Origin of the sequence: Paenibacillus woosongensis (assembly GCF_009725165.1) — a bacterium.
GTDB classification, from domain to species: domain Bacteria; phylum Bacillota; class Bacilli; order Paenibacillales; family Paenibacillaceae; genus Fontibacillus; species Fontibacillus woosongensis.
In genome coordinates, this window is sequence record NZ_WNZW01000007.1 from 171,832 (window position 1) to 229,502 (window position 57,671).

Here is a 57,671-nt window from a genome sequence, read left to right on the forward strand (position 1 = left end):
TTCAACGAAGATGCCCATCGACATCCCATCCGTGATGAGATGATGAATGTCCAGCATGAGCAGATGCCGTTCCGCTTCCCATTCGATTAAGCCCACACGCAGCAGCGGCGGCCGCTCCAAATCAAAGACGCGCACAAAGCCATCTACGATGCTCTTCGTTTCACTTTCCGTCGCTTTCGTATACCCGGCGGCAAACTTCAAATCCGGATAAATTCGTTGTACCGGTTCGCCGTCAACCATTTCGAAGCCGGTTCGCAAAATTTCGTGACGATCGATCAATCCTTTAAGCGCCGTCTCGAATTGAATCCGATCCAAGCGCCCGACGAGAACCGTCATGCCGGACATGTTGTAGCTAAGCTCGGCGCCTTCCATCTGCTGCTGGATGTACAGCCGTTTTTGCACGGAGGACAGCGGATAGTAATCCCTCTTATCCAGAACCGGAATGGAGAGGTGTTCCTGCCGCTCCAATTGGCTGATTGCTTCGGCCATCGCTTCGATAGTCGAGTGCCGGAACACATCGCGCAGCGGCAGGTTCACACTCAGCTCCTTGTGCACCTTGCTGACCAGCGTCGTCGCCCGCAGGGAGTGGCCCCCGTGGTCGAAGAAGTTGTCCGTCACGCCAATCGTGACCGGCCCGAGCACGTCCTGCCAGATGGCGACCAGTTTCGCCTCCAGTTCGGTGCGCGGCGCTACGTATTCGCGGCCTGCGCTTGCTCCCCCTTCCGGCGCCGGCAGCGCCTTCCGGTCGATTTTCCCGTTCGGCGTCAGAGGCAGGCGCTCCAGCTCCACGAAGTACGACGGAATCATGTACCCCGGCAGCTCACTGGCAATCGCCCGCTTCAGGTCTGCCGCCGTTAGCTCGCCATCCGTTGTGTAGTACGCGCACAGCGCTTTCTGTCCGTTTGCGTCACTTCGAACCAGCACCACCGCTTCGCGCACGCCTTCCACCCGCAGCAGCTGCGACTCGATCTCGCCCATCTCGATCCGGTACCCCCGGATTTTCGCCTGATTGTCGATTCGGCCGATGAAGTCCACGTTCCCGTCCTCCATCCACCGTGCCAAGTCTCCCGTGCGGTACAGCCGCTCGCCCGCAGCGAACGGGCTGTCTACGAACTTCTCTTCCGTCAACTCTGGACGATTCAAGTATCCACGCGCCACTCCGGCTCCGCCGATGACCAGCTCGCCCAGCACCCCGACTGGCACCGGATTCAGATGCGCATCCACGATGTAGAATTTCGCATTTAGCCACGCTTTGCCGATCGGCACATGGCCTGTCTGCGGCAGCTTCGTCAGCGGCTCGTCGTAGAAGCTTGAGTCAATCGCCGCTTCCGTCACGCCGTAGGCGTTGATGATCCGGAACAATGAGCCAAAGCGCTCCTGCAAGGTTCGGTAATCCGCCACGCTGCAGCTGTCCGAGCTCGTGATTAACAACTCCATTCCGCTCATGTCCAGCCCCTGCTCGTGCACGTATTCCAGGAACGGCACAATCAGGGCCGGTGTCGATTCGAAAGTGGTGACCCGCTCCTGCTCTATCCAGTAGTGCAGACGAGACGAATCGATCCGATCGTCCTTCGGCACAATCACCATCGTGCCTCCGTTATACAGCGTGCGTGCGATATCTCCCACGAACACGTCAAACGAGAAGCTGGCGAGCTGCAGCAGCCGCACCGGGAACTGATCCAACCGGTATTCCCGCTGGTAGCCCGCCGCCGTGTTCACCAAGCTGCGGTGCTCGATCATCACGCCTTTCGGCTTGCCCGTCGTTCCCGACGTATAGATCACGTACGCCAGATCCTCCGGACGGGCTTCATGGAAGCTGTCCATGCCAACATTCGGATGGCTCTCATCGCCGTCGTCCACAGCATCCGTCAGCTTGCCGGAGACAAGGCCGGAGCCCATCGGTGCATTCGCCCGCTCGTCGCTGTACGACGCTTCGTCGTCCAGGTACAGCACCGCCGCCAGCGCCAGCTCCTCTTCGCCGAGCCAGGCTTCGGCGCGCTCTCGCAGCGCCATTTGCGTCAGCAGCACCTTCGCTCCACTGTCTTCAAGCATGAACCGCACACGGTCTGCTGGATAGTCCGGGTCGAGCGGCACATACGCCCCGCCCGCTTTCCAGACAGCCAGCACGGCCACTAGCAAGTCCACCGAACGCTCAGCGAGAATGCCGACAATTGTCTCCCGGCCGATGCCGCTTGCGCGCAGCGTGGCCGCCAAGCGGTTCGCCCGCTCGTTCAGCTCCGCATACGTCAGCCGGTCGTTCTCGTACACGACGGCCACCTCTTTCGGCGTGCGCTCCGCTTGTTCCTCGAACAGCCGGTGGAACGCCGCCGCAGGTGCAGCTTCCGGCTGCGCCGGGTTGAACGCACCGAGAATTTGCTCTTCCTCCGCCGGTGTCAAAATGCCCAGCTCGGCAATAGTCGCCGACGGGTTGCGGAGAATGGATTCAAGCAGCTGCAAATAGTGAGCGGCCAATTTCTCCACCGTTTCGGTTTTATAAAGAGCAGTGGCGTATTCAAACAGATATTCCAAGCCTTCCTCGGTCTCCGTGACGTCCAAGCTGAGATCGAATTTAGAAACAAATTCTTCGCTTGCATACGTCGACAAATGGAGTCCGGGAAGCTGGATTTCCAAATTCTCTGTATTCTGCAAAGCAAACATCGTATCGAACAGCGGATTGCGGCTTAAATCGCGAGCCACGTTCACCTTATCCACCAGTTTCTCGAACGGATAATTCTGATGTTCAAAAGCGCTCAGCGTCGTCTCCTTGATTTCCTTCAAGTAGTCAGGGAACGTCTTACCAGCAGCCGGATAACTGCGGATGGCCAGGGTATTAACGAACATCCCGATCAGCGGCTGAACGTCGCTGTGATTTCTTCCCGCAATCGGTGTACCGACCACCACGTCTTCTTGCCCTGTATATTTATGCAATAATATTGTATAACCAGCAAGCAGAACCATGTAAAGCGTTGTGCCGTTCTCGGCTGCAAGCCGTTTCAGACCCTCGCTTTTCTCGCTATGCATAAACAATTGCAGTGTGCGGCCCTCGTAGCTTTGCACAGCTGGGCGCGGATAGTCCGTCGGCAATTCCAAAACCGGCAGTTCTCCTTGGAACATGTCGAGCCAGTAGGCTTCCTGCTTGGCAAGCTGAGCTTTCTGCTCGTCCGATTGCTGCCATACCGCATAATCTTTGTACTGAATGCGGAGCGGCTCCAACTGCTCCCCGCTGTACAAGTCGACGAACTCTTCGATCAGTACGTCAATCGAAACGCCGTCAGATACGATATGATGCGTATCGAACATCAGAATGTGCCGGTTCGGCACCAGTTCGGCAAGGCCTACCCGCAGAAGTGGCGGCTTCGCTAGATCAAACGGACGAACGAATTGGCGCACCGTTTCTTCCGCCTGCTCCCCGCTGATCTGCACATATTCCACCTGGAAGGCGGCTTCTTCGTAAATCCGCTGAACCGCTTCGCCTTTTACCATTTCGAACCCAGTACGCAGCGTTTCATGACGAGCTACGAGCCCGCGGAACGCTTCTTCAAACCGCTGCCGATCGAGCTCCCCTTCGAGCAACATAGCTCCCGGTATGTTGTAGCTCAGCTCGGCTCCTTCCAGCTCGTTCAAAATATAGAGACGTTTCTGAGCGGAAGAGAGCGGATAATACTCGCTAGGTTCCGCAGCCGGAATAGCCGTGAACGAGCCGATCTCCAGCCGCTCCATAGCCGCAGCCATTTCCTCAACCGTCGAATAGCGGAATACGTCGCGAAGCGGGAATTGGGCGCCTAGCTCCTTATGCATTTTGCTGACGAGCGTCGTCGCCCGCAAGGAGTGTCCGCCGAGGTCGAAGAAGTTTTCCGTTACGCCTACCGCCTTCTCCCGAACAAGCACATCCTGCCAAATGGCGGCCAGCTTCGCCTCCAGTTCGGTGCGCGGCGCCACGTATTCGCGGTCTCCGCCTGCTCCCCCTTCCGGTGCCGGCAGCGCCTTCCGGTCGATCTTTCCGTTCGGCGTCAGAGGCAGGCGCTCCAGCTCCACGAAGTACGACGGGATCATGTACCCCGGCAGCTCGCTGGCAATCGACCGCTTCAGTTCCGCCGCCGTCAAGCCTTCTTCCGCTGTATAATAAGCGCACAAAGCCTTCTGACCTTCTTGATCTTCCCTGACGACGACGACCGCTTCCTTCACGCCACCTACACTCAGCAGCTGCGACTCGATCTCGCCCGTCTCGATCCGGTAGCCCCGGATTTTCGCCTGGTTGTCGATCCGGCCGATGAAGTCCACGTTCCCGTCTTCCATCCACCGCGCCAAGTCTCCCGTGCGGTACAGCCGCTCGCCCGCGGCGAACGGGCTGTCTACGAACTTCTCTTCCGTCAGCTCCGGACGGTTCAAGTACCCGCGTGCTACCCCGACTCCGCCAATGACCAGCTCGCCTAGCACCCCGACCGGCACCGGGTTCATATGCGCGTCCACGATGTAGAATTTCGCATTCAGCCACGCTTTACCGATCGGCACATGGCCTGTCTGCGGCAGCTCCGTCAGCGGCTCGTCGTAGAAGCTTGAGTCGATCGCCGCTTCCGTCACGCCGTAGGCGTTGATAATCCGGAGCCACGAGCTAAAGCGTTCCTGCAAAGTCCGGTAATCCCCCACGCTACAGCTGTCCGAGCTCGTGATCAACAGCTCCACCCGGCTCATATCCAGCCCCTGCTCTTGCACGTACTCTAGGAACGGCACGATCAGCGCCGGCGTCGATTCGAAGATGGTGACCCGCTCCCGCTCAATCCAGCCGTATAAGCGGTTCGGATCAATCCGGTCATCCTTCGGCACAATCACCATCGTGCCTCCGTTATACAGCGTCCGCGCAATGTCTCCGACGAACACGTCAAACGAGAAGCTTGCCAGCTGCAGCAGCCGCACCGGGAACTGATCCAACCGGTATTCACGCCGGTAGCCCGCCGCCGTGTTCACCAGGCTGCGGTGCTCAATCATCACGCCCTTCGGCTTGCCCGTCGTTCCTGACGTATAGATCACGTAGGCCAGATCCTCTGGACGGGCTTCATGAAAGCTGCCCATGCCAACATACGGATGGCTCTCATCGCCGTCGTCCACAACATCCGTCAGCTTGCCGGAAACCATGCCGGAGCCCATCGGCACATTCGCCCGTTCCTCGCTGTACGACGCTTCGTCGTCCAGATACAGCACCGCCGCCAGCGCCAGTTCCTCTTCGCCGAGCCAGGCTTCAGCGCGCGCTCGCAGCGCCGTTTGCGTCAGCAGTACCTTCGCTCCGCTGTCTTCGAGCATGAACCGCACGCGGTCCACCGGATAGTCCGGATCGAGCGGCACATAGGCCCCGCCCGCTTTCCAGACGGCTAACACGGCCACCAGCAAGTCTACCGAACGCTCGGCGAGAATGCCGACGATCGTCTCCCGGCCGATGCCGCTTGCGCGCAGCGTAGCCGCTAAGCGATTCGCCCGCTCGTTCAGCTCCGCATACGTCAGCCGGTCGTTCTCGTACACGACGGCCTCCGCTTCTGGCATGCGTTCCGCCTGTTCCTCAAACAGTCGGTGGAACGCGGCTGCAGGAGCCGCTTCCGGCTGCACCGGGTTAAACTCGCCGAGAATTTGCTCTTTTTCCTCTGCCGTCAGCAAGTTCAACTCATTCACAAGAATGTTCGGGTTAGCCGCAACCTGCTCCAGTGCCTGGGCAAAATGACCGTAGATCAGCCTGATGTCTTCCTCTCTGAACGTCAGCGTATTGTACGTAAACCGCAGCAAAATATGCTCTTCCGGAATGACGGTAATGTCCAGGTCGTAGTTCGTTTGCTCCGGCGACAGGATATTAGCGATTTTCAGCGCTTCTTTGTCTCCGCCGACGACCTGCTCAATCTGTTCTTCCATCGGATAATTTTCAAAGACCATGATATGGTTGATCAAGTCGCGCTTTTGCTCGCTCAGCGACTGAATTTCGAACAGTGGGAACGTTTCGTAAGCTCCCGATGCCAGGGCTTGATCCTGGGTTTTTCTCAAGATATCGGCTACCGTCTCCTCGGCTTTGCCTTGAATACGAACCGGAATCGTATTAATAAACAGGCCGATCATGCTTTCGATGCCCGGAATTTCTGCCGGACGCCCGGATACGACGGAGCCAAATACGACATCCTCACTGTTGTTGTAGACCTGCAGAACTAATCCCCATACGGTCTGCATAAACGTATTGAGCGTTACCTGCTGCTGGCGTACCACCCGCATGATTTGCCCGGTCAGTTCCCTGCTGAGTTCCACATCGAGTTCAGCCGCTTCAAAAGCGCCCTGCCTAAGCCCCGTTTTCTCCTGGGGCAGCTTGGTCTGCTGATCGTAACCCGCCAAATACTCCGACCAGTAATGCGAAGCTTTCGCGGAATCTTGAGCTTCCAGCCATTCGATATACCGGGAGTACGAGGTAACTGGAGGAAGCTCCAGCGTCCGCTTCTCCTGGAACGCGAAGTAGGTGTCGAACACTTCCTTGATCATGAAGGACATGCACCAGCCATCCATCAAAATGTGATGGTGACTCCAGATCACATGGTAGGACTCGTCGCCCGTGCGCAAAACGGTCACGCGCATCAGAGAGCCTTGGGCCAAATCGAACTTGTTCGCTTTATCTCTACTAACAAAATCAGCTATCGTCTTTTCCAGGTCCTCATCGCTATCCGAGCGAATATCTTCGAAGTACACTTCACACTTCCGTTCGCGGAATACCACTTGAATCGGCTCGTCTCGCAAGCCCGTAATAAAGTTAGTCCGTAAGGCCTCATTCCGCTGTACCAGCGTATCCAATCCTTGGGTAAAGGCCTCGACATTCAGGCTTCCGTACAGATCGAAGGTCACCTGTTCGAAGTAAGCCTCCGAATCGGCATCCAGCAGGCTGTGGAACAACATCCCTTTTTGCAGTGGAGTCAGGGTATACACATTCTCCAGTTCGCCGAGCGCCGCCGTATGTTCAGTCAGCCGCTCCAGTTCCTCCACAGTCACATCTTGAAGGAGAACGTCGCTAGGCGTAAGCTCCGGCTGCTCTTTCGATACGCAATGGCTGATGACTTCACGCAAGCTCGATTGAAGCAGGGTGCCCAGGCGCTCTACCGTTTCCCGTTTATACTGGGTTTCCCCATAACGGATCGTAAGTTCCAGCACTTCTTCCGACACCATACCGTTAATATCGAGAGCAAAATCCATCACTGCATTCGGGCTTGAATCGGAGCCCAGGCTGAACGGAGACGGCTGCGAGCCGCTGCTTTCGTAATTCTGGTCGAACTGCCCCAAATAGTTAAAGCTGATCTCCGGCTCCAAAGCGAAGCGCTCGCCGTCACGCGGCACCGACAAATAACGCAGGATGCCGTAGCCGATTCCTTTGTTCGGAATGCGGCGCAAGCTTTCTTTAACCTGTTTCACCTGATGACCGAGCGCCTGGTCGTGGCCCGGTTCCAGAACGATAGGGAATTGGCTTGTAAACCAGCCTACCGTCCGCGTAATGTCCACATCATGCAAAACATCTTCCCGGCCGTGGCCTTCGAGATTGACCAGCACGCGTTCCTGGCCGCTCCAAGCTTGTACCGCGAGGCTGAGAGCGGCAAGCAGCAAATCGTTCATTTCTGTATGGTAAGCACGGTGTGCCTGCTTCAGCAGCTGCTGCGTTTCCTCTGCCGTCCAGCGGACGGTCACAAGCCCACTGTCCTTCAGCTTGGATCTACCTTGTTCAAAATCTTTCGGAAGCGGCTCATAGGTCAATTGCTCGATATGCTGCCAGTACTCTCTTTCGCATTCCATCGCCGGGTCGTTCGCATAATCAGCGAGTTGTTTCGCCCAAGTTTGGAATGAATCCGTTTTGAGCGGCAGACGGATCGGCTGCCCTTGCAGCGCTTGCTCATAGGCAGTTGCAAAATCCTCAAGCAGAATCCGCCAGGATACGCCGTCTACGACCAAGTGATGGATTGCGATGAGCAGGTGGTCGCCGTCGTTGCAACGGAACAAGCCGAGCTTCACCAGCGGGCCGTTTTCCAGATCGATGCTCGCTTGAATGTCATTCGCCTTAGCCTCTACCGCTGCTTTCACGTCGTGGACTCCCTTGAAATCGACAACTTCCAAATCGAACAGCACTTCGTTCTCCCCGGCGCCACGGTTCCAGGCCATATAGCCGTTCCCGGTTTGACGGTAAACCGTACGAAGAGCATCGTGATGCACGACAAGCTCACGCACTGCTTGGCGTAAAGCTTCTTCGTCAAAGCCTTGCTTGGAGAACTGCATATATGCCTGGTTGCTGTGATGTATGTCAACCGGATTTTGTTCAAAAAACCAGCGCTGAATCGGGGTCAAGATGACCTCTCCCGTGACTTCGGCCTGGCTTGCCGTTCTCTCCGCCGTTTGCAGCCGCAAACTAAGAGCGGAAATCGTCGGATAATGGAACAAATCTTTCATAACCAGCTTGTACCCCATTTGTAAAAGACGGGACGATACCTGCAAGGCCTTGATCGAATCGCCGCCGAGTGCGAAGAAATTGTCCATCGTTCCGACCTGATCCACACCCAGCACCGACTGCCAGACCGACGCAAGTGCTTGCTCGGCAGGAGTACGAGGCGCCGTGTATGCAGCCTCGGTATGAATGCTTCCTTCCGGCACAGGCAGCGCTTTACGGTCGATCTTCCCGTTCGGCGTAAGCGGCATTTCATCCAGGCGCATAATGCGCGAAGGCACCATATGGGAAGGCAGCGCGGCGTCCAGATGGGTCACAAGCCCTTCCAGACTGAAGCTGGAATCCGCTACGACATACCCGCATAAATATTTCTGCCCCCGTTCGTCCGTCCGATCAATGACAAGCGCTTGACGCACACAGGCAAAATTCTGCATGGCCGCTTCAATTTCTCCAAGCTCGATCCGATAGCCGTGAATTTTCACCTGATTGTCGATCCGGCCGATGAAGTCCACGTTGCCGTCCGGCATCCAGCGCGCCAGGTCGCCCGTCCGGTAGAGCCGTTCCCCAGCGGCGAACGGGCTGTCTACGAATTTCTCCGCTGTCAAATCCGGGCGGTTCAGGTAACCGCGGGCCACACCTATTCCGCCGATAACCAGCTCGCCAGGAACTCCAATCGGTACCGGCTTCAGATTCGCATCTACAATATAGAACTTGGCGTTCAGCCATGCTTTCCCGATCGGTACGCTGCCCGTCTTCGGCAGCTTCTCCAGCGGCTCGCCATAGAAGCTGGAATCAATCGCCGCTTCCGTTACGCCGTAGCTGTTAATAACACGGAACTGCGAGCCAAAGCGCTCCTGCAAGGTGCGGTAATCCGCTACACTGCACGCATCCGAGCTTGTGATTAGCAGTTGCATCGAACTGAGGTCTAAGTCTTCAGCGTGTACATGCTCCATGAACGGTACGATCAGCGCCGGAGTCGATTCGAACACCGTCACGGCGTAGTCGCGAATCCAGCCGTAGAGGCGGGTTGGATCGATCCGGTCGTCCTTCGGCACGATGATCATGGTGCCGCCGTTGTACAGCGTCCGCGCAATATCGCCGACGAACACGTCGAATGAGAAGCTGGCGAGCTGCAGAAGCCGCACCGGGAACTGATCCAACCGGTATTCCCGCCGATAGCCCGCCGCTGTGTTCACCAGGCTGCGGTGTTCCACCGCCACGCCCTTCGGACGGCCCGTCGTACCGGAGGTATAGATGACGTAAGCCAAATCGCTTGGCTTGTTCACATTCGCCGGATTCGATGCGATATCCACCGCTTGTACGTTCTTCTCGGCTTCTACCGTAGCGGATGTTTCGACAGCAGCCGTTTCCGCTTGCGCCAAAGCCTCCGCCTCTGCGCCTGCTTCGCTCATAACTTGTATGCCCACAGCCCCGCCCGCCGCTTCAATGCTGTACGTCGCGGCGTCGTCAAGCGCAAGCACCGTTTGCAGCGCTAGAGCGCCGCCCTGGCGCCAAGCCTCCGCCTGCTCCAGCAGGCGGGTCTGTGTGAGCAGCACTGACGCCCCGCTGTCCGCGAGCATATATTCGATCCGTTCTGCTGGATAGTCCGGGTCGAGCGGCACATAGGCACCGCCCGCTTTCCATACGGCAAGCACCCCGATCAACAGCTCCACCGAACGGTCGGCCAAAATGCCGACCACCTGCTCCGGTTTCACCCCGCCAGCCCGCAGTACATACGCCAGACGATTCGCTTTGGCGTTCAGCTCCGCATACGTCAGCTTGCTGCCTTCGTAGACAACCGCCAGTGCTCCAGGAGTGCGCTCCGCCTGCTCCTCGAACAGCTCGTGGAACGTTCTCTCTCTCCACGACTCATCCGCTTCCAAGCCAATCCCCTCTGCGGCGGGTTGCTTCGCAAGAGCCGAAGAGGACACGTCAAACCCGACCAGCAAATCATGCTTTTCACTGTCCGTCAAAATATCCAAATCCGCAATACGCGCACCCGGCTGAGCCAGGATCGAGGCCAAAAGCTGCTCGTAATGACCCGCCAGCCGTGCCATCGTTTCCTGTCTAAACAATGAGGTAGCGTACTCGATCTTGCAAACCAGCTCATTACCTTCTTCCACGATATCTAAGCTAAGATCAAACTTTGCCGTCTTTTCCTCGATGTCCAGTAGCGACCATTGCAAGCCTTCCAGGGTTAAATCCAGACTTTCGTGCTTTTGCAAAGAAAACATGGTGTCAAACAGCGGATTCCGGCTTAAATCCCGTCTCACCTGAAGAGCTTCCACCAGCTCCTCGAACGGATAGTCCTGGTGCTCATAGGCTCCAAGCGTCGTTTCCTTCACTTCCTGCAAGTAATCCAGGAACGTTCGCTCCGTCGCCGGACTCAAGCGAAGGGCCAGCGTATTAACGAACATGCCGATGATCGGCTGCAGATCAGCGTGAGAACGGGCGGCAATTGGAGTGCCGACCACGATATCTTCCTGTCCCGCGTATTTTTGAAGCAATACGGAGTACGCAGCCAGCAGAAGCATATACAGCGTCGCCCCCGAATCGCCGGCAAGCCGTTTGAGAGCTTCGCTTTTCTCCGCATCCAGCGTAAACGTGAGGGTTTGACCATCAAACTGCTGGACGGCCGGACGTGAGAAGTCGAGAGGCAGCTCAAGAACCGGAAGCTCGGAGCTGAATACCCCGCGCCAGTATTCCTCCTGCCGTTTGATGCGCTGTCGCTGCTCCTCGGATTGCTGCCAAACAGCGTAATCCTTGTATTGAATCCGCAGCTCCGGCAATTGTTCCCCATTGTACAGCCGCACGAATTCGCGCAGCAGCACATCCATGGAAAGGCCATCGGAAGCAATATGGTGAATATCCAGCGCGAGCAGGAACTTTTCTTTCTCCAGTTCGATCAGCAGGGCGCGCAGCAAAGGCGGCTGGGCCAAGTCAAAAGGCTGAATGAAGCCTTCAAGAATGGTCGCAACCTGATCTTCACTTGCTTGAAGCTTCTCGACCTTGAAAGCTACACGCGGATAAATACGCTGAACCGGCTCCCCATCTACGATTTCAAAACCGGTGCGCAGCATATCGTGCCGGTTCACCAGAATAGTCAGCGCCTTTTCCACTTTGGCCTCGTTCAAAGCCCCTTCCAATTGCAAGGCGCTTGGGAGGTTGTAATTCAGCTCCAGGCTATCCAGCTGGTGCAGGACGTACAACCTTTTTTGCGCGGAGGAAACCGGGTAATATACTTTCTCTTCCACTTTCGGAATCGAGCTGTGCCGCATTTCTTCCAAGCTGGCAATAGCCCCGGCCATCGTCTCTACCGTCGTATAACGGAAAACATCGCGCAGCGGAAGTTCAACGTTCATTTCCTTCTGAATTTTGCTGACAAGGTTCGTCGCCCGCAAGGAGTGGCCTCCGAGCTCGAAGAAATTGTCCAGGACTCCAATGCCAGAGTAGCCCAGCACTTCCTCCCAGATCTTCACAAGCTGGGACTCCGTCCGGTTACGCGGCGCTACGTACTCGACACCTGTTCGCAGTCCTCCTTGCGGCTCCGGCAGCGCTTTGCGGTCAACTTTGCCGTTGGACGTCAGCGGCATGCGCTCCAGCTGCACGAAGTACGACGGGATCATGTACCCCGGCATTCTCTGGGCCAGCGAGGTTCTCATTTCGCTGACCGTCAGCGTCCGATCCGCCACAAAGTAGGCGACAAGCGCCTTCTCGCCCCCGCCGTCCTGACGGGCGAGCACCACCGCTTCTTCCACGCCCCGGACGTTCAGTAGCTGCGTCTCGATTTCGTCCAGCTCGATCCGGTACCCGCGGATTTTGACCTGATGGTCGATCCGACCCAGGTATTCGATGTTGCCGTCTGGCAGCCAGGCCGCCAAATCGCCCGAGCGATACAGCTTCTCCCCCTCCACAAACGGGGAATCGACGAACTTCTCCGCCGTCAGATCCGGACGGTTCAGGTATCCTCTCGCCAGGCCTTCCCCGGCCACGTACATTTCGCCCACTACGCCGATCGGTACAGGGCGGCGTTTTTCATCAAGAATGTACACGCTCAGCGTCGGGATCGGCTTGCCGATATTGCTCTTTGCTGCCTCAATCTCGGCCCATGTAATATCCTTATACGTAACGTGAACCGTCGTCTCGGTAATCCCATACATATTGATCAGCTTCGTCTCCGGGTACTTCGTCTTGAAGCCCTTGAGCAGCAGGGGACTGAGCGCTTCGCCCCCAAAGATGATGTTGCGAATCCGCAGATCGTACGGATGGTCCGCCAAGATCTCACGCAGCAGCTGGTAGAAGTACGTTGGCGTCTGGTTCAAAATCGTGACCTGCTCGCGGCCCAGCAGCGTCAGAAAATCGGCCGGGTTCTTCGCCGTAAGCGGCGGTACGATGACCAGCTTGCCTCCATTGAGCAGCGCTCCGTACATTTCCCAGACGGAGAAATCGAAGCAGAACGAGTGGAACAGCGTCCACGTGTCGGACGGTCCGAAGTCAAACAGGTTCTTGTCGTTGAACAAGAGGCGCACGACGTTCTTATGCTCGATCAGCGTGCCTTTCGGTCTACCGGTCGTTCCCGACGTGTAGATGACATAGGCCAGGTTGCCGGGCCCGGAAATCGGCTCCAGGTTCGAAGCCTCCAGCGTATCTTGGGAGTCCGCCCCTCTATCGCCCCACACGAAGTCGTCCAATTCGAGGCGCGTTCCTGCGAAGTCGGTCTTCTCGTGCAGATGCCTTTGAATCAGCAATAACGGCGCACCCGAATCCTCGATCATGAAGCGGATACGCTCCTCCGGGTACTCGGGATCGACAGGCACGTAGGCTCCGCCCGCTTTGAGAATCGCCAGAATGCCGACGACCATATCGAGCGAGCGCTCGGCCAGAATCGCTACTAGCTGGTCCGCTTCTACTCCCGCCTCCCGAAGCTTCCGCGCAAGGCGGTTGGATCGCTCGTTCAGCTCGCGGTAGGTCAATTGCCGCTCATTCATAACGGCGACCACGCTGTCTGGGTGAAGCGCCGCCTGCTCTTCGAACAGGCCGTGAATCGTCTGCTGCCGCGGATAGTCGGCCTCCGAATCATTGAAAGCACGCACCAGCTCGCAAACTTCCTCCTCCGTAAGCATTTCCAGCGAGGCAATATCCCCGTCCGGCGCTGCTGCGATGGTTTCGAGCAACTTGTCATAATGTCTGGCCAAGCGCTCCGCGGTCTCCTGTTTATACAAAGCCGTAGCGTATTCCAACCGGCATTCGAGCTGACCGTCCAACTCCGAAATGTCCAGGAGCAGCTCGAACTTGGATGTTCGGTTTTCCAGTGGATAAAACGATTGCTCCAGCCCCTCGATAACAATTTGCTCGTTCTCCGTATTTTGCAGGGAGAAGAATGTATCGAAGAGCGGATTCCGGCCGCTCGCACGCGGAATGTGAAGACTTTCCACCAAGTCTTCGAACAAATAATTGGGGTGTTCGAAAGCCCCGAGCGTGATGTCCTTGATTTCTTGCAGGTACGAAAGGTACGGCTTGGAACGCTCCGGACGGCTGCGAATGGCCAGCGTGTTGACAAACATCCCCACGATCGGCTGCATTTCCTCCTGCGTTCTTGCAGCAATCGGCGTTCCGACGATCAGATCTTCCTGACCCGAATATTTATGCATAAGGATGGAGTAAGCCGACAGCAGCACCATGTACAGGGTCGTTCCCGTCCGTGCCGCCAGCTCTTTCAGCTTCTCCGTCCGCTCTTTCCCGATATAAAACTTCACGGTCCGGCCGTCAAAGCTTTGTACCGCAGGCCGTGGGAAGTCCGTCGGCAGCTCCAAGATCGGCAGCTCGCCCGACAGCTGTTTCAGCCAGTACTCCTTCTGCGGATGGAGCATCTGCTCGTAGGCTTCGGAATGCTGCCAAACGGCATAATCCTTGTATTGAATACGCAGCGGAGCCAGCTCCTCGCCCCGATACAGGCGGCTAAACTCGTCGAAGAGCAGCGCTGTCGAAATGCCGTCCGAGACGATATGGTGCATATCGAACAGCAGAATGTGGCGATCCTCGGTGACTTCGATCAGGCCGATGCGGAGAAGCGGTGGCTTGGTCAGATCAAACGGGCGATAGTAAGCTTCCACCACTTGATCCCATTCATGCTCGCTCGCCTGAAAATAATCGACAGCAAACTGCACCTCGTCATAGATGCGCTGGACAAGCTCACCTTGAACCTGCTCAATCCCGGTACGCAGCGTCTCATGGCGCTGAATCAGCGCCCGGAATGCGTGCTCGACGCGCGTGCGGTCCAGCTTGCCTTCGAGAAGAAGCGCCGCCGACATACTGTAACTGCGCTCGGCCCCGTCATGCTGGCTCAGGACGTACAGACGCTTTTGCTCAGATGAAACTGGATAGGACTCGGCCGCAGCCGCCTTTGTAATCTCATACGTCTCCTGCTGCTTTAAGCCGCTGATTCTTTGGGCCAACTGTTCGATCGTCGTGTAGCGAAAAACTTCCCGCAGCGGAACCTCGACTTGCAACTCCCTCCGAATCTTGGAAATCAGCGTAGAGGCCCGCAAGGAATGACCACCCAGGTCAAAGAAATCGTCCTGGACTCCAACTCGCGTAATACCGAGCACCTGCTGCCATATGAGAGCAAGTCTTGTTTCCAGCGTTGTGCGAGGAGCCACATACTCACTGCCCGCTTCTACCTCTCCGGTCGGTTCAGGCAGCGCTTTACGGTCAATTTTACCGTTCGGCGTGAGCGGAAGCTTATCAAGAGACACCAGCCGGGCCGGGACCATATGGGCCGGCAGCTCTTGCTTCAATTGTGACAGCAGATCACTCAGTTGCAACGAAGCATCTGACACCACGTAGCCGCACAAATATTTTTGCCCCTGCTCATCCGTATGGTCGGTCACCACAGCCTGCTTGACGCCCGGGTAACGCAGCAGGGCCGTTTCAATTTCGCCAGGTTCGATCCTGTAGCCCCGAATTTTCACCTGATAGTCGATTCGGCCGATGAAGTCGACGTTGCCGTCTTCCAGCCAGCGGGCCAAATCGCCTGTCCGATACAGACGTTCGCCCGGCACAAACGGGCTATCCGTAAACTTCTCGGCGGTTAGGTCCGGACGGTTCCAGTACCCGCGCGCCACCCCGGCACCGCCGATGACCAGCTCGCCCGGAACCCCTACAGGAACCGGCTTTAACGCGGCATCGACAATGTAAAACCGGGCGTTCAGCCAAGCTTTGCCGATCGGCACATGACCCGACGGCGGCAGCTTGTCCAGCGGCTCATCGTAAAAGCTGCTGTCAATGGCCGCTTCGGTAACGCCATAACTGTTAATAATACGGAATTGTCCGCCAAACCTTTCCTGCAGCAACCGGTAATCGCTGACACTGCATGCATCGGAGCTAGTTATCAGCAACTGCATGGAACTGACGTCCAATCCTTCTCCATAAATATGCTGCATAAACGGTATGATGAGCGCGGGCGTCGATTCGAATACCGTAATATTCTGGTCCCGAATCCAGCCGTATAAGCGATTCGGATCAATCCGGTCATCCTTCGGCACAATCACCATCGTACCTCCGTTATACAGCGTCCGCGCAATGTCTCCGACGAACACGTCAAACGAGAAACTGGCCAGCTGTAGCAGTCGCACCGGGAACTGATCCAATCGGTACTCACGACGGTACGCCTCCGCCGTATTCACGAGACTACCGTGCTCAATCATGACGCCTTTCGGGCGTCCCGTCGTTCCCGAGGTGTAGATCACATAAGCCAAGTCTTGCGGAGCGTTGCCGGCAGATTCAAATCCCACGGTTAAGGCATCCCCGTTATAAATTTGTTCATCGTCCATGGCATAGACAGCTTGAAGCTTCAGCCCGTCATCAGCCAACCAGCCTTCGGCCCGCTCCAACAGATGACGCTGCGTAAGCAGCACAGATGCATCACTATCGCTGAGCATGTACTCAATCCGCTCCGCAGGATATTCGGGGTCCAGCGGCACATAGGCTCCGCCGGCTTTCCAAACGGCGAGCACCCCGACCAGCAGTTCCACCGAACGCTCCGCCCAGATCCCCGTAATCGTCTCCCTTCCCACGCCCTGTTCGCGAAGGAGAGAAGCCAGTCGCTCAGCGCGTTCGTTTAATTCGCCGTAGGTCAGCTGTTTGTCCATATAGACGACTGCGGGATGATCCGGAATTTCCCGGGCAAACTTTTCAACATACCAATGAAACGCTTCTCCCTCGCTCAGCCCTGTCACCGGCGGGTTAAAGACGTTAAGAATGCGCTGCCTCTCCTCATCGCTCAGCAGAGAAATCTCGCGTACGGAAAGTTCAGGATCCTGAAGAAACTGGTCCAGCACGGTTACATACTGTTCCATAATCCGCTCAATCTCAGCCGGCTCGAACAGATCCATACGATAGGAAGCATGGAGAATGACATGTTCTTCATTCAGCATATGGTCAAAGCGCAGCAGCAAATCGTCCATCTCGTGCCTAGCGAAATGAGCCTCCAGGCGTACCTTGATTTCCTCATACTCCTCAATTTTCAAAGGCAAATATTCCAAAGACGTGCGGAACAGACCCGTAAGATCGTTGCGGCCGTGTTGTTCGCGTAAGTCCTGGATCAATTGGTTATAAGGGTATTTCTGATACCTCAAATCCGCCATATTTTCTCTGGAAACCGTTTGGAGCAAAGAAAGAACGTTCTCATCTGGATTTAGACGAATCCGCGTAGCTACGGTGCTGACGAACATGCCGATCGTTTCTTTTTCCTTCTTGCTGGTGCGATTGGCGAAAACCGTGCCGACCGGAACATCCGTGCTGTCGGTCAACTTATACAATAAGACGTACATGGCGGACAGAAATAACGTATATAAGCTGACCTGATATTGTTCGCTGAAGGCTAGAATGCGTTCATACCGGGAACCATCCAAAGTAATGGCCAGTTTATCGGATTCGCTGCCGATCGAGTGTGGCGGAACCGATTTAATCCCGGTCGTTTCAGGCAAAGTGTTGTACTTCGTCAACCAGTATTCCTTGCCTTTTTGATAACGCTCCGATTGCTCATATTCACACTCCGCGAAAATATAATCCTGATAGGAAGGGGCCTGGTAACTGCTGGAGATGCCTTTGCGCAGTTCCAGGTATTTTTCCATCACCGCATGCAGCAAAGCATTGACGGACAAGCCGTCGGCGATAATATGATTTATCGTCAAATTGAGCCATACTTGACCGTTCGCAAAATGGATCATCGTAAATTGGTGGAGGTGTTCGTCGAACACGCTGGCCGGTTTTTCGCTTACTTCTTTCACCCAAGCATAGAATTGTTCGGTTGTACCTATTTCGAGGCGGCTTATTCTAGCTTGGACCTTCTCCGGCTCTTCGAACCACTGCGTTGGATTTTGCAAATCCCCGCTAATGCGGATTCGGAAAGCGTCATAGGTTTTAACGATCTCTGCTGCCGCTTGCTCCAGAAGCGGTGTGTCGATCTCGCCCGTAATCTGGTAGGTTGCGGAAAGCATCGTGATGGACGTTCCCGGATTCATAATTTCCATGAACCATATTCGGCGCTGGGCTTGCGTTAATCCATATTGCTCGTTGGTATTCTCTCTCACATCGACACCCTCCCTGTTTTGAAATTCTTTATAGATAGGTTAGCCCCCCGTTTTCTAGTAATTCCCAGTCGTAGAGTCATACCTTGACTACTAAAAAACGCTGTCGCATTCGTAAGCAGGAAACAGCCCGCCGCAAAGCGGGTCTAGCCGTAAAGCCGGGCGTAATAACCCCCGCGCGCCAGCAGGTCCTGATGGCGGCCCCGCTCGACGACCATCCCTTGGTTCATGACGGTAATCAAATCCGCATGTTCCACGGTGCTGAGACGGTGGGCGATTAGGATGGTGGTGCGACCCTTCATCAATTCGTTCAGGGCCTGCTGTACCCAATGCTGGGATTCGTTGTCCAGCGCGGAAGTCGCTTCGTCCAGCAGCAAAATCGGGGCGTTTTTGAGAATCGCCCGGGCGATTGCAATTCGCTGCCTTTGTCCGCCCGACAATGACGCTCCTCTCTCTCCCACCGGCGTTTTATACTGTTCCGGAAATTCCTGAATGAAAGGGTGAGCGTACGCCGCTTTGGCCGCTTCGATCACTTCTTCATCCGTTGCATCCGGGCTGCCGTAACGAATGTTTTCCTCAATCGTGCCGGTAAACAAGAATGGCTCCTGCGGAACATATGCAATCTGCCTGCGGATTTCGTCCAGCGTATAATGGCCGAATGGTTTGCCTTGGACCAGGATTTCTCCGCTGTCCACAGGATAAAAGCCGAGCAGCAGCTTGATCAGCGTACTTTTGCCGCTGCCGCTGGCCCCCACGATCGCGGCGACCTGACCGGGAAAAACCTGCAAGGACATACCGACAAGCACCTTTTTATCCCCCTGATAGGAAAATTCCACATCGCGAAACTCCACCGCAGCCTCCGACACGAGCTCGCTGTGAGGAGATCCCAATCGCTCCGGTTCCTCTTCCTCTCTTAGTACCTCTTGAACCCGGTGAGCGCCCGCGAGCGAATTTTGGGTCATCGACAGAACCATGCCTAAGTTCAACAAGGCGTGCGTCAGATTCACTTGCAGAACCGCCAGAGCGGCGACGCTTCCCATTCCCATCAGTCCGTAAGCATAAAGCAGACTGCCGATGACGATAATGCCGCAGAACGTGACGTAGCTGATAAAATGGTTTACCGCAGCCTGCATGCCGTTCTTCTGCGCGGTTTGCCGAAGCATCTGCGTCATTTGTTCGTTCAGCGCCTCGTATTGGCCGTAAATTGTGCGAATGCGGAACAGCTTCACAATTTGAATACCGCCCATAAAATCTTTAAACTTTTGGGTCATTTTACCGAGTGTTTGCAAGCCTTGTTCGGACAAGACGCGAATATCCCGCGCAAATTTCAGGCTGACCCCGGAGGACAGCAGCAGAATAACGATGGATACCCCGGCAAACCGCCAATCGATCAACACCATGGAGGCAATGGAGCCGATGCAAAAGACAACTTGAAGCAGCAAAACGAAGTAAACCTGCGAGAATGTAAACTCAACGGTCGTTACATCGTTGTTCACCCGTGACAGCAAGTCCCCATGGTGCGTCTGCTCCAGGAATCTCGGCCGCACCCGGCACAGCTTGTCATAAAGGCGTTCGCGGATATTCAGCACGGTCAGCTCGACACTTCGCTGGTATAAGTAAATGAACCAGGGAGAAATCACATTTTCCAGAAACAGGGCCACGCCCAAAATAATAAAGGCTCCCACCATCAGAGACGTATCTCGGGACACGGCGAAATCTACCAAATTATGTACGACCAAGCTGAAGGCGATCAGGAACAAGGTTTGGGTGAGCGCCGTTACGGCCAGGCCAATGGCGTACTGGGTTTTACGCTTGCGGTTCATAAACGTCAGCAAGTAGCCGAGTTCTTTTACTTGCGAGAGCCATCCGCCATTTTTCATGTGTACTCCACCTCCCTGCGCTCGGCAGACTCGGTAAATTCCTGGTAGTACGACTGGGCGTACAATCCCTTCATCTCCAGCAATTGTTCATGAGTGCCCTTTTCCACAATATTCCCCTGCTCCATAACCCAAATTTCGTCAGCGTTTTGTACCGTAGAAAGCCGATGAGCAATAACCATCGTCGTTCTCTGCTTCATCAATACGCCCAGCGCTTCCTGAACCGCGCTTTCCGACTCCGGATCAAGAGCTGACGTTGACTCGTCCAGCAGCAGAATGGGGGCATCCTTCAGAAAAGCCCGGGCCATTGCAATGCGCTGGCGCTGCCCGCCGGACAAAAAGCCTCCGCGCTCTCCGACATACGTCTGGTAGCCGCCGAGAAGCTGCATAATGAAGGAATGCGCCTGAGCAGCTTTGGCAGCTTCGATAATCTCGTCCATCGACGCTTCTTCCCGCCCGTAGCCGATATTTTCGGCGATCGTGCCGCTAAACAAATATGAATCCTGGGTTACCACGGAAAAATGCGACCGAAGCTGCTCCGGATCAGCGCCGTGGATCAGGCTGCCGAACACGCGGATTTCACCCTGGTCCTTCGGAAGCGGATAAAAGCCGCATACAAGCTTGAACACCGTGCTCTTCCCTCCGCCGCTCGCTCCAACAAGCGCAATCGTCTTCCCTTCCGGTACCGAGAAGCTAACATTCCGCAGAATCGGGGTGCCCTCCTCATACCCGAAGGTGACGTTCTGAAACTCGATGGGAGCGGCACTCGATTTCGGAAGCAAACGGCCATTTTTCGTTTCGGTCGGCTGCTCGACAATTTCGAAAACTCTTCTCAGGGCACCGGTCATTTCGAACGTCCGCGTGATGAGCTCGGGAATATGCTCTAGCGGCTCCAGACACAGATTCAGCAAGTACAGGAAGGCAACCAGCTCTCCCGCGCCTAACTGCCCTTTGAAGATCAAATAGCTTCCGTAACTGACGGCGAAAATGATCGGGCTGATCATCAGCGTGGACAGCAGCGGATTGACCCAGGCTTCCCGCTTTTTTACAGCCAGTTTTTTCTGAGCCGTTACTTGCAGCAGTGCCTGGTAGGAGCGAGATAACATATCGGATAGCAGATAACTTTTTACAATAGGCATCCCCCCAAGCGTATCCTGGAGATTGACGTTCATTCGTCCCATATTCGCCTGGGCTTCCTCTGTCAACCGCTCGAGCTGCTTACCAATCCATTGGGAAACAAGTAGTGCTAAGGGAAATAGCAGCAGGCTGTACAGCATCAGTTCCCATTGAAGGTAGATTAAATAAGCAAAACAACCGATGAACAACAGCGGATGATAAAACCACTGGGCCAGGTCCCGAATCATAAACTGCTGAATGAGCTGCAAATCGTTGTTGATCCGCGACAATACGTCGCCGGAGTGCTGCTTTTCAAAATAGGAGACCGGGAGCTTGCCGATATGCCGCATGACATGGTTGCGGATATCCTGTACCGCAGACGCACTGCTTCGCTCCACACCAAAGCTCATAAAAAACTTCGCCGGAACACCGATCAAGATGACCACAAAGACGGTGTACACGATTTGCAGAACGACTGGCCCCGCCCCCTTCTCGGCCTGGGTGGTCAACTGCTCGATCAAACTTCCCGTCCATATCTCAATAACAGCGGCAGCAATTGCGGACAACGTACCAACGATCATCCAGCCTTTGTGAGGGCCTACAAAGGACATCAGCCAGCGGAGCGCTTTCCAGGTAGCGTAAGCGGTTTGCCGTTTGGAGAGCGCTGCTGTGACTTCTACTTGAATAGACGGCTGGCGGTCAGCTTCCATGCAGTACCCCGGCCTCCGCTTCGATCTGCCGCTTGACTTGCGCTAAGATGTCCCGGATAACGACTGCCGTTTCTTCCACACGCGTAAGTTCCAGCAATTCCTCGTGTGCGCCCTCCAGCCGGTAATCGGCGTAAGCCTGCGTCGTTGCCCCCCGCCAGGACGGCAATTGATGCTCCCGGCGGAACGCTTCGCTGTCCTTCGCAATCAGTTCGTAAATCCGGGCCGAGACCGTGCCGGAATTAACAAGCTGCGCTTCATACGCTAAGGTCGCTTTGACCTTCCGATGAACCCGCTCCCGCACGAGCGGGTTGCTCATTAATTCCTTCTCTTCTTCGTCGAAATCGGCAAGCATTTCTTTAAGCTCTTTTTCTGACGTTTCGGGAGGCGTCAGCGTGTTCTTAATCCACGAGTCCACCATGAGCACATCCGTTACGGAATACCCTCTTTTCTCCATCGTTTTGGCTACCTCGAACGTCAGGTTGCCCCCGAAGCAGTAACCGAGCAGCACGTAAGGTCCTTCCGGCTGGATGCGGACAATCTCATCCACATAACGGTTCAGCATGACTTCGTAATCGTTCGTGTCGTCGATAAAATCAATGCCGTAGAGCACGAACCGACCGTCGAGCCTGGTTGCGAGCTCACGGTAACCGATGCCGAAGCCGCTGCCCGGAGGGAAGCAGAACACGTTCAGATCCCCTTCTTTATTCAGCTTAATGAAGGAGTCTCCCCCTTTATCCAGGCCGAGCCCCCCCTCGCCGAAAGCCATGGCTTCAACTGTAACATTGTGGAATTGGCGGTTCAGCGGTATCTCGATGCCCGTTTCATCGTAAACGGCTTGAATAAGCCGCATCAGACTTAACGAATTGCCACCGAGCTCAAAAAAGTTATCCTTTACGCCGACCTGAGGAACGCCAAGCGTATCCTGCCAGGCGCGGGCGATTTTCATTTCGAGCAGCGTTCTCGGCGCGACATATTCCGCTCCTAAGACCACGGCTTCCTCTGGCGCGGGCAGCGCTTTGCGGTTCATTTTCCCGTTCGGAGTCAGCGGCATTTGCGAAAGCTGAACGAGGTACGAAGGAATCATATACCCCGGTAGCTGTTTGGCGAGCTCCACCTTGAGTTCATGCGCTGCCAGCCTCGTTTCCGCGACGTAGTAAGCGACAAGCTGCTTTTGGCCGTTCGCGTCGTTGCGGTCGAGCACCTTGGCTTCTTGCACGGCGGCAATCCTCAGCAGTTGCGTCTCGATTTCGTCCAGCTCGATCCGGTACCCGCGGATTTTGACCTGGTGGTCGATCCGGCCTAAGTATTCGATGTTTCCATCCGGCAGCCAAGCTGCCAAGTCACCCGAACGGTAAAGTTTCTCCCCCTCTGCAAACGGGGAATCAACGAACTTCTCTGCCGTCAGATCTGGACGGTTCAGGTATCCTCTCGCAAGGCCTTCTCCGGCCACGTACATTTCGCCTGCTACGCCGATCGGCACAGGGTGGCGGTTTTCATCCAGGACGTACACCCTCAGCGTCGGAATTGGCTTGCCGATATTGCTCTTCGCCGCCTCTATTTCGATCCATGTGATTTCCTTATACGTAACATGAACCGTCGTCTCGGTAATGCCGTACATATTGATCAGCTTCGTCTCCGGGTACTTCGTCTTAAAACCCTTGAGCAGCAGCGGACTCAGCGCTTCGCCCCCGAAGATGACGTTACGAATCCGCAGATCGTACGGATGATCCGCTAAGACCTTACGCAGCAACTGGTAGAAGTACGTTGGCGTCTGGTTCAAAATCGTGACCTGCTCGCGGCCCAGCAGCGCCAGAAAATCAGCCGGGTTTTTCGCCGTAAGCGGCGGTACGATGACCAGCTTGCCTCCATTCAGCAGCGCTCCGTACATTTCCCAGACGGAGAAATCGAAGCAGAACGAGTGGAATAGCGTCCACGTGTCGGATGGCCCAAAGTCGAACAGGTTCTTGTCATTGAACAGAAGGCGTACGACGTTCTTATGCTCGATCAGCGTTCCTTTCGGTCTGCCGGTCGTTCCCGACGTGTAAATAACGTAAGCTAAGTTCCTCGGCCCGGAGATCGGCTCCAGATTCGAAGCGTTCAACGTATCGTCGGAGTTCGTATCACTGTCTCTGTCTCCCCACACGAAATCGTCCAATTCAAGGCGTATTCCAGCGAAGTCGGTCTTCTCGTGCAGATGCTTTTGAATCAGCAATAACGGTGCTCCCGAATCCTCAATCATGAAGCGGATGCGCTCCTCAGGGTACTCGGGATCGACAGGAACGTACGCTCCGCCCGCTTTGAGAATCGCCAGGATGCCGACGACCATATCAAGCGAGCGCTCGGCCAGAATCGCTACCAACTGGTCTGCTTCGACTCCTGCCTCCCGCAGCTTCCGCGCAAGGCGGTTAGACCGTTCGTTCAGCTCACGGTAGGTCAACTGCCGCTCGTTCATGACGGCGGCCACCTTGTCCGGGTAAAGCTCCACCTGCTCTTCGAACAGGCCGTGAATCGTTTTTCCCCGCTCGAACTCAGTTTCGGTGTCATTAAACCGCTTCAGCAGCGTCTCCGTCTCGTCTGAAGACAGCATAGCGGCTTGTCCGAGCTCCAGATCCGGATGAAATAATAACACAGACAGTAGCCGAACAAGATGGTCGGCCGCCTGTTCCACAAATGCCCGCTCGTACCGCTGCCTGTCAAAGCTTACTTCCAACTCGATGGACTGGTCTTTACGATCGAAGCAGAAAACGGTATCGGCTGCCACCTGGCTGCCCAGCGGTCCCGGATGAATCTGGGCGAAGGATGCGACGGTATTGACGACCGGGTGGCCATCCCCCGTATAGTCCAGATGAAGCTTCTCCAGCATTTTCCGAAAAGGCAGGTGTTGATGCTCCAGCGCCTCGCCGATGGAGGCTTTGATGCCCCCAAGCAGCGTCTTCAGCGTCGTCTGATGGCTTACGGGCGTCTTGATCACCAAGATGTCATGCGGTGGCGGAGTCCCACTCTGGTCTGCGCTATATGAAGGCATGCCAATCAGCACATGGCCTCGCCCAGTATATTTGAACAGCAGGCTTTTTACTCCTGCCAAAACAATCATGTACAGAGCCAAATCCGAACCGCCAGCAAGACGAATGATTCTCTCCGATAGTTCGTTCGGCAGGGTACGTTGTACCAAGCCCGGATCAGCCGCAGCTTCCCCGCCCTCGGATAATTTGGAGGAATAACTGTAGGGAAGGAAGCTCAGGCTGTCATCGGCGTCAAACTTGCTGCTCCAGTACCGCTCTTCCTTTTCAAACAAATATTTCATTCGTACCTCCCTAAAAATGAAGTAGCCACATGCCCGGCGCAGGTCGGAAAAAGTTTGCTTTCGCCCTGCGCGTTTACGGGTTTGGACGTTATTCGCCGTCTTCCCTGAGAATGTGCCCCGGAATGAGTGCGCCGGAATGTGCCCCAGTGTGCGCCAAGATATAAGCCGGAATGTACGCCGCTTTCACTTGACGGCGGAGACGTGCTTACGCTTAAAGATTAAAACGCGAATTCGATCGTATCGACGGCACTCTTTGCGCCTGCCGCCGGTTTATGGCATTCAATCCGCCTTAGCTCGATTTGTGGATTTTCCGCAATTTGAGACAACACCCTCAGGTAATCCTCAGTCAAGGTGCGGATCATCGCTTCTTTAAGCAGCTTGGCGGCGTAGAAGAAGCCCCCACTCAGCGCCCCGTTGTTTTCATACATAAACAGGGTCAGATCGAACTTCGCTTCCTCCAATTGGTCAAGCTCATAATTCTTCAGGCTGACCCCTTCCAGCTCGATGTCTCGTTCTTCGATATTTTGCAAGTCGAAGACGGCGTCGAACAGCGGGAAGCGACCCGGCTCCCGCTTCACATTCAAACGCTCCACGAGCTCCTCGAATGGATAATCCTGATTCTCGAAAGCATTCAAAGCCGTTTCCTTCACTTCTTCCAGGTAGGACAAGAACGTTTTGTCGCCCGACGGACGATTACGAATCGCCAACGTATTGACAAACATCCCGATAACCGGTTCCAAATCGGCGTTCGTTCTTCCCGCCACCGGGGTGCCCACGACCAAGTCCTCCTGCCCGCTGTACTTGGACAGCAGTACGGTATAAGCCGCAAGCAGCACCATGAACAGCGTGCTTTCACGCTCGGCCGCCAATTCGCGCAGCCGCGCAGAGAGAGAAGCCTCGACGTCGAACTCCAGATGCGCGCCTTCGTAGCTGCGAACCGCAGACCGTTCATAATCCAGCGGCAAGTCCCCCTTCGGCAGTTCGCCTTCGAAGGTTCGCAGCCAGTACGTTTCCTGTCGCCCGATCCGCTCTCGGTGGGCCTCCGACTGCTGCCAAACGGCATAATCCTTATATTGAATACGCAGTGGCGGCAGTTCTTCCCCAGCGTAGAAACTCGATAACTCATCGATCACAATCGCCATCGATACGCCGTCGGACACGATATGGTGCATGTCGAAAAGGAGAATATGCAGGTTCGGCTCCAGCTCGATGACCCCGGCGCGCAGCAGCGGCGGCTGGCCGAGATCAAACGGACGAACGAAGCTGCGGACGATCTGCTCGATTTGAGCCACATCCTCTTTATCCGCTTGATGATGCTCGATAGCAAAATCGACCTGCGGGTAAATCCGCTGAACCGCTTCGCCCTTCACGATTTCAAAACCGGTGCGCAGCGATTCATGCCGTGTGATCAATTGCCGCAAGGCGGCTTCCAAACGGTCTAAATCAAACTCACCTTCCACCTGCACCAGCTCTGGCATGTTGTAAAGTTGATCGGCTCCATCCAGCGTATGCTGAATGAACAGTCGTTTCTGTGCAGAAGACAGAGGGTAGTACTCCCTCTCCTCCGCTTGAGGAATGGCCTCATGCTCTTGCCGTTCCATCCGGGCAATCGCCTCGGCCATTGCCGCAATCGTCGAGTGACGGAATACGTCGCGCAGCGGCAGGTTGACGTTTAATTCCTTAAATACCTTACCCGCCAGCGCCGTCGCCCGCAGGGAGTGACCGCCGATGTCGAAGAAGTTATCGTGAACGCCAATCTCCTTCGCAAGCCCCAGCACCTCCTGCCAAATCGCCGCCAGCTTCGTCTCCAGCTCATTGCGCGGTGCGACATACTCCGTTCCGCTTCCCGCTTCCCCTTCCGGCGCCGGCAGCGCCTTCCGGTCAATCTTTCCGTTCGGCGTCAGAGGCAGACGCTCCAGCTCCACAAAGTACAACGGGATCATGTAGCCCGGCAGCTCCTGCGCCAACAAGCTGCGCAATTCGTTTACCGCCAGCTCCGCTCCGGTATCCAGCGTGTAATACGCGCACAGCACCTTCTGACCGTTCGCGTCACTTCGAACTAGCACCACCGCTTCGCGCACGCCTTCCACCCGTAGCAGCTGCGACTCGATCTCACCCATCTCAATCCGGTAGCCCCGGATTTTCGCCTGGTTGTCGATCCGGCCGATGAAGTCCACGTTGCCGTCCTCCATCCACCGCGCCAGGTCTCCCGTGCGGTACAGCCGCTCGCCCGCGGCGAACGGACTGTCTACGAACTTCACTTCCGTCAGCTCCGGACGGTTCAAGTACCCGCGCGCCACTCCAACTCCGCCGATGACCAGCTCGCCCAGCACACCTACCGGCACCGGGTTCAGGTACGCATCCACGATGTAGAACTTCGCATTCAGCCACGCTTTGCCGATCGGCACATGGCCTGTCTGCGGCAGCTTCGTCAGCTCCTCATCGTAGAAGCTGGAGTCGATCGCCGCTTCCGTCACGCCGTAGGCGTTGATGATCCGGAACAACGAGCCGAAGCGTTCCTGCAAGGTTCGGTAATCCGCCACGCTGCAGCTGTCCGAGCTCGTGATCAACAGCTCCATCCAGCTCATATCCAGCCCCTGCTCGTGCACGTATTCCATAAACGGCACGATGAGTGCTGGCGTCGATTCAAAAATGGTAACCCGCTCCCGCTCTATCCAGTCGTACAGACGAGACGGATCGATCCGATCGTCCTTCGGCACAATCACCATTGTGCCTCCGTTGTACAGCGTCCGTGCAATATCGCCCACAAACACGTCGAACGAGAAGCTTGCGAGCTGCATTAGCCGCACCGGGAACTGATCCAACCGATATTCCCGGCGGTAACCCGCCGCCGTGCTCACCAGACTGCGGTGCTCGATCATTACACCTTTCGGCTTTCCTGTCGTTCCCGACGTATAGATCACGTATGCCAAATCCTCCGGACGGGCTTCATGGAATCCACCGAAGTCGCCCATGTCAACATAGTGATGGCTCTCATCGCCGCCATTCACAGCACCCGTCAGCTTGCCGGCGACCATCTCGGAGACAAAGCTCGAAACCATTCCAGAGCCCATCGGCGCATTTCCCCGCTCATCGCTGTACGACGCTTCGTCGTCCAAATACAGCACCGATGTCAGCGCCAGCTCCTCCTCGCCGAGCCATGCTTCGGCACGCTCTCGCAGCGCCGTTTGCGTCAGCAGCACCTTCGCTCCGCTGTCTTCAAGCATGAACCGCACGCGGTCCGCCGGATAATCCGGATCGAGCGGCACATAGGCCCCGCCCGCTTTCCAGACGGCCAGCACGGCCACCAGCAAGTCTACCGAACGCTCGGCGAGAATGCCGACGATCGTCTCCCGGCCAATGCCGTTTGCGCGCAGCGTGGCCGCCAAGCGATTCGCCCGCGCGTTCAGCTCCGCATACGTCAGCCGGTCGTTCTCGTACACGACGGCCTCCGCTTCCGGCGTGCGTTCCGCCTGTTCCTCAAACAGTCGGTGGAACGCGGATGCAGGAGCCGCTTCCGGCTGCACCGGGTTAAACTCGCCGAGAATTTGCTCTTTTTCCTCTGCTGTCAGCAAGTTCAACTCAGCGATCTTCGCATTCGGACGGCTTACGATCGTTTCGAGCAGTTGCTCGTAATGTTTCGCCAGCCGTTCGATCGTCTCCCTTTTGTAGAGAGCCGTCGCATATTCGAAGCTGTAATCCAAGCCTCCATTCTCCTCGCCCACATCCAAGCTGATATCAAACTTCGCGGTATCCAGTGCGCTCGGATAAGGAGTCAGGTGAAGCCCTTCCAGCTCAAACTCCTCGTTCTCCGTATTCTGCATCGTAAACAGCGTGTCGAAGAGCGGATTGCGGCTTAAATCACGGGTGACTTGCACCTTATCCACCAATTCTTCGAACGGATAGTTTTGATGCTCGAAAGCGTGGAGGGTCGTTTCTTTGACTTCGTTCAGGTATGACAGGAATGTCTTCTCCGAAGCCGGATAACTGCGGATCGCCAACGTGTTTAAGAAAATCCCGATCAACGGCTGCACATCTCCATGATTCCTTCCGGCAATCGGCGTACCGACGATCACATCCTCCTGACCTGAGTATTTATGCAATAGCACGTTATATGCCGCCAGCAGCACCATAAACAGCGTTGTACCCGTTTCCGAGGCCAACTGCTTTAGGCGCTCAGTTTTCGAAGCGTCGAAGAAAAACTCCAGCGTGTGCCCTTCATAGCTCTGCACAGCCGGACGCGGATAATCGGTCGGCATTTCCAGCACCGGAAGCTCGCCTTGGAACATGTCCAGCCAGTACACCTCCTGACGCTGAAGCCGTTGCTTCTGCTCCTGCGAATGCTGCCAAACAGTGTAGTCTTTGTACTGAATACGTAAAGGCTCCAATTGCTCGCCGCCGTACAAGCGAACGAATTCTTCAACAAAGATTTCTATCGAGACGCCATCGGAAATAATATGGTGCATGTCGTACATTAGAATATGGCGTTCCGGAGCCAGCTCGACAAGGCCTACCCTCAGTAGCGGAGGCTTCGCCAGGTCAAACGGACGTACAAAACGGCGAACCGTCTCTTGGGCCTCTTGCTCATCCACTTGATAGAACTCTACGGCGAAATTTACATCCTGGTAAATCCGCTGCGATGCTTCGCCATCCACCATTTCGAACCCGGTGCGCAGCGTTTCATGCCGCGCCACGAGCTGACGTAACACTTCTTCGAACCTTGCCCGGTCCAAATCACCCTCCAGCAGCATCGCTTCCGGCATATTGTAGCTAAGCTCTGCGCCTTCCAGTTGATTTAGGATAAAGAGACGTTTTTGAGCAAAAGATTGCGGGTACACCTCTCGTTCATCTGCCACTGGAATAGCAACAAATGTCTGCTCATCCAGCCGGGAAATGGCGGCCGCCATGCTCTCGATGGTGGAATGGCGGAACACATCGCGAAGCGGCAGATCCACGTTCAGCTCCTTATGAATCTTACTAATCAGCGCCGTCGCCCGCAGGGAGTGACCGCCGATGTCGAAGAAGTTGTCGTGAACGCCAATCTCCTTCGCAAGCCCCAGCACCTCCTGCCAAATCGACGCCAACTTCATCTCCAGCTCATTGCGCGGTGCGACATACTCCGTTCCGCTTCCCGCTTCCCCTTCCGGCGCCGGCAGCGCCTTCCGGTCAATCTTTCCGTTCGGCGTCAGAGGCAGACGCTCCAGCTCAACAAAGTACGAAGGGATCATATATCCTGGCAGCTCCTGCGCCAGCGCGCTTCGCAAATCGTTCACTGCCAGCTCCGCTCCGGTATCCGGCGTGTAATACGCGCACAGCGCTTTCTGCCCGTTCGCGTCACTTCGAACTAGCACCACCGCTTCGCGCACGCCTTCCACCCGTAGCAGCTGCGACTCGATCTCACCCATCTCAATCCGGTAGCCCCGGATTTTCGCCTGGTTGTCGATCCGGCCGATGAAGTCCACGTTGCCGTCCTCCATCCATCGCGCCAAGTCTCCCGTGCGGTACAGTCGCTCGCCCGCGGCGAACGGGCTATCTACGAACTTCTCTTCCGTCAGCACCGGACGGTTTAAGTACCCGCGTGCTACCCCAACTCCGCCGATAACCAACTCGCCCAGCACCCCGACCGGCACCGGGTTCAGATGCGCGTCCACGATGTAGAATTTCGCATTCAGCCACGCTTTGCCGATCGGCACATGACCTGTCTGCGGCAGCTTCGTCAGCTCCTCATCATAGAAGCTGGAGTCAATCGCCGCTTCCGTCACGCCGTAGGCGTTAATGATTCGGAACAACGAACCGAAGCGTTCCTGCAAGGTTCGGTAATCCGCCACGCTGCAGCTGTCCGAGCTCGTGATCAACAGCTCCATCCAGCTCATATCCAGCCCCTGCTCGTGCACGTATTCCATAAACGGCACGATGAGTGCTGGCGTCGATTCAAAAATGGTAATCCGCTCCCGCTCGATCCAGTAGTACAGACGAGACGGATCGATCCGATCGTCCTTCGGCACTATCACCATTGTGCCTCCGTTGTACAGCGTCCGTGCAATATCTCCCACGAACACGTCGAACGAGAAGCTTGCGAGCTGCAGTAGCCGCACCGGGAACTGATCCAACCGATATTCCCGGCGGTAACCCGCCGCCGTGCTCACCAGACTGCGGTGCTCGATCATCACGCCCTTCGGCTTGCCTGTCGTTCCCGACGTATAGATCACGTATGCCAAATCCTCCGGACGGGCTTCATGGAAGCTGTCCATGCCAACGACATTCTGATAGCTCTCATCGCTGTCGTCCACAGTACCCGTCAGCTTGCCGGAGACCATCTGGGAGACAAAGCCCGAAACCATTCCAGCGCCCATCGGTGCATTTCCCCGCTCGTCACTGTACGACACTTCGTCGTCGAGGTACAGCACCGATGCCAGCGCCAGCTCCTCCTCGCTGAGCCACGCTTCGGCGCGCGCTCGCAGCGCCGTTTGCGTCAGCAGTACCTTCGCTCCGCTGTCTTCGAGCATGAACCGCACACGATCCACCGGATAGTCCGGATCGAGCGGCACATAGGCTCCGCCCGCTTTCCAGACGGCCAGCACGGCCACCAGCAAGTCCAACGAACGCTCGGCGAGAATACCGACGATCGTCTCCCGGCCGATGCCGCTTGCGCGCAGCGTGGCCGCCAAGCGATTCGCCCGCTCATTCAGCTCCTCATACGTCAGCCGGTCGTTCTCGTACACGACGGCCTCCGCTTCCGGCGTTCGCTCCACCTGTTCCTCAAACAGCCGATGGAACGCGGCTGCAGGAGCTGCTTCCGGCTGCACCGGGTTAAACGCGCCAAGAATTCGCTCCTTTTCCTCTGCCGTCAGCAAGTTCAGCTCGGCGATCTTCGCATCCGGACGGCTTACGATCGCCGCAAGCAAATGTCCGAAATGAGTCGCCAGCCGCCGGATCGTGCTTTCTTTATAAAGAGCTGTTGCGAATTCAAAGCTGCACTCCAGGCGGCCGTTTTCTTCCGTAACATCCACACTTAGGTCGAATTTTGCCATGCCGTATTCGCTAGGGTAGGGGGATAATTTCAGCCCTTCCAGTTCAAACGCTGTCTCCTCCAGGTTTTGCAGGGAGAACATCGTGTCAAATAACGGGTTGCGGCTCAAATCCCGGTTGATCTGCACTTTATCAACGAGCTCTTCGAACGGATAATTCTGATGCTCGTAAGCGCCTAAGGTCGTTTGTTTCACTTCTTCCAAATATGACGTGAAGGTCTTCTCCGAAGCCGGATAATTGCGGATCGCCAGCGTATTGACGAACATTCCGATCAAAGGCTGCGTGTCTCCGTGCCTTCGTCCGGCAATCGACGTTCCAACAATCAAATCGTCCTGGCCCGTATATTTATGCAAAAGCACGGTATATGCCGCTAGCAGCACCATATACAGCGTCGTTCCTCTTTGAGCGGCTAATTGCTTCAAGCCTTCGCTTGTTACCTCGTCCACGAAGGACGTCAGCGTTTGTCCCTCAAAGCTCTGCACGGCCGGACGCGGATAGTCCGTCGGCATTTCCAGAACCGGCAGTTCCCCCCGGTAACGGTCCAGCCAGTAAGCTTCCTCGCGTTTCAACTGCGCTTTTTGCTCGTCCGACTGCTGCCATACCGCATAGTCCTTATATTGAATGCGCAAAGGTTCTAATGACTCGCCGCCGTACAGACGAACGAGTTCCTCGACGAACACGTCCATAGAAATCCCGTCGGAGACGATATGATGCATGTCGAACATCAACAAATAACGTTCGGCTGCCAGCTCTACCAGCTCCGCTCGTAGCAGCGGAGGCTTCGCTAAGTCAAAAGGCCGGATAAAGGCCTGCACGACTTCGGGCGCTTCTTCCTCGCTCGCATCACAGTACTGAACGGCAAAGTCAACGCTCTCGTAAATGCGCTGTACAGCTTCACCTTGTACGATCTCAAAGCCAGTTCGCAGTGTTTCGTGTCGTGCGATCAGTCCGCGGAAAGCCTTCTCCAGCAGGCTCCGGTCAATCGTTCCTTCCAGCATCAGTACGCCCGGCATGTTATAGCTCAGATCAGCCCCTTCCAGCTGATTCAGGATAAACAGCCGCTTCTGAGCTGAGGAAAGCGGATAATATGCTCTTACGCCTGCCAGCGGAATCGACGAAAACGACTGCTCTCCAATCCGGGAGATAGCTAGCGCCATCTCTTCGAGCGTCGAATAGCGGAATACGTCGCGCAGAGACAGCTCGACGTTCAGCTCCTGGTGCACCTTGCTCACCAATGTCGTCGCCCGCAGAGAATGACCACCCAGATCGAAGAAATTGTCATGGACACCGATATGCTCCAATCCCAGCACGCTTTTCCAAATTCCGGCCAAGCGGGCTTCCAGCGGAGTGCGAGGCGGAGTACTTCCTTCGCCTGTCTGCAAGCTCTCTTCCGGCGCCGGGAGAGAGCGTCGGTCGACTTTGCCATTCGTTGTTAACGGAAGTTGCGCCAACTGGATCAGGTACGCCGGGATCATATAGGCCGGAAGTTCCTGGGATATCACGCTCTTCACCTCGGCTGTCGAAAGCTCGCGATCCGCTTCATAATAAGCACACAGTTGCTTCTCGCCGGAGGTATTTTCCCTCACCAATACCGTCGCCTTTCGAATTCCTTCTACTTTCTGCAGCTGAGCTTCGATCTCGCCCAGCTCAATACGGAAGCCGCGGATTTTCACTTGGTCGTCCGTCCGCCCCACATATTCAATCGTTCCGTCCGGCAACCACTTCGCCAAGTCCCCCGTCCGATACATGCGCTCTCCCGGCACAAACGGATTGTCCACAAATTTCTCCGCCGTTAGCTCCGGCCGGTTATTGTAGCCCCGTACCAATCCTTCTCCACCGACACAAAGCTCCCCAACCACGCCGATAGGTAAAAGCTTGTTCTGATTATCGACGATATACACCGTCGTATTGCTGATCGGCCGTCCGATGGGTACGGTTACCGCCGACTCATCGACGAAATCGACCGGAAGATACGTGGTATAAACCGTACTTTCCGTTGGGCCGTAAACATGGTTGAGCCTGCCTGGTCCGATATGGGCGAGTGCTTTACGCACATGGCCAACCGACACGCGCTCTCCTCCGAACAAAATCGCCCGGACATCCCGCAAGCAGTCGACGTTCACATCTACAAGGACGTTGAAGAAAGCCGTCGTAATAAACATGACCGAGATGCGCTCGCGCTGAATGAGAGCCGCCAGCCGGCCGATTTCCAGCAAAGTCTCGCGGGGAACCAGCACTAATCGCGCTCCGTTGGTCAAAGCGCCGAAAATATCGAAAATCGCTCCGTCGAACGAATAGGTTGAAAGCTGGAGGAGATGATCCCGCTCGGTGATGTCGATATAATTCGTACTTTGAACGACCCTTATAATGTTGCGGTGCGAAACAAGATTGCCTTTCGGCTTGCCCGTCGTGCCTGACGTATAAATGACGCAAGCCAGATCTGTCGCTTCGATGACCGGATTTAGATTTGTGCCGTCCTCATGATAGAAGGACTCGTCATCCAGTAAGATCACGGAGTCCAAACCCGCCAAGCGCTCGCGCAAGCGGATTTGCGTCAGCATGACCTGTGCCCCCGAATCCTCGATCAAGAAACGGATACGCTCCTCGGGATATTCCGGGTCAATCGGTACGTAAGCCGCTCCGGCTTTGTGTGCCGCCAGCATGCCCACCACCATTTCGATGGAACGCTCAGCCATAATGGCGACCAGACGGCCTTTGGATATCCCGTGGCTACGTAAGGTACGGGCAAGGCGATTGACGCGTTCGTTCAGCTCGCGGTAGGTCAGCTCTTGTTCATTCAAGGAAATAGCGGCTGCATCCGGGATGCGCTCCACCTGCTCTTCGAACAGTTGAATGAGCGTCTTCCCGCGTGGAAATTCCGTGGTGGTGTCGTTAAAACGTCCGAGAAGGTCGGCCTTTTCCGCCTCCGTCACAAGTTCCAGCTCGCCCACGGTAATTTCCGGGTTATCCGTCACCTGCTCCAGCAGATGGACGAAATGCCCCTTGAGCCGCTCGATGCTGTCTTTATCGAACACTTCGGCATTAAAGTCGAACCGAATTTCGATCTCGGCTCCCGGCACCACGGTCACGTTGAAGTTATAGTTCGTCTGCTCCTCCATATGTACGTCAGCGATCGTCAGGTCGCCATGCTGCTGGTCGCCCGCCTGCTCCATCTGCTCGTCCACCGGATAGTTCTCAAAAGCGATGATATGGTTGACCAGGTTCTGTTTTTGCACGCTGCGAGCTTGAATTTCATACAGCGGGTAGTAATCATAACTTCCGGACTCCAGCGCTCGCTCTTGGAGCTTCGCCATCAGGTCGGCGAACACAGTGTCCGCTTCGCTCGTGACGCGGACCGGCACCGTATTGATGAACAGCCCAATCATGGACTCAATGCCCGGGATTTCCGCCGGTCTTCCAGCCACGACGCTGCCGAATACGGCATCGTTTGTTCCGTTATATTTTTGCAGCATCACGCCCCAAACGGCTTGCAGCAGCGTATTGACCGTAACCAGGCGCTGTTTCGCCACCCGGTCCAGCCGCTCACTCAAGTCTTTACCCAGCTCCGCGGTGACGTGATCAGCTGTAAATCTGCCGTTCGGCGCCGATTCCTTTTGTCCCGGGAGTACGGTTTGCCCTTCATAACCTGCCAGGAAATCCGTCCAATAATTGGATGCCGCCTGATCGTCCTGTTTTTCCAGCCATTCGATATAAGCACCATAATCCGCTCTCTTATCTCTCACTGGCTGCTTGCCGGATACATAAGCCGAGTACGTCTCAAACAGCTCCTGCGTCAGCTGCGCTAGGCACCAGCCGTCCATCAAAATATGCTGGAAACTCCACAGCACATGATAGCTTTGCTCTTCGGTGCGCAGGATCGTAAACCGAACGAGCGCGTCATGTTCCATGTCGAAGCCGCGAAGCTTGTCATCCTCGGCCTTTTTATCTAAGTACGCTTGTTTCTCGTCCGACTGCAAATGAAGCAGCTCCTCATATTCAAAGCCAACCGACTTGTCGCGATATATGATTTGCAGCGGCTCGCCCGTCGGTCCTTTCACAAAATTCGCCCGCAGCACCAGATGTCGTTTCGCAAGCTCCATCCAACTCCTCTCAAAAAGCTGGACGTCGAGTGCTCCCCGCATTGTAAACCGCGTCTGCTCGAAATAAGCGGCCGTTTGCCCATCAAGCGCGACGTGGAACCACATGCCCTTCTGCATTGGCGTAAGCGAGTAAATATTTTCGATTTCCCCGAGATGGCCCGAGCGCTGGATGATTTGTTCCAATTCTGCAATGGTCAAGCCTTTAAATTGCACGTCGCTCGGTGTCAATTCGGTGTTTTCTTTGCCTGCGCAGTGGATAATGAGCTCCCGGAGGCTTTGCTCAAGCTGCTCGGCGAAGGCTTCCATCGTTTCCTTGCGATACTGCTTCCGGCTGTAGCTGAGATCGAGCGATAAAGCGCCGTCCAGCACCATGCCGTTGATATCCAGCACAAAGCTGCGGGCCTGACGTTCACTGGCCGGGCTGCCGCTGGAATAAGAAGATATGCCGATCTCGTCCTGGTTGACATCATCATCGAATTGGCCGAGGTAGTTAAAATTAATTTCCGGCTCTGCGCCCCAAACAAAGCCATCCTCCAATTTGGAGAGATAGCGGCATACGCCGTACCCAAGTCCTTTGTTCGGAATGCGGCGCAAATTTTCCTTGACCTGTTTAATCTGATGGGCCAAATCCCGCTCGATTTCCGGCTCCAGAACGACCGGAAACTTGGTCGTAAACCAACCGACTGTGCGTGTGATGTCAATATCCGTTCCGATCGCTTCCCGTCCGTGTCCTTCGAGATTGATCCGCACCCGTTCGTGTCCCGTCCACTTGCGAACAGCTATGCCAAGCGCCGTTACCAAAATATCGTTCATTTCCGTGTTGTAGGCCCGATGAACCCGCTTCAGCAGCTGCTCCGTTTCTTCGGGAGTCAAACGGACGAACAGCGATTCGCTATCCTGCTGCGTCGTAACGTCGGCCTCCAGATCCTTCGGCAAGTCCAGAACCGCAATTTGTTCCACGCCCTGCCAATAAGCACGTTCCTTGGCCATTTCCGGGCTTTGTGCATAAGCGACCAGCTGCTCGGACCAAGTGCGGTAAGCATCCGTTTTCGCTGGAAAATGAATTTCCTCGCTATTGCCGACCTGCTCGTAACCCAGTGCAAAGTCCTCCATTAAAATGCGCCAAGACACGCCGTCCACCACAGCATGATGAACCGCGAGCAACAAATGATCACCGTCCGCGCACCGGAACAGTCCCGCCTTTACAAGGGGGCCGTTCTCTAGATCAATGTCGGCTTGAATATCTGTTGCCTTCGCTTCCACAGCCTGCGCAGTATCCTCTGCATCCTTAAAGTCAAACACGTCCAGCGTGAACAACTCGCCTTCCTCAATCGCCCGGGTCCGTGCGCTAAACCCTTGTTCCATCTTGCGGAATACCATCCGCAAGGCGTCATGATGCTCAACCAGCTTTTGCAGCACCTGACGTACCGTCTCTTCGTCAAAGCCTTCCTTCCGGTACAGCATCACTGACTGGTTGAAATGATGCGGGGCTGCAAAGGAGCTCTCGAAAAACCAATGCTGAATTGGCGTAAGCGCCGTCTCACCCGTTACTTCGCCTTGATCGATGGTACGTCCAATCGGTTTCACATGCAGGCTGAGCTGTGAGATCGTCGGATATTTAAACAAATCGCGGATTTCCAGCTTATAGCCTGCTTGATGAAGCCGCGAAGATACTTGAATGGATTTAATCGAGTCTCCTCCCAGCTCGAAGAAATGATCCGTCACCCCAACGCGATCAGCGTTCAAAACCGCCTGCCACACATCGGCAAGCGTCTGCTCGACTTCATTGCGGGGAGCTACGTACTCGCCGCCGGTCAACGCGTTTCCTTCCGGTGCAGGCAAAGCCTTGCGATCGATTTTGTCATTCGGCGTAAGCGGCATCCGCGGAAGCTGAACAAAATGTGCCGGAATCATATAATTCGGCAATTTTTGCGCTAGCGCGCTTCTCAGCTCGCCGAGCGTAAGCGGGCGGTCCGCGACCAGGTAAGCGCACAGTTCTTGCCCGCTTTTGCCTTCCTGCGCGATTATGATCGTCTCCTGCACGGAGTCCATTTTCAGAAGCTGCTCTTCAATTTCACCGATCTCGATTCGAAATCCACGGATCTTCACCTGATGGTCGATTCGACCCAAATACTCTATATTTCCGTCCGGCAGCCAGCGGGCGAGATCCCCCGTCCGGTACAGGCGTTCTCCCGGTGTAAACGGATGTTCCACGAACTTCTCGGCTGTCAGCTCAGGATGGTTCAGGTAACCTCTCGCCAGCCCCACACCTGCCACGCACAACTCGCCCTCCACCCCTATAGGCACAAGCTGCAGGTTGGCATCCAAAATAAATATCTGATGATTGGCCAGCGGGCGCCCGATCGGAATAACTCTGTGCTCCGGCTGATCCTCATTCGCATCCCAAAGCGTTGTAACAATCGAAGCTTCGGTAGGGCCATAAGCATTGAAATAGCGAACCTTCGATTTCCACTGCTGCACGAATTCGGCCGATACCGCCGAGCCCCCCGTTACAAGCTTCGTTAAGCTGGGAAGGCGGTCCGGATTCAAATAAGCGCTATATGTCGGAGGCAAAATCGCCGCCGTAATCGCATGCTCGTTCATATAACTCTCGAACAGGCGGTTGTCGAGAATCGTCTCGGCTGTCGGAATGTACAAAGCTGCGCCAAAATAGAGCGCTTTGAACATTTCCCAGCAGGACGCGTCGAACGACAGACTGGCGAATTGAACGATCCGGTCATGCTCCGTAATGTGCAGCCTGTCCGCGAACATCAGCTTCAAGCTAACCAAACCGCGATGCTCTAGCATGACCCCTTTGGGTTTGCCCGTCGTACCCGACGTATAGATGACATATGCCAGATCATTCGGACCGCTGGCCGGCTCCAGGTTCGAGCCATCGTCGCTGTAGGCCTGCTCGTCATCCAGTGCCAACACGGTCCCTTCGAACGGCACCTGCTGCAGTAGCTCTCTTTGAGTCAGCAGCAGCTGCGCGTTCGAGTTCTCCAGAATGTAGCGGATGCGTTCTTCCGGGTATTCCGGGTCGATCGGCACATAGGCTCCGCCAGCCTTCAGAACCGCCAGAATGCCAACGATCGTCTCCAGCGATCTCCTGGCCATCAAACCTACCAGCTGATTGGGCAGCACGCCGACCGATCGCAGCGTCCGCGCCAGCCGGTTCGCCCGTTCATTCAGCTCCGCGTACGAAAGCCGCCGCCCCTCAAAGACAACCGCTGTCGCTTCGGGCACCCGCTTCACCTGCTCCTCCACGAGCTGATGAATCGTCCGATCACGGGGATAATCCTTCTCGGTATCGTTAAAGCTTTGCAGCAATTGAAATTTCTCGTCCTCCGACAGCATGTCCATCCGCACGATGTCCAGCTCCAACTCGTGAAGCCCCACGGCCAGCAGGCGATTCAGATGACCGATGACTCGAGTCATGAACTCGGAGTCATATAAGTGCTCGTTATATGACAGCGCTAGCTGGATCGTCCCGCCGGTTAAGCTGAATTCAAAGGAACAATCCGTGACCACGTTTTGCCCGATTTCGTCCAGATGCAGCTCCTTAAGGGATACTAGCGTATGGACGACGGGTATCCCGTCTGCATATTGCAGGTCCAGCCTCTCCGTCATTTTCAAGAACGGAATATGTTGATGCTGAATCGCTTCCGGTAGGGAAGTCCTCAGCTCGTTCAGAATTGTTTTAAAAGTCGCACCCGCCGAAAGCCAGTTTTTCAAAATGACCGTATGATTAACGGATCGGCGCGTCTCCGCCTTTTTCCGCACAATCGGCATACCGACCAGAATGTCAGAAGCACCTGTATATTTATGCAAGAGCGACTGAACACCAGCGAGTAAAATCATAAAAATGGCCAGCGGAGCGCCCTTGCTCATTTGAAGGATGCGCTGTGTCGCTTCCTCTGAAAGCGAACCGCCTACGTTTGTCATAATGGGCGCCAAGGAGCTTGGAGCTTTGCTGTAAGGCAGCCGCGTCAAGGTATAATCGTCGCTACCAAATTTTTCGTTCCAAAACAACGTTTCTTTTTCAAAAGCCACCTGGTATCGTTCCCCTCTCTTCATCGGTAAAAGCAATCCGGCGGAGCTTATGCTGCAACAATGCTCCAGCCTCGCTCCCCGCCTTTTCAAATGTGACAACAATGTCATTGGCTTTCATCAGGTCACCGCTTCGCTAGCCCGATTGATCTCATACGGCATTCCTCTGCCTAGCAGCTATTCCGCTCAGCTCCCATGCGTGAAGACAACAAAGAGCATCGTTCTACGCAAGAGATGCGGGCTTCCGGCTCCTCTACTTCAATATGCTTACTGTGGACGAGCCGCCCGAAGACGGGCTTTGGTTTAACATGGGGTTCGGAATTGGATTTGGGGGTGGACAAGCGATGTTCCTCCCATTGATGTAAGGCTTACTGTAGGGCTCAGGGCGGCCAGCAGGAAGTTGGCCGTACCTCTGGATTCGGCACCGGAGCTTACTTGTCGAAGCCTATATTTAAGGGGTATTGATACACTCTATGTACGATTTGTGTATTCCCCCGCAGCCTAGTGTGGATAGGATAGTTAAAATTTCGTCTGTGGGGTAGTGAGCTTTTCCTACGATTAGATGTAACGATAGTGCTGCATGAGGCTCAAAGAATGCTCTGTATGGCATGAACGGGACAGCTCTTGGATTCGCGGTGAATTTCCATGCTGCCTGACGGTACCGCAGGCAGCACGGGGAGAATATCTTCCAACGGGTGAAAACGTTATCTTAATATCAGGGCCGTACGACCGCCCCGGAAGGCACTTCTCCTGCCTCTTGCCGGGGCGGCCACCGGCTTGCCCGAGCTTAGGTCGTTAATAGAAATTCCTGGGTTTCCTGAGAGATCACCTGCTGCATACTGGACTTGATAATGTCGCAGCCGGCGGAAAGATGCTCCATCGAGACGGTTAGCGGAGGCATGATCTTCAGTACGCGGTCTCCTCTGCCAGCTCTTTCAATGATGAGCCCCTTCTCGAAGCTGATCTCCGTTATCCGCTTCGCCCCGGCTTCATCCGTAAAGCCCGAGACGTCAATGCCCCAAATCAGACCGAGTCCGCGGATGGAAATGGACGGATGCAGAGGCTTGATTTCTTTCTCAAGGAACGAGCGCACAAACTCTTCCTTCTGCTTTACCTGGGCTTCCAGGGCGGATCTGTCCCGAAACTCGAGAGCGGCCTTGGCGGCTACAAAAGCCAGCTGATTACCGCGGAAGGTGCCGTTGTGCTCACCCGGCGACCAGAGATCCAGTTCGGGCTTCAGCAGCAGGAGGGACATTGGCAGGCCGTACCCACTAATCGACTTCGACAGGGTAATAAGATCCGGTTCGATCCCCGCACGTTCGAACGAGAAGAATTCGCCTGTCCGGCCGCAGCCGACTTGAATCTCATCGGTAATGAGCAAGATATCGTGTCTACGGCAAAGCTGCTGCAGCTCACGCAACCACTCCACATCAACGACGTGAATTCCACCTTCGGCTTGTACCGTTTCAAGCAGGATGGCGGCGGGCTTGTCTATTCCGGAGTGCGAATCAGTCAGGATATTCTCAATATAGCCGAGCGTATCCATTTCTGCGAAAGCGCCGCTCGGGTGCGGCATGAACGTAACTCCGTCCAGAGGAAGCCCCGCCCCTTCCCTCATGGACTTGGAGCTTGTCGCCGACAAGCTGCCGAGCGACATGCCGTGGAAGCCGCCCATGAATGCGAATATCCCGTTTCTCTTCTTCGCCTTGCGTGCGAGCTTCAGGGCCGCTTCCACCGCGTTCGTCCCCGTCGGACCGCAGAATTGAAGCTTGTAATTCAGCTTCTTCGGCTTCAGGATCCGCTCCGAGAAGCTCTGGATAAATTCGCGCTTGGCCATTGTATACATGTCCAGACCATGCATAATCCGGTCGGAGGTCAAGTAATCAAGAACCCGGTCCTTGATATAATCGTTGTTATGACCGTAATTCAGTGCCCCGGCACCTGCAAAAAAATCAATATATGCTCTTCCGTCCTCAGAATATAACAGGTCCCCCTTGGCCCGGTCGAATACCACCGGAAAGCTTCTGCAGTAAGATCTTACGTTGGATTCCAGCTTTTCAAAAATGCTCACGCGCTTCATCCTCCATCTGAATTGGGATAAGGTTGGCTTCATCTTTTCTGAACCTTCTGGCGTCATGGAGCAACATATTCTCGGCTGTCATTTTCCACAATTGTAAGTCCCAGGATGTCGGCTTGCAGGGTAGCCAGTGGACTGGTATCTCGCGCACAGCCCGTGTGGGTATAAAAACCTTTAAATCTATTTTTTAGCATAATTGGAAAGTCAACCTAGGTAGAATTATATCAAAATTCCAAAGAATGTATAGTATTCTTTTGTTAAATATAGTAAAACTATTGTTAAATTTGGTCTTCTCAACGGTACTCGGTTGGAACACCTGATGACTGCCCGGCCCCATGTGGGTGTTTGGGTCTCTTATTCAAACTTGAAGTTTTTTTGATATGCAAGTTGCTCTTCAAATGTGAGAATTACAAAAAGGTACTCTTCCTAAGGTACTCTAAAATCTGGTGGATTTTCGTTCCATGAATGACCGGATGTACGATGCACGAACACAAATAAGGTGGTTCTAATATTAGAACCACCTATTTTAACTTCTGTACCTACTTTATGAATAACGTCTTATTTTCATTTTTATAAAATCTATAATTTCACTTTGGTCAGTATCAGTCAGTTTCTTGAAAATTGAAAGGAAAGCCGTTTCTTGTTCTATAAGTTCTTGTATTTTATCTGCTTTATTAAGTGTACCTTCACCAAGAAGTAACCAGAGCAAGTCTACATTGAAATGATTATGAATTGCCAAGATCATGTCTAAGGAAAGCTTGTATTTCTTTTGCTCTAATTCACTCAAAGTCCCTTGCGATACTCCTATAAATTTCGTGAATTCAATTTGGTTTTGTTTATGTAGTTTCTGAATGCGTCTTATTCTCTCTCTCCAACAGTTGACATTGTTTTCCCCCTCCTTAAACATCAAGAAAGTCCTGATGACTTAGAGTCATCAGGATCATTATTTTGTTTAGTCATTATTAGTTTACTGATTCTATTGATCAACCAGTTATCCATGTTATCGGACAACAGTTCGTGTAGTTCCATACTTCTGTCACTGGTTCGACACTTCTTTATCACTGGATAATATTAATATAATATTGTTAGGTGATAAAAAAGTCGTGAACTGTTTTTGTTGATTTTACTGGATTTGCCGTGGCACGTGATAAACACAAAAAATAAAAAGTCTGGAACCACCACAAATTACCATGTAAAGAAAGTTGGGAACTTGTTTAGTGTATCTTCATATAAAAATACTTAGAACCCATGACTTTAGATACCTTCGTAATATTTGACTAATTGTTTACAATATTCTTTATTCGGCGGAACATCACCATGTTGACCTATTCTCTTTTTAAATTGTATCGCTCTGTTATTGGGATGAACGGAACTATTTAATTCAGGATATAAATTATGGTAGAACAGTAATGATTCATAGTCCCCTATATGATTTTTGTATAAATGTCCATCAATATCCTTGACGGTTCTCCACACAATGTCTTGAAAATGACGCAACTGAGTTTCTGACATATTTGTGATTTTCGTTAAATTTACTCTTCCGATTACTCGCGAATCTATAATATCTCTACCGAAGGCGTGAGCAATATCGTTTCTAATTTTTCTGATCTTCTCTAAATCATTTTTTTTATTTTCAAAATACTCAGGAACCTTTCCAAATATCTTCTTGTATGAAGATATCCTGCTATTCCAATCCCCTTTCGTACAAGCTAGAACAAATTCATCAAATTGTGATTTATTTTTATTAACACGATGTTTAATTATTTCTATACCATCTATTCGTCGTGGCGTACCGTACAAAATGCCAATATCAGATTCTAAAGCTAACGGAATAGTGGTTGCTATATAAGTTTCTAAATTGGAAGAAATGGATAAAAGCGCATTTAAGTTAATCCAATTTCTCAAATCATTGAAGGAATCTGACCAATCTTTCAAATCGTTATATCTTCTTTTATCCCAACCATATGAAAACTCAAAGTGCTGTTCAGGAGAGTCCATCCAATCAGCATTATTTTCCTTTAGTGATTTATATGTATATTTGTGCGAATTACAAAATGTTACATACATTTTGAATAGCTCATCATTATATTTTTTGAAAACTCTCCATGACCACGAAGTTTCGGTTCTTGGTATCCAACGCTGAAATTGCATTTTATCTCCTTAGTATATGTCAATTTTTCGTTTTTATTGGCCTGTTGAACGATGATATTCATCTACATGTTTCTGGGGTAGTACTAAATTAACTCCAAAATACTTATTAATTATTGGTTGTTGTAGTCCTTCAAATAAAGCACAATAATCCGAGTCAAAACCACTTGTTTTTTCGTACTCTACCCAAAAACGATACAAAGATCGTGAAATAACATCGGCTATAAGCAGACCTGTACTCTCTTTGGAAACCCCTGTTGATAAGCAAGTATCTATCGGAAGTCTAGGACAAATACTGTGCTTGAGATGATTATTTTTTATTAAGCTATCGTCTTGGTGTTCCCAGAGAAACGATACGTTATCAAACAGAATGTCCCACAAATATGCTTGTTCATCATGCACATACTCTATTTTCGGTATCCCAAGCATTTGCCGGTATTTCTCAACACGCATACAAATATTAGAAAATGAAGGTATATGCGGAAGAGATGAGATAATCTCACCTTTTTTATTTTTATCAGGCAATGGTAGAAAAAAATCATGCGTAGGTTTGTGTAAGTTATTTTTTCTTTTTAATTTAATATATTCATTCATACTCTCTTCTAGTAAATCAGAAAAGTATATTAATTCTAGATTTTCCGAGAGATATTTATGTAATGAATACATCAAGTTTTCAAATGAACTAGCGTCTCTTTTTCTACATACACTGCAAAAATCAAGATAAATTGACTCAGGAAAGGTACGCACTATTAAATCTGCTGAATCTCGCCTCATTTGAAGAAACTCATCAGTTTCTTCTAGCCTGTCAATTAACGGTTTAATAATTAAATTACATAATTGCACGGCTAAAAAAAATTTTTTGTGTGTAACTTCTATAAATATTGGGATTTTCATGTCAAAAATATGTTGCATTAGCTCAATTGAAAATGATTTATTTTTTACTTTTAGCTCATTTGATTGAATATTATATTTACTCCGCAAAGAATTAATAAGCTCTTCAATATCTCTTTCTAAAATATTTGGAATCCCTACTGCAGCCAAAACAAAATACGGTTGATTATTAAAGTAAAAATCAATCTCATCTTTCACAAAGACATCACCAGTATGACCACTTTCATCCAAATATATTGTTAGAGACATATCACTACCACCTCAACTCCAAAGTTCTTATAGATATTATGTTTATACTTTTAAATTCTATGTTCACTCATTAATTTAGTAGATTCCAGTACTAATTAGTTGATTTTTTATGGGAATACGGAAAACTCGCTATCTGAAAAACACTCTATTGAGCAGTGTACATATCACTTAACTTTAATCATTAGTAATGGTCATCATAAGCCTATTCCGGTATTCCGCAAAGTTTTCCTAAATTCTTTTTCAATTATAGAATGATAATCTGTTTTTTTTGTATTACTGTTATTCATTGCAAGAATAAATCTTTCTTCGAATGCATACGAAGCGTACATATTCCATAATTTCACCCGATCTTCTACGTACTCATCGTGCATATAAATTAAATCCGTCAATATTTCTCTTGAATGATCATCGAGATACTCATTTCTTTGGGTTGTTTGGAATGTCTTGGAAATAAAACCACATAATAAGTCAGAAGCCTGTATTAATATTTCAGATTTTGAATCTATCATATCAATCATTTTTATGTGAGGAAAATCTGAGACAAAATATCTCCCATCAGTACCAAGGACTGTTGGTGTTTTTGATGTAAGAAAAATAGTTGATAATTCACTAAACACTTCATCATATCCTCGTAATCTATCATGCATTACCTTTACAGTAATATTTGAATTCGTAAATGTTAACTCTACATTTTTAAGTAATTCTACTAACATTGTGCCAGTTAAAGTTATAAAGCTCATCTTGGTTCCCTGACGTGTTACCACCTGAAATTCATCTATCATCTCTTCGAAATTCTGTTCTCCTAAATCTTTTAGCGAACAAGCAACTTCAGTATGCCCTAGACTAATAAATAAATCGATAAGTTTCTGATTAATCAACCCCATACTCTCAATCGAAAGGGCACTACTATTTATTAGCACTGCAAAATCTTTTAATACTTCTTCTGACTCCACTATGCAAGATGCTAATGCTTTTTTTAACTCTATTGGATGAGTTAAATTTTTGTTTACAGCAGGATTATATTCACAATCAAAAAAAGTCTCGACTATTTTAGCAGCAACCATAAACTTTTTATCAACAACAACGAAATAAGGAATTGAATAAAATTCAAAAACTAATTTTTTAAAAAGGTCATAAAAGTGAGTTGATGCATCTTTTTTTTTGAAAAAGTTTTTAGACTTTAATTCTGCTGCTTGTGTATTCTCTAATAAAGTTTTCAAGTAATCTTCTACGCCATTTTTCATATCCTCTCTAATTAACCAACCACCATACACAAAATAAGGCTGAGAAAAATCCAACCAATTGCTCCCTGTATTTCCACTTTCGTCGATATAAAAAAAGGCTTGCATAATTATTACCCTCTTCTCCAAATAATTTTTTGTACAAAATAAACTTAGAGCATTTTTGAAATAATTAAAGTTAATGCTTTCGATAAATATTTTAGCAACGAATCATTATATTTCTATATTGTGGCTTTCATCGGTTTGTTCATGACTCTACTCGAAATAAGACTTTTCTATTCCACTGCTTACTAGAGATTCATTCAACAAATTAAAATGAAAATCACGAATCTTGTTATTATTCTTTCGCAAATCATCAAGCATTTGTTGAAGCGTACGATCTTTCCTATCCCTTGAGATAATTGTATTTATTGCTTTGATTTGTCTGGGTAGTGGCTCGCGATTTTTATTTTTCTCAATTTCATTCTTTATTTTTTGCAACACACCTCCAGGAACCTGTCCCCAGCATATAACTATCAGATTGATTGCATTGAACAGTTGTTTTGCAGTTGGATGCCATGTATCATTGAATCCTCCATCTCTATTAGTGCCATTGCTTGTTCTTGTTCCAACATTTTCGGACACTAAAGGGTCAAAGACCTTTAACTTGGGATGATGAATTAATTCAAGAAAATCTTCTGCTGCATAGGTACCACATAAAAAAGTACCCGTAATATCACTATTTTTAGCTCGATAAGAGAAACAATAATAACTGCCCGTAAGTACCTCCTTAGTACAACTTTGGCGTTTTTGTCCATTTAACAATCGAACATGAGCAATTGGTTTAATATCGTGTTCTTGAATCAATTTCTCTCTGACCTTTGATGTTCTGCATAGGAGCATTTTAAGCACCTCATTCCTCAATGTCTCGTCTCGCCATAAAATCAAATCCCTTTGATAAACTGTTGAATTGGTAATATAATTTTGTTAAAGTTATTTTTCACTTGCAACTCAGCATCTTCATAAGAACACTCCCAAAGATTACTCAAATATTTCAGAACTAGCGATATATCATGAGATGTAATAAGCTTTCCTTCAATTTTGATAAAAGGTCCATCAGTTTCAGTTAATATTCTATCTCGAGGAATTTTCGCAATAATTTTACAACCATTAGTAGATTCAATCATTGCAGGGTTAATAGAAAAATAGTGCCCTTCTTCAACAATTTCATTTATTAAGGATAATGAGCCACTGTACCAATGGAAAACAGCCCGTTGAATTGAGAACTCTTGTAGCATTAGCAGGACTGTAGATTCAGCCCTTCTTGAATGAAGCGAAATAAATCGAGGTCTATCACTGATTTGACTTAACACATGACGCAGGCTTTGGAGTTGTTTTGTTTTTGTTCTTATGCCTTCTCTTGAAAAGTCCAGTCCAATTTCTCCAATGTATGATGTCGTTTTTGCATATTCAATAAATTTTTTCATTTCAGTAGGTGTATGCTTATCGGCATAAAGTGGATGTAAGCCTAGAGCTACTCGAATATATTTAAATTTTTTTAAATGAGAATAACCCATTGCAAAGTGACTCGGCAAATTTGTAACTGCAATAGTTGATATACCTTTTTTTTCATTTTCATTAGCTACCGTATAAGGGCTCTTGTACAAGTCTATATGGCAATGAGCATCGAGCATTTTAATTCACATCCTTAAGTAAGACCGATCAATTGTTTAGTACCAGTTGTTCCTTTGTCATTAACAAGTTTCTTTATCTCAGCCATGGCTCGAATAACAAGATTTGAATATTCATCAATTTCTTCGATGGACACACCACTTGAAAGCAATAATCTTTTTATTTCCTCAATATTATAGTTGTGCCCCAAAAACGCCAATACAGCCCTAAAGTCACTAACAGAGGCTTTATTACTTGATAAATCGATTTCATCACTAAAGATGTCGATCCCGTAATTTTCATTATCTGCATCAATTACATGCAATGATGCTCTTCTAAAAATACAGGGAACACATCTCCCACAGCCTTTTGCATCTCTTCTAATCCAACTGGATTTATGTCCACTTTTACCACAGGACACTGAATCGGGAATAGCATTCTGTAGTACTTGTTGGTTTCTGCACTGGCTAATTGCCTCTCCTTTGGTCTTTAGACCTAACGGGTTTAATATTGGATTTGATATTCCGACACTTTGTAAAATATGACTCAGCATTTGTAAATAGCTTGGATGAGCAGTCCTCGTGCTGCAAGAGCCTCTTCTAGATGGTGTAAGAGGTATATTTAAAGCAATTGTTCCATTCTCCGGTATTAACAATGGTACATCCTCGCCAATACTCGCAGCTGCATAGATTCCGATGGCCAGGAACAAAATAGAGCGACTTCTAAAAGTTGTTTCTTTTCCTGAAGGGCTCTGACCCGCCCTAACTTGTAATGAATCAATTCTAGAAGCATAATGCTGCTGCAAATGTTTTAAAAGATTTCTCTGATCTGTCTTAGGCCCACTTACTTGTCCATCATAGTGGCCCACCAGTAAAATATCTCCTTGTGGATGACTTTCCAGCCAGTCAACAGCACCAACTAATGAATCTAAACCACCCGAGAATAAGCAAACCAGGTCTGCTTTCACTCGTGGTAAGACACGCCTTGGCGGACGTGTTCTTTCAGTTGGTCTATGTAACGAAGAAGTATTTTGATAAAACTCAATATCCCAAATATCTCCGGTTAAAAATGACATACACTTATCCAAATTTCCCTTTACAGTTTGCCACTTCATCAACTCGTATACAGGGATCTTAATCTTAATATTCCGAGTCCATTTATCCTCTACACTTTTTCTCCCAACAAATTTATCTGTGGCATAGAACACAGTAGCCATAAACAAGAAGTCTAAGACAGTATCGTTTGGAATTCCACATCTTTGAAATAGTGTTTTAAAATCTAAATCAAGATTACTGACTTCTTGAGTATCGGTATTCTGAAGGGACACTTTTGCTAGTTCGAGTTTAGTTTTTTCCGCCGGGCTTACCGTCACATTTATCATGGCTAACCTCCAAATACATCTAGTGTTTTTTCTAATACTTGAACACATATTGATTCGCCTTCTGGCCCGCTCCAATCTACCTGTGTAATGTCTTTATCGAGAGAAAAGACTGTAATTTCTGATTTAATATAATCCAATATATCATTTAGGAATGCATCGGCTTGAGCATTACCAACTTTAGAAGCTAATCTTTCATAAAAAGATCGACAAAATTGTTGATAAACATAATAACCAAAAAATTTTTCCAGCATCTCCGTCAAACTGTCTGGGTTTGAACATCCTTCTAGTACTTGAGTGATTTCATCAATCCCCTCAACTTTCTCAAACATTTCGTCCATAAGTTGAGATAGAGCATTTCTGGCATCAACTTGATCGATAGTACTTGCTTCTTCTCCAAAATAATCAATAAGCGACAAAACAATATCCGATGTTGCCTTTCCCTTTAAATGCTCTAATCCCGTTTGTTTCAGTGCTTCATTGATTCCTAGACGGTTTACTAAAGAAAGAAATGAACCTAAGTTCTTTGCAACAGCTTGAGCGCTTTTAGCACCCATACCTCCATTCCTTGCTACACCTTGCGTACCTCCATTGGCACGAATAAACTGTCCCACTAATTCCTTGGAGTTATCAGAGCCAGGGCGACCTACTTTAGCTAGCCTTGAAACTTTACTCTTCAGATCTCCCCATTGAGGGGTTGTTGGTGCATCGTAGCCTTTAGATGTTCCCATTGAATATCTACCTCCTTTTTTCGATAAGTTTTAAAGCTCGACCAATTTTTGTCTCGGTTGATTTCAATTGTTTAATTACGGGTTCAAAATGCTCATTCAGTTCTTGTTTACTTCTTTGCAAAGTAATCAAATCGTTACCAACCGCCGGGGGGATAGCATCCGCAGGAACATTTAATAAAATGCGAGCGAGAATTTCAATACTTTCAATGACATCCTTTTCTATTAATCCTCTTAATGCATCATAGCCAACTTTTTGATCTGGATTTCGGAGGATATGCTTTTCAATTTGATTTAGCAGTAAAATGCGCTCATCTGTACTTAGTTTTAATGTAGAATCAAACGCACGTCCCATCCTTCCTGCATTAGAGGACAGAATGTCTTCAAGTATAGTTCTTACAAATGGTGGAATCATAGATACCCCTGATAAAGTTGAACTCAGCTTGTCCCTTGCTACCCAAAAATAATCCCTCAAATCTATATCGCTCAACAACGGCTCCATTGCCACCCAGCGGCGCATAAAAGAAGAAGACCATTCCGGAGCAATTTGTTTGGCCTCATCTTCATTTTCGAAATTACCATCAGGCGGTGCTAGCACCGCTTCAAGTTGCTTTAACTCTGTTGGCCTACCTTCTTGTTTAGCTTGCCACTCAAATAAATCCATGAATTGCTTATAGTGTCCGTACTCAAGAACCATCAATTTCACCAGAATGTCATCTCGGATACTTTGTAGTCCTGCAACCCTTGCTAGTTCTTTTCTTAAAAAATAGGCATTTAAGAATCGTTTAACTTGCCTTGGATTCCCCTTAAGCCCTTCTGTAATAAGCGGCGCAATGCTGGAACTGAAAATTAAACTTTCACTGAGAGTAGACGGAAGTTCCGCTTCACCAAATGCTTCTTTCACGGCAGCGTAACCAAATACAGAGTAACGATTTGCACACCTTTGTTCATCACAAGCCTTGTGCACTTTTCCAAGTAAGGTTTCATCTTCAACGTCCCTAGCACAAAATAGTAGGGCCATGTAGCTTTCAACCTCAGCCGGTGATAATTTGGGTAACCTATAGGGAACTTGTATTAACTTTTCTAAGTAGTCGGTTACAAGCCTCTCCGAGGCTTCAACAGGGTCTCGCTCATCTTTGAACTTCATTTGCGCATATCTAACTTCAATTGCATGACGTACTATCCGAGGATCTGCACCTATAACAAATGCTGTTCTCTCGACATTTAAAAACAATTTAATTGCTTCTAAATTTTCTATGATGCGTTCGTTCGAACATCTGTCTAAATCGTCAATTAACACGACTAAAGATTCTATATTCGTATCTTTAAGCAACTTTTCGAAGTCCTGTCGAAATGTCCGTACATCCATGGCGCTTGCTTCGCTCTTATCTTCCTTTATCATTTCCTCCCAATTAATATCGGATTTTGATTCCCCTTCTTCCCCTGTCTCTTCATCGTCTTTTGTCGGTAGAATTGATCCCAATGCTTTCTTACCAGTGCTCATTAAACTTGGTACAATACTTGCTCCGCCCGTTATGTACGCTGCCAGTGCAGGCATACCTATTTCCTTCACACCGAATTTCGCTACCCGCATCCAATTTACGGATTTCAAGAGCCCGGCAACTTTTTCTTTTATTTTAGGACCAAATCTTTTATGCTCACCGAGTTGTAATAGAATCGAGCTGAGGAGCGCTGACTTTGCATCATCATATCCTTCGAAAAGCCAACCATTGAAATATAAAACTGCTATTTTCTCGTATTTTGCTCTTTCAGGAGCACCCGGTGGATAATTTTCCGGATCTAAATCGTTCTCCAACATTTTCATAATACTTGTTTTTCCACTACCCCAATCCCCAAAAACCCCCAATGTGACTGGGAGTAGCTTAGGATTGGTAACAACTGACCTTATTAAGTCGGCATGAACTTTAAAACCCAGAAGGTCCTGAGAAGTTTCATTATCTGACCACATTGTAGTACACCTCCACATTTACCAAACTATGATAATGTCTATTAGAGCTGAGTTTACTTAATACGTTGGTGAAGCTCATCACAGCAAGCTCATGTGTCGCTAGAATTAGTTTCAGACTTTAAACTTTAAAACCGTAGCGTCCTTACCCCCAAAACTAATACTATCTTCAAAAAAATATTCGTTGGGTTTGAATTTTTCAACCACAAATGCCAGGCTGTACTTTGCTCGAGTGACACCAACAAAATATTTGTCAGGAGCCTTCAATCGCCCCTCCGGATTTAATAAGAATGAGTAGAGTGGCTTATTAGGAAAAATTAAAACACGTTCTAAAGTCATCCCTTTGCTTACACCAAAGTTAAGGGATGGATACCCTAAGGTTGGGGTCTTAATATCGTACTTCAAGATATTTGGTTGAAAGTGTTCTACGTACGTATGCACATCTGACTGAAGAATCTGGAAAACTCCAACGGCTGGTTTCTTTGTTTCTAATGCTCCAACAATCGGGTCCTCTGGGTATACTAAGTTCGCAAAGTTTGCTATATCAGCAACAAATCGTTTGGAAGTGTTATTTTTAATAATGTTTATTTGATGTGTATCTTTGCAAGTCTCAAGGTAACTAAAAACATGCATACCACCCTTTTTTCTATCCGATTTCGGATTGTGAGTCTTAAGAGTTGCTTGTTTGTAGTCACCAACACAATAGATTTTGATGGATGAAAGGAATAAACGTTCAAGAAGTTCTATATCTTTTCCCACCAAGTCCTGCAGCTCGTCAATATAAATGCAAGCATATGTTTCCTCAAGCCTTTTCAAGACAGCGCCCTTTGATAATTGATTTAAGAAAAGTGCGAACTCGGTAGCATTGTTAGCCTTCACATCTTTGTTCTTGTTCAAAAAATACGACACGGTATTTTTTCTTGCATAATCAACACCATATGTTCTAGAGAAGTCAAAAGACTTTATTTGACTGATCTCCCCTAAAAAGCTTCTCTGATATGGCCTGATTAATTCTTTTAGTATGAATTGAAACCATGTACTTATAACAACATTTTTATCGAGCACACCGTTATTTTGCTTTGCATACTCTCTCTTTATTGAATAAACACCTTTATTCGTGTAAGACAGCATCAATATTTTCTTAGTAGATTTCTCAGTTATAGACTTAGCATCACTACACATTCCGTATGTTTTACCTGAGCCAGCACAAGCAAGAACCAATGTATTATCGTATCGCATCTTTAATATACGCGGGGTATTCGATACATTCGTCTGAATCAAATACCCTCATTCCCCATTCAGCTTTATTGTTAATCATAAAAGATTCTATTTCTGCCACACTTTTTTTAATCATCGAATTCCCTTTAGAGATAACCCTTTTAAACTTGTTAAACACTTCCTCCTCAACTGAGTTAACAGCTAGTACACTCGGTTCGATTGTATGAAGTGTTTCATTAGTTTCATAATATATTTTTATCAAATCACCATGCGCCTTGAGGTAGTCCTTATATTTATCTATGATATTCCGTTGAACATCCCCATCATTATCCGTAATAATTCGTAATGGTTTTCGTACTAAAACGGCTAAATCACAATACCTTTTAAAAGCCAGTGAATCAACCGTAATGACATCCACTCCATTTTCAATTGGTAACTTTCCGTGAACATCTTTGTAAGCACGTTGAATAATTAATTCATCAGTCGGCCCTTCAACCAATATTACTTTCTCTGCCAATAGAAAACGAACTGTCCCATAACCGGGCAGTTTTTTAAAGAAATCCATAGTATCAGTATCTACAGCATCCAGTTGATTTGTGTGCCCCTTATACAAGAGAATTATATTTTTAAGACCTAATTTGTTTGCTACAAAACTGCTGTGCGTTGATATAAAAACCTGTTTATTCTCATCTTGATTTATTTTTGAAATAAGACGTGACATATTCCCAAATGCTAAATTATTTTCAGGCTCCTCAAACAATACTACATTAGATTTCTCGGTATCTTGTTTAAATACCAGTTCCATTTTAATTAGATTTTGAGTACCAAAACCCATATCTTCAAAAGGAATGTTCTCGACTTCGATTGAAACCTCGTTCATCCAAGATTCGAGTACATCTTCCTGCATACCAAACTTAATCGCTTTATCATCAAGTTTTTCTTCTACTGCTAACCTTTCATTAAGGGCTATAACATTCGGATTGTTATTAAATTCGTGTTTCATTTTTCTATATGCTCTAGTTAGATGTACTTTTTCATCATCAGATAAATTGTTAGTAATTCTTGAATTAATAAATTTGTTTACTGCTGAGTCATAATCTTTTTGTGTAGTATCAATCAGTGATACCTTTACCGGAAAAGTCCTAAATATAATTGGATTGTCACCAAAATCTCTCCAGCTTACTTTGTAAAACTCAACCGGTATATCATAAATCTCTCCATCCTGTACCATCGTTTGAAATGCAGGTGAATAATCTTGATTAAACTCAACACTCATACGAATGCCCGGACAGTCTTCACCAAGCTCATTATTTGTTCCTTTATAACTAGAGTTACTGACATCGTTATCGAAATAAGCTTCAACAATTATAGAAGGTAATTCTTCAATTTTCTGAGAAGGATCTGCAATGATTTCTGTAAAAATAGAACGAGATTCATAGTTGAAAAAAGATGCCTTTAATTGACGCTCAAAGGACGAATTATTTATTTTTCCACTCAGAAGGACTTGAATTATTTCAAGCAATGTACTTTTTCCTGAATTATTATCGCCAACAAAAATATTACAGCCGCTATTCACTTTTATGAGCTCATCTTTGAACATTCGATAATTTTTGATATAGAGTTTGTTCATCTTCATAATGAGTTCTCCCCAAATTCCATATAGAATATCTGTCAACCAACCTCTTTTAAACAGAATACTGATCGATAGTTTCAATACCCACACATGCTATTAAATCATCTATGCGTCCGAAACTTATGTGGGATTCCCTTCTGTTCTTTCACCTTCCAAAGAAAGTCGCCGATCACAAAAACTCTTGCATTATTCATAGTTGCGGAATATCGTTTCTCTCGTGCATCCACTAGCAGAAGCTCGAATACGTACTCCTCAGCACATATTCCGTCCTCATCAATATTTAATCTAAACGGATCTGATGATTCAAAACCAACCATCAAGTGGCCAACTATTTCTGTTTTTGGTGGTACCGCTAATTTGAAATCCGCACCTATAAATTTATCCAACCCATATACGTGGTGCCTTGACAGTTCTTTTCCTTGATTATTGCGGACATATAATGTGCCACCGATTATCGTAATAGGTAATTCTGTTGTATTAGCAAACGCAACTTCAATAGATGCGCAACCCTGTGCATCATGTACTGCATGTAGTGCATAATCTAGAAATCTTAGCTCGAACTGTCCTTTATTTAAATACATGTAATCATAGTCGCTGCGTTTGGCTACTGTATTCATACTACCTTTGCGAATTAAGCAATACCCCTCGTTCAGTCTGTCAAATTTCTTTCTCATCATGTATGGCTTATTTTCTGTTTTACAGATCTTAAAAACAGCTAACACTACGCCTTTGTATTCATATCTGAAATAATCAAACTGTATTTCTGGTTCGATATTATTCAGAACCAGTTGCACATAATTGGATGAATCTATAAACTCTTTCGGATCTATTCCCTTTATCTCCTTACCTTCTGGTCGATCCTTGACTCCAATAATAATGAATTTATCGCCATTATGCCGAGAATTGGCCATCGCCATTATATCCATTAGTAAATCCATACTCTTGTCTTTATGGTATTGTCTCTCTTTAAAGTCCAGATATTCGCACTCATAGCCAAATTCGATTAATTCAGCAATCTTATCCATAGACACCTCACTATATCCCTATGAACAAGGGACTATATGTTTACTGTAAAAATTCGACATCAAACAAGAAAATCCTACTTCACACCCAAATTTACCTAGAAAAAGTAAACTGATGGAAGCATATTGAAAAGGATGAGCCGCGATCGTGTTAGTACACGCACTGCTCATCCTTTTCTTCCATTTGGCTCTTTTACGGCCAAATTATCATTGTCTCCAATTGGCTAATGATTCTTTCATCTACTTCTGCTGTGCTTCTCCTGTACATCGGGCTATACGTTTTTATGCTCTCAAGGGAAATGACCCTCTTATTGTATTTTTTCATCTGTTCAATAATTACTGGTAGATGACGGATTAAGTAGTCCGCATCAGACTCAATCTTGCTTTTTAACAATTCCATAACCCTTGGGAATTTTTGGGGTGCATTCTCTAAATGCTCAGTAATAACTTTGTGGGAATGAGCCAGGATAGTGTATTTTTTTATCTGTTCTGCTGGATTTAATCTGTACAGATCATCTGCCACTGCGGCTAAAACTTTACAATATTCTAAATCTAACTTAGCCCAATCCTTTCGAATCTGGTTCTTTTTGCTGGGAGGCAAGTTTTGTTCCATCCAATCCCGGTCGTTCTTAAACATTTTAAAATACAGATGATTATATCTTTTTGCAAGTTCAGTTCTTGAAATGCCATTATTATTTCGTAAAATTTCAAGTATCTTCTCGCGATTTTCTTTTAACAACGTGGTGACCTCTGATGTTGTAGCAACCTCGCCATTATTATCTATGGAGGATGCCCATAACACTTCAAGCGACTGAAGTATTCTTGTGTCTGAAGCTGGTTCTTTACTACGGTTCAATGAAAGTTTTATTTGGGTAGGAGATGTCTTTAACCTTTTTGCAATAGCATTATTACTTAAGCCACTTGAATGAAGTTCCCATACAGTTGCATGCCACAATGGCCCCATTGTTAATACTGCATAAGGCTTCTCGTTACTATGATCATTTAATTTCCATCTTCTTGAGAAACTAAAGCCACATAGCGGACAACCGAATAATCCAGAAATATATCTTCCACCATGATCAACCCGAACACATTTTTTAATAACTCCTAAGTTATAACCTTCACATACCGGGTTCTTACAAATCCATGGCCCATTCCCAAATGGTATAGGTAAACAGAAAGCTCCATTCTCCGATATAAAATTTTCAACCGATCCAGATAAAAACATCATAAATAGGACATAGAGTAGGA

19 protein-coding genes (2 of these 19 only partly in view) are annotated in these 57,671 nt (G+C 50.2%); all 19 read right to left on the reverse strand.

The features are described 5' to 3' along the window. Window positions 1-18,036, reverse strand: the 5' portion of a protein-coding gene (locus tag GNP95_RS17255) for a non-ribosomal peptide synthase/polyketide synthase (RefSeq protein ID WP_330163482.1). Its footprint begins 903 nt before the window's first position; only the first 18,036 of its 18,939 coding nucleotides appear in the window; the start codon lies at window positions 18,034-18,036; its stop codon lies off the left edge, out of view. A gap of 143 nt (window positions 18,037-18,179) precedes the next feature. Further along, window positions 18,180-19,913, reverse strand: coding sequence for an ABC transporter ATP-binding protein (locus GNP95_RS17260; RefSeq protein ID WP_155612103.1), 1,734 nt, complete (start codon window positions 19,911-19,913; stop codon window positions 18,180-18,182). Continuing rightward, window positions 19,910-21,736 (reverse strand): ABC transporter ATP-binding protein, encoded by a 1,827-nt coding sequence (locus GNP95_RS17265; protein ID WP_155612104.1) that lies wholly within the window; start codon window positions 21,734-21,736, stop codon window positions 19,910-19,912. The genes GNP95_RS17260 and GNP95_RS17265 overlap by 4 nt, the downstream gene beginning before the upstream one ends. Further along, a complete protein-coding gene (locus GNP95_RS17270) occupies window positions 21,726-25,040 on the reverse strand; it encodes a non-ribosomal peptide synthetase (RefSeq protein ID WP_155612105.1) in 3,315 nt (1,104 codons plus the stop codon). The genes GNP95_RS17265 and GNP95_RS17270 overlap by 11 nt, the downstream gene beginning before the upstream one ends. Before the next feature lie 218 nt (window positions 25,041-25,258). Further along, window positions 25,259-40,246: an amino acid adenylation domain-containing protein gene (locus GNP95_RS17275; protein WP_461752122.1), complete on the reverse strand. Its 14,988-nt coding sequence runs from the start codon at window positions 40,244-40,246 to the stop codon at window positions 25,259-25,261. Between the two features lie 760 nt (window positions 40,247-41,006). Then, entirely contained in the window at window positions 41,007-42,290 is a 1,284-nt protein-coding gene (gene ectB, locus GNP95_RS17280) for a diaminobutyrate--2-oxoglutarate transaminase (protein ID WP_330163483.1), read from the reverse strand. Between the two features lie 550 nt (window positions 42,291-42,840). Next, window positions 42,841-43,203 (reverse strand): helix-turn-helix domain-containing protein, encoded by a 363-nt coding sequence (locus GNP95_RS17285; RefSeq protein ID WP_155612107.1) that lies wholly within the window; start codon window positions 43,201-43,203, stop codon window positions 42,841-42,843. Between the two features lie 347 nt (window positions 43,204-43,550). Continuing rightward, on the reverse strand, window positions 43,551-44,447 hold the full coding sequence (locus tag GNP95_RS17290) for a hypothetical protein (RefSeq protein WP_155612108.1): 897 nt from the start codon (window positions 44,445-44,447) through the stop codon (window positions 43,551-43,553). Between the two features lie 33 nt (window positions 44,448-44,480). Next, entirely contained in the window at window positions 44,481-45,584 is a 1,104-nt protein-coding gene (locus tag GNP95_RS17295) for a DUF3800 domain-containing protein (RefSeq protein WP_155612109.1), read from the reverse strand. Window positions 45,585-45,778: 194 nt separating this feature from the next. Continuing rightward, on the reverse strand, window positions 45,779-46,933 hold the full coding sequence (locus GNP95_RS17300; RefSeq protein WP_155612110.1) for a DUF3800 domain-containing protein: 1,155 nt from the start codon (window positions 46,931-46,933) through the stop codon (window positions 45,779-45,781). Window positions 46,934-47,080: 147 nt separating this feature from the next. Next, entirely contained in the window at window positions 47,081-47,728 is a 648-nt protein-coding gene (locus tag GNP95_RS17305; RefSeq protein ID WP_230873882.1) for a hypothetical protein, read from the reverse strand. 20 nt (window positions 47,729-47,748) lie between these two features. Next, complete coding sequence (locus GNP95_RS17310; protein ID WP_155612112.1) at window positions 47,749-48,498, reverse strand: TatD family hydrolase; 750 nt, start codon at window positions 48,496-48,498, stop codon at window positions 47,749-47,751. A gap of 14 nt (window positions 48,499-48,512) precedes the next feature. Then, window positions 48,513-49,856, reverse strand: a complete 1,344-nt coding sequence (qatC, locus tag GNP95_RS17315) for a Qat anti-phage system QueC-like protein QatC (RefSeq protein WP_155612113.1) — start codon at window positions 49,854-49,856, stop codon at window positions 48,513-48,515. Window positions 49,857-49,858: 2 nt separating this feature from the next. Next, window positions 49,859-50,584: a hypothetical protein gene (locus tag GNP95_RS17320; protein WP_155612114.1), complete on the reverse strand. Its 726-nt coding sequence runs from the start codon at window positions 50,582-50,584 to the stop codon at window positions 49,859-49,861. Between the two features lie 7 nt (window positions 50,585-50,591). After that, on the reverse strand, window positions 50,592-52,550 hold the full coding sequence (locus GNP95_RS17325) for a KAP family P-loop NTPase fold protein (protein ID WP_196427222.1): 1,959 nt from the start codon (window positions 52,548-52,550) through the stop codon (window positions 50,592-50,594). 111 nt (window positions 52,551-52,661) lie between these two features. Beyond that, a complete protein-coding gene (locus GNP95_RS17330) occupies window positions 52,662-53,786 on the reverse strand; it encodes a UvrD-helicase domain-containing protein (protein ID WP_196427223.1) in 1,125 nt (374 codons plus the stop codon). Further along, window positions 53,773-55,401, reverse strand: coding sequence for an ATP-dependent nuclease (locus GNP95_RS17335; RefSeq protein WP_155612117.1), 1,629 nt, complete (start codon window positions 55,399-55,401; stop codon window positions 53,773-53,775). The genes GNP95_RS17330 and GNP95_RS17335 overlap by 14 nt, the downstream gene beginning before the upstream one ends. Window positions 55,402-55,499: 98 nt before the next feature. Then, the gene (locus tag GNP95_RS17340; protein ID WP_155612118.1) at window positions 55,500-56,423 is read right to left on the reverse strand and encodes an AlbA family DNA-binding domain-containing protein; all 924 of its coding nucleotides are present in this window, start codon (window positions 56,421-56,423) and stop codon (window positions 55,500-55,502) included. 190 nt (window positions 56,424-56,613) lie between these two features. Then, a protein-coding gene (locus GNP95_RS17345) for a TnsD family Tn7-like transposition protein (RefSeq protein WP_155612119.1) crosses the window boundary here: on the reverse strand, window positions 56,614-57,671 show its 3' portion. The gene runs 883 nt beyond the window's last position; only the last 1,058 of its 1,941 coding nucleotides appear in the window; its start codon lies beyond the right edge, outside the window; its stop codon occupies window positions 56,614-56,616.

Bases quoted from the DNA above. Each gene is read 5' to 3' on its own strand.
- GNP95_RS17260 (WP_155612103.1), bottom strand. From the start codon at position 19,913: ATGAAAAATGGCGGATGGCTCTCGCAAGTAAAAGAACTCGGCTACTTG.
- GNP95_RS17265 (WP_155612104.1), bottom strand. From the start codon at position 21,736: ATGGAAGCTGACCGCCAGCCGTCTATTCAAGTAGAAGTCACAGCAGCG.
- GNP95_RS17270 (WP_155612105.1), bottom strand. From the start codon at position 25,040: ATGAAATATTTGTTTGAAAAGGAAGAGCGGTACTGGAGCAGCAAGTTT.
- GNP95_RS17275 (WP_461752122.1), bottom strand. From the start codon at position 40,246: ATGAAGAGAGGGGAACGATACCAGGTGGCTTTTGAAAAAGAAACGTTG.
- GNP95_RS17285 (WP_155612107.1), bottom strand. From the start codon at position 43,203: ATGTTTAAGGAGGGGGAAAACAATGTCAACTGTTGGAGAGAGAGAATA.
- GNP95_RS17290 (WP_155612108.1), bottom strand. From the start codon at position 44,447: ATGCAATTTCAGCGTTGGATACCAAGAACCGAAACTTCGTGGTCATGG.
- GNP95_RS17295 (WP_155612109.1), bottom strand. From the start codon at position 45,584: ATGTCTCTAACAATATATTTGGATGAAAGTGGTCATACTGGTGATGTC.
- GNP95_RS17300 (WP_155612110.1), bottom strand. From the start codon at position 46,933: ATGCAAGCCTTTTTTTATATCGACGAAAGTGGAAATACAGGGAGCAAT.
- GNP95_RS17310 (WP_155612112.1), bottom strand. From the start codon at position 48,498: ATGCTCGATGCTCATTGCCATATAGACTTGTACAAGAGCCCTTATACG.
- qatC (WP_155612113.1), bottom strand. From the start codon at position 49,856: ATGATAAATGTGACGGTAAGCCCGGCGGAAAAAACTAAACTCGAACTA.
- GNP95_RS17320 (WP_155612114.1), bottom strand. From the start codon at position 50,584: ATGGGAACATCTAAAGGCTACGATGCACCAACAACCCCTCAATGGGGA.
- GNP95_RS17325 (WP_196427222.1), bottom strand. From the start codon at position 52,550: ATGTGGTCAGATAATGAAACTTCTCAGGACCTTCTGGGTTTTAAAGTT.
- GNP95_RS17330 (WP_196427223.1), bottom strand. From the start codon at position 53,786: ATGCGATACGATAATACATTGGTTCTTGCTTGTGCTGGCTCAGGTAAA.
- GNP95_RS17335 (WP_155612117.1), bottom strand. From the start codon at position 55,401: ATGAAGATGAACAAACTCTATATCAAAAATTATCGAATGTTCAAAGAT.
- GNP95_RS17340 (WP_155612118.1), bottom strand. From the start codon at position 56,423: ATGGATAAGATTGCTGAATTAATCGAATTTGGCTATGAGTGCGAATAT.